Here is a 57,671-nt window from a genome sequence, read left to right as displayed (position 1 = left end):
ATTCGGCCCAAGGATGTCGAGGATTTCGTGCGGATCGGCGGAACCTTCGGTCAGGTGCTGGCCCTTGTGAACCACGTCGCCGGCGTGCACGATGATGTGCTTGCCGTGCGGGATCAGGTGCTCTTCCTGCTCGCCGGTTTCCTCATTGGTCACGATCAGCTTCTTCTTCGAGCGGACTGCGCCGCCGAACGAAACCACACCGTCGATCTTCGCCATTTCAGTGGCGTCCTTCGGGCGACGGGCTTCGAAGAGCTCAGCAACACGCGGCAGACCACCGGTAATGTCCTGCGTCTTGGACGCCGAACGCGGAGTCTTGGCCAGCAGGGCGCCCGGGGCGATGGTGTCGCCATCGGAGACGGAAACCTGCGCGCCCACCGGAATTGCATAGGTCGCAAGAACCTTGCCGGCGTCGTCACGGATTTCAACCTGCGGGTTCAAGTCTTCCTTGTGCTCGATGACCACGGTGGCAATACGACCGGTGGAAGCGTCAAGCTCGCGCTTGATCGTAACCCCGGGGATCATGTCCTTAAAGCCGATGTTACCTGCCTTTTCCGAGAGAATTGGAATGTTATGCGGGTCCCACATAGCCAGAACGCTGCCCTTTTCGATGTCGCCACCGTCCTGAACGGTCAGCACCGAACCAGTCACGATGTTATAATCTTCCATCACGCGGTCGTCTTCATCCAGGATCTGAACCATACCGGTTTTGTTGAGCACGATGTTCGCGCCATCAACGGTCTGCACCAGGCGGAGGCCCGAGTAACGGACACGACCAGAGTTGCGGACCTTGATTTCCGGATTCTTCATCGAACCAGTGGCAATACCACCAATGTGGAAGGTACGCATGGTCAGCTGCGTGCCAGGCTCACCAATGGACTGCGCAGCGATGATGCCGACAGCGGAACCGGGCTTGACCATGTCGCCCGTTGCCGGGTCGAGGCCATAAGAAAGCGCCGGGATGCCGTTCTTACGCATGTGCGTCAGCGGCGACATGACCTTGATGCGCTCGATGCCAACATCGACGATCTTCTTAGCCATCTGCTCGGTGATGATCTCACCATTCTTGGTGATGATTTCGTCAGGCTCCAGCGGATTGCGGACGTCTTCGCTCGGGCAACGACCGGTGATACGGTCTTCCAGAGGAACGATCTCGTCGTCACCTTCGTAAATGGCGTGCTTCCAGATGCCGTCACGGTTGCCGTCGTCAGCTTCAGTGATGACGCAGTCCATGGCGACGTCGCAAAGCTTACGGGTCAGGTAACCAGCGTCCGCAGTCTTAAGCGCGGTGTCGGCCAGACCCTTACGAGCGCCGTGCGTCGAAAGGAAGTATTCCAGAACGGACAGACCTTCGCGGAAGGAAGACAGAATCGGGCGTTCAATAATGTCACCGGACGGCTTGGCCATCAGACCACGGGTTCCGCACAGCTGGCGAACCTGCTGCTTGTTACCACGGGCGCCGGAGTCCATCATCAGGTAAACCGGATTAATTTCCGGGCGGCCCTGGTTGTCGTTCAGTTCGCGGAATACGGAGTTCGCAATCTGATCGGTCGCGCCAGTCCAGATGTCGATGATCTTGTTGTAGCGCTCACCTGTGGTGATGATACCCTTCGAGTATTGGCCTTCAACTTCGTCGATCTTCTTACGGGCTTCGGCGATGATGTCCTTCTTGTCTTCGGGGATGATCATGTCACCGATACCGACGGAGATGCCGGCGCGGGTCGCCATCTTAAAGCCGATGGTCTTGAGCGCGTCGAGCACGGGCACGACGTCGCGCTTACCCGCGGTCTTGTAAGAGTTCATGATCAGGTCACCGAGCTTCTTCTTGGTGACGGCGAAGTTCACGAAACCAATCTTCTCCGGCCAGATTTCCGCAAAGAGAATGCGGCCAACGGTGGTGCGGATGATCTTCTTTTCGTGGTTACCGTAAATGGTGCCGGGCTTGCCGTAATCCGGGTTCACGAAATCAACCCAAGTGTGCAGATTGAAGTCTGCGCGAGTGGACTCGGCCAGGATCACTTCGTCGCGGGTAGCGATCAGCGGCACGCGCTCGCCCTTGGCGGGCTTCACCTTCGGGTCAGCCGTGGTGTAGTAAGAACCGAGAACAACGTCCTGCGACGGAGTCAGAATCGGCTTACCGGAAGACGGCGAGAAGATGTTGTGCGTGGCCAGCATGAGCAGCTTGGCTTCCATGACAGCTTCCACGGACAGCGGAACGTGCACGGCCATTTGGTCACCGTCGAAGTCCGCGTTGTAAGCGGTGCAGACGAGCGGGTGCAAACGAATCGCGTTACCTTCGATCAGCTTCGGCTCGAAAGCCTGGATCGAGAGGCGGTGCAGCGTCGGCGCGCGGTTGAGCATGACCGGGTGTCCCTTGGTCACTTCTTCCAGAATGTCCCAAACTTCCGGCGACTTCTTTTCGATCATCTTGCGAGCGCCACGAACGGTGTGGACAAAGCCCAGCTCCTTCAGACGACGGATGATGAACGGCTCGAAGAGCACGAGGGCCATCTTCTTGGGAAGACCGCACTCGTTGAGCTTCAGTTCTGGACCGATGACGATAACGGAACGACCGGAGTAGTCCACGCGCTTACCGAGCAAGTTCTGGCGGAAGCGGCCCTGCTTGCCCTTGAGCATGTCACTGAGGGACTTGAGGGGGCGGTTGCCAGCGCCGGTGACTGCGCGGCCGTGACGACCATTGTCGAAGAGCGCGTCCACAGCTTCCTGAAGCATGCGCTTTTCGTTGTGGATAATGACGTCCGGAGTCTTCAGTTGCAACAGGTTCTTGAGACGGTTGTTGCGGTTGATGACGCGGCGGTAAAGGTCGTTCAAGTCGGAGGTCGCAAAGCGGCCGCCTTCAAGCGGAACGAGCGGGCGAAGGTCCGGCGGGATGACGGGCAGGACGTCGAGCACCATCCACTCGGGACGGGTGCCGCTGTCGATGAAGCCCTGGATCACCTTGAGGCGCTTCGCCAGCTTCTTCTTGATCTGCTTCGAGCGGGTGCTGTGCATTTGCTCGTGCAGAGTGCCGATTTCAATCTCGAGCTCGAGTTGGGCCAGGCTGTCGCGGAGCGCTTCCGCGCCCATCTTGGCCACGAATGCGTCTTCACCGTATTCGTCCTGAGCCTGGATGTATTCTTGCTCAGTCAGGAGCTGCTTGGGCTCCATCGGCGTCTTGCCCGGATCGACCACCATGTAGTTCTCATAGTAGATGACCCGTTCGAGGCTGCGCGCGGTCATGTCGAGGAGCAGACCGAGGCGGCTGGGCATCGACTTGAGGAACCAGATGTGGCTGACCGGAACGGCGAGCTCGATGTGGCCCATGCGCTCACGACGAACGCGGGCAACGGTCACTTCGACGCCGCAACGGTCACAGATGACGCCCTTGAACTTGATGCGCTTGTACTTGCCGCAGGCGCATTCGTAGTCGCGAACTGGACCGAAAATGCGTTGGCAGAACAAACCGCCCGGCTCGGGCTTGAATGTGCGGTAATTGATGGTTTCGGGGTTCTTTACTTCCCCGCGCGACCAGGAGCGGATCGTGTCCGCGCTGGCGACGGTAATGCCGACCGAGTCAAAAGACTGGTCTTGGTCGAATCCAAGTGCTTCGCGTGCTTCTTGCGTGCTCATTTATTTCCTCCGGAAGAATTATGAATTATGAATTCTGAATTATGAAAGCTGGTGAATTACGAAACTGCGTTCTGCTGGTTTTCATCATTCATCCTTCATAATTCAGCATTCCCCTAACCTGCTTGCGTTTTAAATTCCAGCGAGTCGTCGCTGCCCAGACGGACGTCGAGGCAGAGTGACTGCATTTCCTTAACGAGCACGTTGAACGACTGAGGCGTTCCGGCGTGCAGCGTGTTGTCGCCCTTGACGAGCTGCTCGTAGATCTTGGTGCGGCCTGCCACGTCGTCGGACTTCACCGTCAGGAGTTCCTGCAGGGTGTAAGCCGCGCCGTATGCTTCGAGCGCCCAAACTTCCATTTCCCCGAAACGCTGACCACCGTATTGGGCCTTACCACCGAGCGGCTGCTGGGTAATGAGACTGTAGGGGCCAACTGCGCGGGCGTGAATCTTGTCCGCGACGAGGTGGTTAAGCTTAAGCATGTGCGTGTAGCCGACCACGACCTCCTGGTCGAAGGCGTCGCCGGTGCGGCCGTCATAGAGCTTGCTCTTACCGGACTCGGGGAGACCGGCCTTGAGCAGGAACTCACGAACCGTTTTCGGTTCGTCGGTGTCTGGATTAAAGCCGGGGCGAACTGCTTCACCAATGCCGTCGAAGACCGGAGTCGCAACCTTGAGGCCAAGGACCTTACAGGCCCAGCCCAAGTGACACTCCAAGATCTGACCAACGTTCATTCGGCTGGGAACGCCCAGCGGATTGAGGATGATTTGGATCGGCTCGCCATTGGGCAGGAACGGCATGTCTTCCTCGGGAACAACCTTGGCGATAACGCCCTTGTTACCGTGACGACCAGCCATCTTGTCACCCACCTGAATCTTGCGCTTGGCGGCGATGTAGACCTTGACGTTCTTGATCGCGCCGGACTCGTCGAGGGCGCCGGATTCGATGCCTTCGATCTTGCGGCCCTTCTCGTCCTCCATCTCGTCGAACTTGCGCTGGTAGTTCTCGACGATTTCCATGATCTTGATGCGAACCGGGCTCGGATCGATCGAGATGCTCTTGGAAACCTGGGCGAGCTTGCGCAGGAGGGTCTTCGTGATTTTGCGATTGGCCGGGATGATGACTTCGCCGGTATCGCCGTTGGTCACGTCGAGCGGAATTTTTTCACCCAGCAGGATGTTCGACAGCGCTTCGGTGAGGTCTTCACGAAGCTTGTCGGTCTGCGCGCGGTATTCTTCGGTGATCTTCTTGGTCTGGCGGCGGCGGTCAGACGGCGAAAGCTTTTCGCGTTCGCGGTCGGCGCGGCTGGAGACCTTGACGTCCATCACGATGCCATTACAGCCGGAGGGAACGATCAGCGAAGTGTCCTTAACGTCCGCAGCCTTTTCACCGAAGATCGCACGGAGGAGTTTTTCTTCCGGAGCAAGTTCAGTTTCGGACTTCGGCGTGATCTTACCGACAAGGATGTCACCAGGCTTCACCTCGGCGCCGACGCGGATAACGCCGTCGCGGTTGAGGTTCTTCAGGGCTTCATCGCCTACGTTCGGGATGTCACGGGTAATTTCTTCCGGGCCGAGCTTCGTGTCGCGGGCGGTCACTTCGAACTCTTCAATGTGGATCGAGGTAAAGACGTCGTCCTTGATGAGCTTTTCGGAGATGATGATCGCGTCTTCGAAGTTGTAACCATTCCAAGGCATGTAAGCCACGAGCACGTTGCGACCAACGGCGATTTCGCCGTCTTCAGTCGATGCGCCGTCAGCGATGACTTGGCCAGCCTTGACCGGCTGTCCCTTGGCCACGATCGGCTTTTGGGTGAAGCAGGTGGCGGCGTTGGAGCGAAGGAACTTCCGCAGCTCGTAGACGTAAACGCCCTTCTTGGCGTCGGTCTTGAGGGTGCGGCCAGTCGGCATTTCGCCGTCTTCAGTCACGATGATGCGGTTGGCGTCCACGGAGGCGACGATGCCGTCCACCGCAGCCACTGCCACGGTGCCGGAGTCAATCGCGACACGCTCTTCCACACCGGTGCCGACGAATGCAGCTTCCGTGCGGAGCAGCGGCACACCTTGGCGTTGCATGTTAGAGCCCATGAGCGCGCGGTTAGCGTCGTCATGCTCGAGGAACGGAATCATGCCCGCAGCGACCGAAACCAGCTGCTTCGGCGACACGTCCATGTAATTCACTTCCAGCGGGTCGGCTTCGTAAACTTCGTCCAGTTTGCGGACAGTCACGCGGCCCTTGAATTCGCCGGTGTTCTCATCAACGATCGAGTTGGCCTGCGCGATAACGCTGCCTTCTTCTTCGTCGGCGGTCACGTAAACGACTTCGTCGGAAACCTTGCCATCCTTCACCACGCGGTAAGGCGTCTCGATGAAGCCAAACTCGTTGATGCGGGCGTAGGTCGAAAGCGAGTTGATCAGACCGATGTTCGGACCTTCCGGCGTCTCAATCGGGCAGATACGACCGTAGTGAGAGTTGTGAACGTCACGAACTTCGAAGCCAGCGCGCTCACGGTTCAAACCACCGGGCCCAAGAGCCGAAAGACGGCGCTTGTGGGTGAGCTCGGCAAGCGGGTTGATCTGGTCCATGAACTGCGACAGCTGGCTGCGAGCAAAGAAGTCGCGGATCACGGTGGACAGAGCCTTCGGGTTGATCAGCTTTTGCGGCGTGATCGTGTCGACGCTCTGATCATAAAGGGTCATGCGCTCCTTAACGAGGCGCTCGGTGCGGGCCAGGCCAATGCGGCACTGGTTAGCCAAAAGCTCGCCGACGGTGCGGACGCGACGTGAACCGAGGTGGTCGATGTCGTCGATGGTGCCCTCACCCTGCTTCAGCTTGCAGAGGTAGCGGGTGGCTTCGACGATGTCTTCAACCGTCACGGTGCGGACTTCGAGGTCCGTCTTCAGGTGAAGCTTCTGATTGATCTTGTAGCGACCAACGCGGCCGAGGTCGTAGCGCTTCGGGTCCTGGAACAAACGCTTCAGGAGGGCCTTGGCGTTGGCGACTGTCGGCGGCTCACCGGGGCGGAGGCGCTTGTAAATGTCACGCAGCGCTTCTTCGTCGTTGCGGGTCGGGTCCTTCTTGAGGGAGCGGATGATCGCACCGTCGTCGACGGTGGTGTCGATCACCTTTACCGACTCGAGGCCAGCGGTTTCGAAGGAGCGGATAATCGTCTTGGTCAGCGGCTCAAAAGAGCGGGCCAGAACCACACCGCGCTCAGCGTCGACGATGTCTTCCACGAGGACGAGGTTGGACACGTTGTCCATGTCCATCGCGGTGGAAATCTTCAGGTCGCTGATCTCGTAGAAGAGCTTCAGGATGTCGAAGTCGGTGCTGTAACCGAGGGCGCGGAGCAAGGTCGTGATGAGGAACTTGCGGCGACGGCGACGGCGGTCGAGGTAGACGTAAAGCAGGTCGTTCTGGTCGAACTGCGTTTCGATCCAGGTGCCGCGGTCCGGGATGATGCGGAAAGCGTGCAGCGTCTTGCCACTGGTGTGTGTGCTGTCCTCAAAGCAGATGCCCGGCGAGCGGTGCAACTGAGAAACGACAACGCGCTCAGCGCCATTGATGATGAAAGAGCCGCGCTCAGTGCACATGGGCAGCTCGCCCATGTAGATTTCCTCGTCCTTGACCATGCCTTCGTTTTCACGGAGGCGGAGCTTCACGTAGAGGGACACCGAGTAGGTTACGCCCTCGCGGATGCACTCCATCTCGGACATTTTCGAGAGGGTTGCATTGTAAGAGACGTACTCGAGGGTCGACTCCTCGTCGTAACTTTCAATGGGGAAGACTTCGCGGAATACGGCTTCGAGGCCGATTGCCTTGCGCTGCGACGGAGGCGTGTCGAGCTGAAGAAACTCCGCATAGGAGTTAATCTGGTTCTCAATGAGATTGGGCGGAGCAATGACCTCCTTCAGCTTCCCGAAATTGATGCGATCTGCCATGGTGCTTCTGATGGGACTGGTGTTGTTCGGTTAACCTGATTGGTTGCGGTTGAAACGGCCGCCGACAAAGCGCTGGAGCGAATTTCCAACGCCCTGTCGGCGAGCGTTGTCACCTAGAGCTAGAAAACGCCGACAGCGGACCCGCCTTTTGGCGAGCCCGCTTGCCTGCGGTAATAAAGGATGCTTGAAACAAATTTCTGCTTCCTGAAATGCGTAATTGAGTTACTTGACTTCGACTTCGGCGCCAGCGTCCTTGAGCTTCTTTTCGAGCTCAGCAGCTTCGTCCTTCGAAACGCCTTCCTTGATGGCCTTCGGTGCGCCTTCAACCATTTCCTTGGCTTCCTTGAGGCCAAGACCGGTGATTTCGCGAACAGCCTTAATGGCGGCGATCTTGTTGGCGCCAGCGGCCTTCAGGATAACGTCGAACTCGTCCTTCTCTTCAGCAGCCTCGGCCGGCGCAGCAGCGCCGCCAGCGGCAGCAACAGCAACGGGAGCAGCAGCGCTAACGCCCCACTTCTCTTCGAGGTCCTTAACGAGACCGGCAACTTCGAGAACGGACTGATTGCTCAGCCATTCGATAACTTGATCTTTAGTGATGTCTGACATGATATTTCCTTGAATGACAGGTCGCCGAAAGGCGATTTAAGGGACGTATCCCCCTGAACGGTTCTTTGGATGTTAGTTTTGTTTCTACCCTTGGGTAAAAGTGATGTGGATTACTCGGCGCCGCCGTCTTTGTCGACCTTGGCTTGGAGCACGTTGAGCAGGCCTTGTGGGCCAGCGATAAGGACGCGGACGGTCTGCGAGGCCGGCGTGTTGAGCAGGCTGAGGAGCGTCGCGCGAAGCTCGTCGAGGCTCGGGAGCTTCGAGAGGGCTTCGACTTCGTCCTTGGTCAGCGCTTTGTCGCCGAGCAGGCCCTTCTTGACTTCGACCTTTTCCTTGTCCTTGAAGAACTTGATCAGAACCTTGGCCACTTCGGAGGGATTCGGGCCGCCCACGACGATCGCGGTCGGGCCTTCCAGAACGTCTTCGACGCTCGGCATCTCACGCTCCTTGATGGCATTGTTCAGGATGCTGTTCTTGACGACATGGAACTCTGCATTCTGGGCGGCGAGTTGGCCACGCAGTTCAGCGGTTTCCGCCACGGTCAGGCGGTTGAAGTCGGTCAGGAAAACGTACTCGCTCTTGGAGAGATAGTCGGAAACTTCCTTAACTAGGTATTGCTTTTCTGGTCTCATGGTTCGGCGCCTCCTTAGTTATTTTGGGCAGCCTTGACGTCGATCTTGACGCCCGGGCTCATGGTTGAGCTGATGGTGAGGCTCTTCAAGAACACACCGCCCTTGAAGGTTTCAGGCTTCGACTTGGCGAGGCTGTCGATCACGGTCTTCGCGTTGTCCAGGATTTGCTCCTTGGAGAAAGAACGCTTGCCAACGACGACGGCGACATTCGCAGTCTTGTCCATCTTGTATTCGACACGGCCAGCCTTCACTTCCTGAACGATCTTGGCAACATCGTCACCAACCGTTCCGGTCTTCGGGTTTGGCATCATGCCGCGCGGGCCAAGAACGCGCGCAACCTTGCGCACTTCCTTCATGGCGCCAGGTGTGGCGACTGCGACGTCGAAGTCGAGCCAACCGCCCTGGACCTTTTCGATCAGGTCGTCGAGGCCAGCGAATTCAGCGCCGGCAGCCTTGGCTTCATCGGGGTTTTCGGTGAAGACGGCGACCACTACTTTTTTACCACTACCGTGCGGCAGAGCGACCGTGCCGCGAACCATTTGCGTGGTCTGGCGGGGGTCAACGCCGAGGTGGGCGTAAACTTCGATGGTTTCGTCGAACTTGGCGGTCGGAAACTTGTTGAGGGCGTCAACAGCTTCGTCGAGAGTGTAGGCCTTGGTGAGATCAACGCCTTCACGCGCTGCGGCCATGCGTTTGGATAATTTTGACATGGGTGTTATCTCCTTAATTAGCCTTCAACCACTTCGATGCCCATGGAACGAGCGGTGCCTTCGATCATGCGGGCAGCGTGTTCCGGATTGGACGCGTTGAGGTCGTTTTTCTTGGTTTCGACAATTTCAAGAATTTGCTTCTTGGTTACCTTGCCGACCTTGTTTTTGTTCGGCACGCCGGAACCACTGGCGATGCCAGCAGCCTTCTTCAGGAGAACCGCAGCAGGCGGGCTCTTGAGGATGAAGGTGAAGGAACGGTCTGCATAAACCGTGATAACCACCGGCAGGATGAGGCCGGCCTGGTCCTTCGTCTTCGCATTGTATTCCTTACAGAAGCCCATGATGTTCACGCCATGCGCACCCAGAGCCGGACCGACTGGCGGTGCGGGATTGGCGGCGCCGGCGGGCAGCTGCAGTCTGATTTGACCTACTACTTTTTTCTTAGCCATTGTATATTATGCGGTATTAGCGAATGCCTGTTGCGGTAACCAGAGTGGTCGCCGCTTAGGACTCTTCCGCTCGTTCGACTTGCCAGTATTCCAGCTCGACCGGCGTAAAGCGGCCAAAGATGGATACGGAAACTTTGAGTTTGCCACGCTCCGGATCGACCTCGTCGATGCGGCCCGTGAGATTGAGAAAGGGTCCGTCGGTGATTTTGACTTCTTCGCCGACTTCGTATTCGACCTTGGGCTTTTCATGGCCTTCAGCCAATTTGATCTGATCAAGGATGCGGTTGATTTCTTCCTGCTTGAGGGGGGTGGGATTGTCACCGCCAATGAAACCAATGATGCCCTGCACGCCGCGGACGAAATACCACGGCTTCTGCAGAACCTTGCCCATTTCGTCATACACCCGCATGTGGATGAAGACGTAGCCTGGGTAAAGCTTGCGCTGCTTCGTGTATTTTTTGCCCGACTTGACCTCGGTAACGGTCTCGGTCGGCATCAGCACCTCTTTCACAAATTCGCCCATCTCTTCAATTTCGATGAACTTGTCTAGGTAACGCTTAACCTTCGCTTCCTGATTGGAAAGCGTTTGGACGGCATACCACTGGAGTTCGCTCAACTGAATAGGGCTAGGCATGAATCAAGGACCGGTTGGAAAATAAAAATAAAGGGGGGGGGCTTAACCCACCAACTTGGTGAACAGCGCAACGAAATTATAAAGCGCAAAGTCCGCCAAGGCAATGAATGCGCCAATAATAACAATACCCACGCACACTACAGCCGTCAGCTCGCGCAGTTCCTTGGCGTTCGGCCATTGGGACTTTTTGAGCTCGAGCAGCGTTTCGCTGTAAAACAGACGGACTTTGGCAAATGGGTTGGCCATTTTGAATGGTGTGGATGTGTGTCGGTGGGGGGGAGTGTAGAGTTTAGATTGATTGCGAGACGCGAAAGCTTCCGCACCTCAGAACATCTGCACTTCCACACTTGCTGGAAAGTGGCAGGGCGAGAGGGAGTCGAACCCCCAACTTGCGGTTTTGGAGACCGCTGCTCTACCAATTGAACTATCGCCCTACTAAAATAATGGAATCTGATTTTAAAACAACCAAGCCGGAAGCCCGATTCTGGGCTTCCGGCGAAGGTTGGGAAATGTCAATACCTACTGGGTAATCTTGGTGATACGACCAGCGCCAATGGTGCGGCCACCTTCGCGGATCGCGAAGCGCTTGCCTTCTTCCATAGCGACGGACTTACCGAGCTCAAGATTGATGGTAAGGTTGTCACCAGGCATAACCATCTCAACGCCTTCTGGCAGATTGACCACACCAGTCACGTCGGCGGTGCCGAAGAAGAACTGCGGGCGGTAACCCTTGAAGAACGGAGTGTGGCGGCCGCCTTCGTCCTTGGTCAGGACGTAGATTTCGGCTTCTGCCTTGCTGTGCGGCTTGATCGAACCGGGCTTAGCAATAACTTGGCCACGCTCAATCTTGTCCTTGTCGATACCACGGAGGAGGAGACCTACGTTGTCACCAGCTTGACCTTGGTCGAGAAGCTTGCGGAACATTTCAACACCGGTAACAGTGGTCTTTTGAGTGTCGGTCAGACCAACGATCTCAACTTCTTCACCGACCTTGATGATGCCGCGCTCGATACGACCGGTAGCAACGGTGCCACGACCGGTGATGGAGAACACGTCCTCAACCGACATGAGGAAAGGCTTGTCGATGTCGCGCTCTGGCTCGTCGATGTCAGCGTCGATGGCGTCCATCAGGTTGCCAATTGCTTCAACGCCTTCGGGCTTGCCGTCAAGAGCTGCGGTAGCGGAACCACGAACGATGGTGATGTTGTCACCGTCATACTGGTACTTGGAAAGGAGGTCGCGGACTTCCATTTCGACGAGCTCAAGGAGTTCTTCGTCGTCGAGGAGGTCAACCTTGTTCAACCACACAACAATGTTCGGAACGTTCACCTGACGAGCAAGCAGGATGTGCTCGCGAGTCTGCGGCATGGGGCCGTCAGCGGCGGAAACCACGAGGATCGCACCGTCCATTTGAGCGGCGCCCGTGATCATGTTCTTAACGAAGTCAGCGTGCCCAGGGCAGTCAACGTGTGCGTAGTGACGATTCGCGGTTTCGTACTCAACGTGCGCTACAGCGATGGTAACTGTCTTGGTTTCGTCGCGGACCGTTCCGCCCTTAGCAATGTCTGCATAGGACTTGAACTCTGCCAGACCCTTGTCGGATTGCACCTTGAGGATAGCAGTGGTCGTCGTGGTCTTGCCATGGTCAATGTGACCGATGGTGCCCACGTTCACGTGAGGTTTCGTGCGTTCGAAGGTTTCTTTAGCCATGTTTGATGTTCGTGTGTGTGTGTGGAAGGAAGCTAGACTGGAATGGAGCTCCGGAGCGGACTTGAACCGCCGACCTCGTCCTTACCAAGGACGCGCTCTACCTACTGAGCTACCAGAGCATTAAAAACCGTTCCCTCCCGTTACCGGGAAAAAACGGAAAGCTGGCGAGATTGCTAAGCGGATTCCTCTCCGTCAATTAAAATTTTAAAAATATTTTTCCACCAGCGAGGAACTGGCGGGAAAAACGGGTTTAAGGGCCAATAACAACACGATAATAGCCCGGCGCCAAGCCCCATTTAGGAATATTTGCCACCAAATACCCTGACGCCGCCGCGTCGACAGACTCTAATCCACTGCCGCGAGTCAACAAGGGCTGACCAACGACTCCAACTTCGCCCACCGTCAAGCGCCACTCCTGAACGCCGCTCAGGTTATTGCCGGCCTCATCAAAAAATCCGGATTTAAGCTCCTTCTGCAGAACCATTTGCGGTTTCCCCTCCCGGTAAACCTCAACCGAACCGCCTCGGTTGGTCAGCGTCGTCTGCCCATCCGAAAGCTGGCCAAAGGCGCCAAAACTGCCAGCCGCATCGCGCTCCAGCATGTCCTGCGGATCATTGAGCGGAGTTTCCTCGCGATCCGTCACTTCCGGAAAACGCTCCTCACTGATTAGCAGACGGGCGGGCAAGTCTGTAAACGGCTGAGTGCGCTCCACCAACTGCTCCCAATCCAAATAAACCGAGGCATTGCGCGCCGTCGGCAGAAAAAGTGGTTCAAAGTCCAGCAACTCCGACTGCTCCTGCATGAGCTTGTCGAGGTGTTCATTGGCCCCGGTGTAATAAATCTCCGGCGGCGGCGTTGGGGCGACTTCGTCCGAGGGCAGTTCGAGATTGAAGGCGAAAAAACCCGCAAAATGCGCGACGATGCCCAACACAAGGGCCCAGATGGCAATCGGGTTGCGCCAAATATTTTCCTCGCGACGCCCTGCCCCACCGGCGCCCACTGCCGCAGAGTCGCTCATTGCAGAATCGATCCAATGTCGCCGGTCCTCGTCGATTGCAGGCCGGTATTTGGCTTGGCGGGCCGCTCGGCGATCTGGACACGAGTGTAGCCAGCTTCACGCGCCCGATCTGAAATTCGCAAAAACGCCTGCAAACTGATCCTGGCGTCGGCCTTGATCAGCAAGATGGCGTTGTTCGTGCGGCGCACCTCGACCATGTCCTGCTCCAAGGCCTGAGACCAGGCTTCCGCAGTCATGAATTGACCGTCGTAAATGACGCGGTCGTCCTGCAACAGGGTCAACACATCCACCGTCGGCACGCCAATCAGCTCAGTGTAGCTGGATTCCGGCAACTGCAGTTCATCCAGCCCCACTGTGCTCCCCGGGGCGAACACAAAGCGCGACCCCAACAGCGACAACATCGCGACAATCAGCAACACGTCGAACAGCGCCGCCACATCCGCGCCGGTGGGCGGTGTCCGCAGGTGACTTTGCAAATTGAGTGGCTGAACGAGCGACATAAGTTACTCAGTGGAGAGGTGTGGAAGTGAAGAGTTTAGGTCGTTTTTTCGGCGGGCGAGGCTTCGGGCTCATCATCGGCGGACGGGATAAACGGGTCCTCAATGCCGGTTTCGCTGGTGGCTTCCTGCCCTGCCATTTCGTCCGGTAGATCCAACAAAAGGAACTGCATGATCTCATTGGCCACCCACTCCATATCGTGCACCAGCGCGCGGACGCGGCCATGGAGGAAATGGTGTGCGAGGTAGGCCATGACGGCGATCGCGAGTCCTGTCGCCGTGGTGATCAGCGCTTCGGCAATTTCACCGGAGAAAATAGACGCATTTGCATAAGGCCCCTCCGCCTGCATGACGGAAAAAGCCTGCATCAGCGCGACCACGGTGCCCAACAAGCCCAGAATTGGCGACGCCTTGGCGATGGCCGCGATAGTGCCGATCCGCCGCTCCAACGCCGGGATCTCAATGATCGCCGCCTCCTGGACCGATGAGCGGATTTTCGGCTCGGGCTGGTCAAAGTTCATCAACGCCGCTTTCACAATGGCGGCAGTCGGCCCGGGCGTTTCCTCGCAAACGGTCAGGGCTTCCAGCACGCGCTGCTTGCGCACAAGGTTTTTAATGCCGTCCAGAAAGGCGCTGGCCGGGATCTGTCCCCGGTGCAAATAGAGCGCACGCTCCACAAAGAACACAAACCCCAGCAGGCTAAGCGCGAGCAACGGCCACATAATCGGGCCGCCCTTTTCGATGAGCGATAAGTCGAAATACTCCATTTAAATCAATGCGAACTAGTTTAGCCGGTGAGCAATGGGTGCAATCCTCAATTTTGCGCCGGGGTGGTGGCGGCGAGTTGGCGCAGTTTTTCCCGGCGGGCGCTGGCCAGGTTTTGGCCGGGCAGGCCGTATTTGCTAATCTGGGAATACACTTCGCGCGCGTCCTCCACCTTGCCCTCGCGCTCCAGGATGTCGCCCAGTTCCAACAGGCAACGTGACATCCAATACTTGCCGTTCACACCCAACTCAGCGGCAGCCGACGGGTCGCGCAGGTAGCGGGAAATCACCAGCCAAAGCGTTTCGGCGGCGCGCTGCGGGTTGTTCAATTGCAATTGAATGCGGCTCAGCGTGTAGCCGGCTTCGACGCGGACATCGATCGGCACGCTGGGCTGGTCCAGACGCTCCAGGCCGTTTTGCGCTTCATCAAGGAGCGCCGGGTCGTTGCCCGAGCGCGCCAGCAGCGTGTTGGCGCGGTAAAGCTGGGCCAAGTAAACCTCTGGATGGTTAGCGTAGTCGCGGATCACCGTTTCATAAACCAACCGGGCATCGCCGAAGTCGCCTAATTGGCGCGCGATGTTCCCCTGGAGCAACCGCGCGCGGAACACCAGCGGGTGATCCGGGTAGCGCGTGATCAGGTCGTTGAGAATGGTAATCGCTTCCCGCCGCGTGGACTCTAACCCCTGTCGGTCGGCCAGAATAGCCGCTTCATAAAGCGCAGCGGGCGCGTGGGGGCTGTCGCGGTAACGGTCGGCCAGCTCACGCAGGCGACGCTGCGCCTCGGCGTCACTGAACTTGCCCGCAAAGTAACGCGCCTCTTCTAATATAGAAAGAATCGCCGGATCGCTTCCGGGGTAATCTTCGCGCAGCTTGGCCAACTTGGCCAACCCCTCCTCGGACTTGCCCGAGCGGATCATCGCCTGCCCTTCCAGCAGCCGGAGGTGGCTCACGATTTCCGGGCCGATAACGGGCCATCCCTCTTCCGACGCCACAACCTGCTCGACCTCCGACGCCAGAATGCGGGCTTCCAGCGCTGCATCTTCCGAAGCGCCAGTGTCGTAGGCGAGCCGCGCACTGAGCCACTGAATGCGCCAGCGCAGGTCCTGATCTGTCGGCAAAGGCTGGCTGATCATCAACTGGTTCAACCGGTCGCGCGCCGCTTGTGCCTGACCGTCTGCGCGCAAGCCGTTGAGGTAAATCCATTCGGCGCGCCAACGGATATCCAGGGGATATTTGCTATCTGCATCGAGCAGCGCCCGGGCATTACTCCAGCGTTCGGCCAGGGTATTGGCCAGAATCGCCTGATAGAAAAGCATGTTTTCAAAGACGGACACCTTGCTCTCGTTCAACACGCCGGAATACATGTCTGCGGCGGCGGCATAGTCCCCCTTCAGGAATAGCAGGTCGCCAATTTGCTCGCCAATGCGCACCCGGGCGGGACCAGCGGGCATTTTATCACGAATCTGCCCCAAGGCCTCAGCAGCGCTCCGGTAGCGCCCATCTTGCCAGGCGATATTGGCGCGCAGCCACAGGGCGCTGCCCACCAGGGGGGAGGCCGGGTAGCCCTCGATCAACGCGCGGACATCCGCCTCCGCCGCCGCAGGATCGCCACTCTCCAAAGATAAGCGCCCACGGAGCATCAGCAACTCGTCGGTTAATGGATGGCCGGATTTCGCTATCAGTTCATCCAGCGTCTTACGAAAAGCCATGCGGTTGTCACCCGGTTGGGTGGCCGATGCCGCGAGGAGATACAACGCCAACCGCTGAGTGTCGACCTCGCCTTTGCCTTCCAAAATTTCGCGAAACGCCAGTTGACCCCGAGCGGAATCCCGACCGGAGATCAGGCCAATCAGCAACAGCATTTGACCAGCTTCCGCCTTCTCGCGGTCGGTAAGCATGCTCATCTGGTCGCGCAGGACTGCGATGGCCTCGTCTTTGCGGTTCAAGCGGTCGAGCACCACGGCCATTTGCCGGGCAAAATCAAACCCCGCACGCGTGCCGCGAGTATCCTCGACACGACGTTGCAAGGTCTTGAGCGTCTCGAGATCGTCTTCACCGGCCATGACCACGCCCTTGAGCCGCACCGCCTCGATCTGCGCCTGCTGAGCTGGCGACACCGCCAGTTCCAAGGCTTCTTCGAGGGCGACGGCGCTCGCCGTCTGATCTCCCCGCGCACGAGCTTCCATGCCTTGCAGCAAGAAATACCAGGGCTGATCCGCCAAACTCAGGTCTGCAGGACGAATCCTGGACAGTAAATTAGCCGTGGCGGTTAAATTTCCCTCGTGATAGGCCAAAATCGCGCGCCGCAGGGTGACCGCTTGCGCAATCGCGCCCGGCTCAGGGGGGAGGGCCTCCCTGGCCTCACTGAAACGTCGTTGAGCAATCAAAGCCGAAGCCAATTTAACGCCAAGCAACGCCTTAGCCTCACTGTTCAAATCAGGATTCTTTTCCAACACGCCGCGATAGAATCCTTCCGCCAAACCCGGCAGGCCGAGTTGTAAAGCGTCGTCGCCCGCCAAAATTTTTAGACGCCATTCCGGCCAGTCGGAGATCATTTTGACCGGCATCGCACTAAGGGATGTCGGCGCGGCTTCTTCGGAAATCGAGTTCCCCTCGCTCTCCGCCTCGACGGAATCCTGAGCGCACAAGCAAGCCGTCGCCAAACAAAGCAAGGCGACAGCCACCCCACCTCGTCGGTGAGCAAATCTGCGAATCGGTCCAGCCATTCAAAAAACTGGGTCATAATGAAGACCTATCTGCACAGAAGGCAAATGCATTCCGTGACACGAACTTACCAGTTAACCCAGGAAAATGCCTGAATATTCAAAAATTCCGCATTTTTCGTGAAAGGATTTGGTCGAAACCGCTACTATTATCGTATATTTACAATATACAATCATGACCTTCTCGAAATCCAACATTTTCACTTCCGAGCAAATCGAGCTCGCAGACTTCGCCAAATGTCTAGCCCACCCAGCTCGCATCGCGATCGTGACGCATCTGCAACAGCATGGCCCCAGTTCATGCGGGGAGCTGGTCAATACCCTCCCCCTAGCCCAGCCCACGGTATCCCAACACCTGAAAGCCCTTCGTGAAGGCGGACTCCTTCATGCGGAGCATCGCGGCAACCAAGTTCGGTATTCGCTTAACTTAAATACCATCAAGCACTTCTGTCATTCCTTCCAATGCACGCTCGGCACCATCGCCGAAGAATCCACCGCCCAATAGCCCTCCATCGCACCAGCATCATGAACCCCAAAACCAGTCAGTCCCCCTCCCCCCAACGCATCGTCATCGTCGGTGGCGTTGCCGGTGGCGCCTCGGCCGCCGCCCGCGCCCGTCGCCTCAGCGAAGACGCCGAAATCACCGTCATTGAGCGCGGGCCCGACGTGTCCTTCGCCAATTGCGGTCTGCCCTACCACATCGGCGGTGAAATCCAGGACCGCTCCAAGCTGGCCGTCCAAACCCCGCAATCGCTCACCGCGATGCTCAAGCTGAACGTGCGCAACCTCACCGAGGCCGTGTCCATCGACCGTGGCGCCAAGACCTTGAAAATCAAGGACTTGAAATCTGGCGCCGAGGAAGACCTGCCCTACGACAAGCTCGTTCTTTCGCCCGGCGCCTCCCCGCTGCGCCCGCCGCTGCCCGGCATCAACCTGCCGCAAGTCCTCACCCTGCGAAACCTGCAGGACATGGACCGCATCAAGGCCGCAGCCAGCTCCGCCCAGCGCGTGCTGATCATCGGCGCCGGCTTCATCGGCCTCGAAATGGCCGAGCAGCTCATTCATATTAAGAAGAGCGTCACGCTCGTCGAATTGCAGGAGCAAGTGCTGCCGCAAATGGACCCCGAAATGGTCCAAGCCGTCCAAGCCGAGCTGCGCGACAATGGCGTGAACCTCGTGCTCGGCGACGCCGTGGAGTCCTTCGAAGCCGCCAGCAACGCCGTTTCGGCCAAGCTCAAGTCCGGCAGCTCCGTTGAGACCGACCTGATTATTTTGTCCATCGGCGTCCGTCCGGAAAGCGGTTTGGCCAAGGATGCGGGCCTCGAGCTCGGCGCCCGCGGCCACATCAAGGCCAATGCCCACCTGCAAACGAACGACCCGGACATCTACGCAATTGGCGACGTCTGCGAAACCGTGGACCCCATTCTCGGTGGCCCGGCCGCGATTCCGCTCGGTGGCCCGGCCAACCGCCAGGGCCGCGCGGCAGCCGACCACATGTTCTCCGGCGTCAGCGCCCGCCCCTACCCGGGCTCGATCGGCACGGCCATTGTCCGCGTGTTCGACGTCACGGCGGGGGTCACCGGCCACACCGAAAAGCGCCTCCAGCAACTGGGCGTTGATTTCGGCAAGACCATCGTCACCGACTACAACCACGCGGGCTATTTCCCCGGCGCGACCCACGTAACCGTCAAGCTGCTGTGGGACAAGGCCACGGGCAAAATCCTCGGCGGCCAGGCCTTCGGCGCGGACGGCGTGGACAAGCGCCTCGATGTGCTCGCCACCGCGATCAAGGGTAAGCTCGGCGTCGAAGACCTCGAGCACCTGGAGCTCGCCTACGCGCCACCCTTTGGCTCGGCCAAGGATGTCCTCAACACCGCCGCCTTCTCGGCCAACAACTTCCGCGACGGCTTCGTGAAACCCGTTTTCACCCTCGCCGAAGCCCCCGAAGGCGCACAGCTCATCGACGTGCGCCCGGTGGAAATGGTCGAGCTGCAGCCGATCCCCGGTTCGCTGAACATCCCGTTCAACGACCTGCGCACCCGCCTCAGCGAGCTCGATAAGAGCAAGCCCGTGCTGACCATGTGCGCGCTCGGCAAGATGAGCTATTTCGCGGCCCGCATCCTGGCCCAGAACGGCTTCGATACCTATGCCCACGTCGGCGGACGCCGGGTCGAGCCCAGCCTGCAAGCCAACGACGAGACGCCCGCGCCCCCCCCTTCACTGCAACCATCCGCCCATACCATGGCCCACCCACTCGCCGAAAACCTCGAAACGATCAAACTCGACGCCTGCGGCCTCGCCTGCCCGGGACCGATCCTCAAGGTCAAAGACGCCGTCGCCGCGCTCCAGCCCGGCCAGGTGCTCGAAGTCACGGCGTCCGACGCCGGCTTCAAGAAAGACCTGCCGGCCTTTTGCCGCGCCAACGGCTACGAGTGCCTCGATGTGGTCAAGGAAAAGGGTCTGGTCGTGGGCCGCGTCGCCCTGAGCAATGCCCCGGCCCCCGCCAGCAGCGGCGCGCCGGTCAGCAACACCCGCAAGGGCGCGACGCTGGTCTGCTTCTCCGGTGATCTGGACAAGGCCATGGCCACGTTTATCATCGCGAACGGCGCGGTTGCCATGGGCGGCGAAGCCACGATCTTCTTCACCTTTTGGGGGCTGAACGTCCTCCGCAAGGACCACGGGCCCGCGATTCCGGAGAAAACCTTCATGGACAAGCTGTTCGGCTGGATGCTCCCCAAGGGCCCGAGCAAGCTCCCGCTCTCGCAAATGCACATGGCCGGCATGGGCACCGCGATGATGAAGCAGCGCATGGCCGACAAAAATCTGCCCAATCTACCCGGGCTGATGCAGGAAGCCGTTAAAAACGGCGTCCGCCTGGTCGCCTGCACGATGTCGATGGACGCCATGGGCATCCGCGAAGAAGAGCTGATCGACGGCGTCGAGCTCGGCGGCGTAGCCGAATTCCTCGGCGCCTCCAGCGACACCGGCACGAACTTGTTCATTTAGGCAGCGTGCCGCTGCACCCATAGGCAACCTGCGGTTGCATCCATAGATTTGCGCAGTGCGCAAATGCCAACAAAACGCCTCAGCCAGTCGATTGGGGCGTTTTTTTGTGACCCAAAGGTGGCGCGGATCGTCTCGATCCGTTGAGCGACTCGCTGGCCAACAGACTGAAACTGCGGATCGAGACGATCCGCGCCACCTTTGGGCCACCCCTCTCCTCGCGACCACACGTATCTCCCATGCCCTTAACGCCCCGATAAGCCCATTTTCACAATGTGACGGAGCTTGCGGAGATGGCGGAGCAAAATCTTTGGGTGCAGCGGCACGCTGCCGGGATGTTGGCTTGAAGTTGTGAAAATGGGGGCCATGGTGTTAGGCCGGAGTCGACGTTATGAGCCAGACTGATATGCCTTTTCCCGAGAGCCCGGTATCGCCCGATGAGTATTCATTGGACGAGCTTTTGCAGTTCGCCGAAGCCAACACGCTCAACGCACTGGAAAAGGAGAAGCTCGCCCGAACGTCGCCTTATACGGTTGGCCGCTTGCTGACCCGCCTGCCCGTCGACGACCGACGCGTCGTCCTGCGCCTGCTCAACATTGAGGGCGTGGCGGACGTGCTTTCCGAAATGGACAGCGAGCACGCGGCGGAGGTCATCGAGGCGATGCGCCAGTCCCGCGCGGTGAAGGTCCTCGAGGCCCTCGACCCGGATGACTCGGCGGACATCGTGGCCGACATGGAAGTGGTCAACCAGGACCGCCTCCTCAAGGACGTCGACCCCGAGACCGCAGAAACCGTCCGCACGCTGATCAGCTACCCGGAGGACTCCGCGGGCGGCATCATGACGACCGACGTCGCCACGGTGACCAAGGAGTGGACCGTGCGACAGGCCGTTGACCACCTCCACACGCTCGACGACGAGTTGGAGCACATTTACTACGTTTACGTGGTCGATGCGGAAAACCACCTGGAGGGCATTGTGTCGATGCGCGACCTCGTGATGGCCAAGACCAACGAGATCATCGGAGACATCATGAAGACCGAGGTCCGCGGAGTGCTCAACGTGCTGACCGACCAGGAAGAAGTCACCCTGATCATGGCGCAGCACAACTTCCACGCGCTGCCCGTCGTGGACGACGACAACCACCTGCTCGGGATCGTCACAGACGACGACATCATCGACATTATCCAACAGGAGGCCACGGAAGACTTTCAAAAGGCCCTCGGCGCGGGTGGCGACGAAGCCCTCAGCGACGCCATCACCGAAAGCGTCAAACGCCGCAGCCCGTGGCTGTTTGTTAACTTGCTCAGTGCGTTTTTTGCCGGCGGCGTGATCTCGATGTTTCAAGATCAGATCAGCCACATGACGATCCTCGCCGTGTGCATGCCGATCGTCGCTAGCCTCGGCGGCAACGCCGGCGGGCAGACACTGGCCATCGTTATCCGCACCTTGGCGCTCGGCGATTTCGAAGACCAGGACGCGCGCAAAGTGCTCCTCCGCGAAGCCGCCAAAGCGGGCCTGAGCGGCATCTTGGTGGGCATTACTGCGGCGCTCGCCGTAGGCATCCTGGCCGGGCATTGGGATGTAGCGGGCGTGATCCTGGCAGCGATGATTATCTCGATGACTTATGCCGGTCTCGCCGGCGCGTTGATCCCCATCACGCTGCGAAAATTCAAACTCGACCCCGCGCAGAGCAGCCAAATGTTCCTCACCGCATCCACGGACATCGTGGGCTTCGCGGTTTTCCTCGGCCTCGGCAGTTGGCTGCTGCTTTAACTCTGCATCGCAAAGTAACCACTCACCTAGTATGAAATTTAACAGCGTTACCCCCGGCATTTTCTACCCAGACCTCACCACCGCGAAGGCCTTCTTCGTCGACTTCATCGGCTTTAGCATTCTCCACGAGGAGCCCGGCCTATGCGTGGTCGTGCGCGATGGCGTCAAGTTTCACCTGGCCATTGACGAGGCGGAATATGCCAAGAATCCAGCACCGCTCTTTCGCATCGAAACGGATGATATCCAGGCCCTCTGGCAAGAGCTCCTCGCGAAAGATCCGGACAAGAAAATCCTCCATCCGCGCTTTCCCAACGGCCCGGAACTGCGTCCCTGGAACGCATGGGAATTCGCCGCTGGATTTGGGGAAGACCGCGTCTGCCTAGTCTTCCAACAATGGGTCACGGAGTAACGATGAGCGCGCCACTCACCGTCGGCATGGTCCTCTTCGAAGGCTTCGAGATACTCGATGTCTTTGGTCCGCTGGAATTCTTTGGCCGCTACCCGGAGCAGTTTAAAATCGTCATGCTCGGCGAACGCGTTGGCCCGATCCAAAGCGCGCAAGGCCCAACCGCAGTTGCCGACGCCGACCTCGCGACGCGCGTCGACATCCTCATTGTCCCCGGCGGCCAAGGAACCCGCCGCGAAGTGAACAACGCGGCGTTCCTTGCCAGCCTGCGCACCCTCGCCGACAACGCACAATACGTGTGCTCGGTTTGCACGGGTGCGGGGTTGCTCGCGAAAGCGGGGCTCCTCGACGGCAAGCGCGCAACGACCAACAAGCTCGCTTACGCCTGGGCCACCTCGCAAGGCCCCGAGACCGAGTGGATCGCTGAAGCGCGTTGGGTCGCCGACGGCAACACCTACACCAGCGCCGGAGTCACCGCAGGCATGGACATGGCCCTCGCGCTGATTGCCGAAGTCATGGACCTCGACGCCGCGCACGAAGCCGCCCGCTACGCCGAATACACTTGGAACGAAGACCCCGGCAACGATCCCTTCGCCAAGCTCGCGGGACTCGTGTAACGAATTTTAAACCGCAGAGAACGCGGAGAACGCAGAGCCACTGAGTGCGAATTAAACAAAGCCTCTGCGTTCTCTGCGGTTAAGAAACCAAACACGCCTCGTTCGCGTGTTCCATGAGCTGCGGAAAGAACTCCAGGAAATCTTCTTCGATGCCGACATAAGCATCCGCCAAGAGCGGGATGTATTGCGTCATGGTTTCACGGCGACGAATGCGCTCGGACAGACGCTCGTCAATGCGCGCCATCGCGCGGTGGATGGACCTCGGGTCGCCGTAACGTCCAAGCCGGTCGCTCTCCACCACCGACTCCACAAACGCGCGCGCATCATCCGGCAAGCCCTCGGTGTATTGCTCGGTTTCGACGTAGAAGTTGTCCAGAAAATCGCGCATGCTTTGCGTTGCAAAGTTCATCCAGTGCTTCGTGAGAAAGTGGTCATACACCACATCGATCACCACCCCACGCAAGTAACCACGCTCAGACAGACGGCGACAACTGCGCTTCCACAGTTCATGAGAATCCGTGTAGTGGTCGATGCGGTAATGGAGCTTAATCCCCGCGCCGAGATCGTCGCTCATCTCCGGCCACTTGCGGCCCTTGAGTAGATCGGCCAGCAAGTTACCGAGCTGCATTTCGCAATTCGGCGGCGAGAGGGTTACGTGCGCGAGCCAGTTCATCGAACAAATCTATCTAAGCAAGTTATCGGCCGTTTTATGGTGATATTTAATTACATGCGCCTTTCTCAAGATTTGAGCCCCCGGTGGATCTTCGTCAAGGCCGCGCTGTTTGCGGTGATTTTGCTGATGTCGTCGCTGATCGTGGTGCTCGATGCACGAATCTGGGTGCGGGCAGTGGTGATCATGGCTGTTATTTGGAGCGCCGCGCGGATTTATTATTTCATGTTTTATGTGATCGAGCACTACGTTGATTCCAGCTACCGCTTTGCCGGCATTGTCGACTGCCTGAAATACCTCTGGCGCCGAAAACAGGAACAAAAGAATTAACCGCAGAGAACGCGGAGGACGCAGAGAGATGAATCTGAATTTTTTTTGTATAAGAATCTTATGGAGAATTAGCTTAGCGTTTGCTGGCTCTGCGCTCTCTGCGTTCTCTGCGGTTAAATCACACGTTGGCAGGATGCTGGGGATTTGCGCTTGTTAAATGGGGCCGCAGCGGCTTCAATGCGCGCGATACTGGCAACTATGGCAAAGAAAAAGAAACCGGTCTGGGAACTGCGCGGCTCCTCAATTCACAATCAGGGGATGTTTGCGCGGGTCGACATCAAAGAAGGCGAGAAGATCATCGAATACATCGGTGAGCTCGTCCCGAAGGCCGAGTCCGAGAAGCGCTGCCTCGAGTGGGACGCCAAGGCCCGCAAGTCCGGCGAAGGGCTCGTTTACATTTTTGACCTCAACGAGGAATACGACCTCGACGGCAACACCGACAACAACCCCGCCAAATACATCAACCACAGCTGCGAGGAAAACTGCGAGGCCATCAACGAAGAGGACCGCATTTTCATCTACGCCAAGCAGGACATTAAGAAGGACGACGAGCTGTCCTTCGACTACGGTTACAGCATCGAGTGCTTCCTCGACCACCCCTGCCGCTGCGGCAGCGAAAAGTGCGTGGGCTACATCGTGGCCAAGTGCGATCGCCCGAAGCTGAAGAAGATTCTGAAAAAGAAAAAGGCCAAGGCCGCCGAAAAGGCGAAGAAGAAAAAGCAGGCTGCCAAGAAGTCGAAGTCCGCCGCAAAGGAGGTCAAAAAGCCTTCCAAGAAAAAGGACGCCAAAACGAAGAAAACCGCCAAGAAAGCCAAAGCCGACAAGCAGGCCAAAGTCGCTAAAAAGAAAAAGAAGAAGTCGTGAAGCTTCTGGTGCTGACATCGAGCACCGGCGGCGGTCACGACATGCGCGCGCGTTCGCTCAAGGCCTGGGCCGAGCATCCTTCCGCCGCCAGCCTCGGCATCCAAGTCGAAATCTTTCAGACGCTCGAGAGCCTCGACGGCCTCTACAAGTTTGGCGTCGAAACCTACAACTGGATTCAGCTGCATGCGCCCTGGCTTCACCACGGGTATTTCAATTTCCTCGAGCTCGCCGCGATGCACCGCAAGGCCTCAGCGATCAAGGGCCGCGAACGCTTTGCCGAAGAGCTCCTACGCGTCCGCCCGGACGTAATCGTCAGCACGCACGCGCACCTGAACCACGGCTTCTTCGCGCTGGCCAAGGAAGTGCTCGGAGCGGACAAGGTTAAGTGCCTCACCTACTGCGGCGAGCTGTTCGGCGGCTACGGCTTCAGCAAGCACTGGGTCAACCCCGCGAGCGATGGCTTTATCGGCGCCGTGCAGGAGACCTGCGACTGGGCTGCCCACCTTGGCATGGCCGCGGATAAAAACCACGTCGGCGGCTTCATGCTCAACCCCGGGTTCTGGGCCGACCCGCTCTCGCCCGAGGCCAAGCGCCAGTGGATCACCGACACGCTCGGGCTCGATCCCGACCAATTCATTCTCGTGCTCGCAACGGGCGCCAACAGCGCTAACAACCACCTCGACCTGCTCGACGGACTGGCCCGCGCCAAAGTCTGCCCGCAAGTCGTCGCGCTCTGCGGCCGCAACGAAGTCGCGCTCGATGCGCTCAACGTGTGGGGCATCGCGAACCCGGAAATCAGGATCAAGCCGCTGCCTTACTTCACCGAAATGTTCAAGCTGCTGCAATGCGCCTCAGCAGTCGTCGCGCGCCCCGGCACCGGCACCACGAGCGAAAGTATTCTCGCCGGCTGCCCGATCATTTTCAACGGCCTCGGCGGCATCATGCCGCAGGAGTGGATCACGGTGAAGTTCATGCGCGCCCACGGCATCGATCTCGTCATGAACCGCGCCGGGCAGCTCCCCAAGCTGGTCAAACCGCTCCTCGACAACCCCGAGCGACTCGCCGACACCAAGGCCAAAATGGTCCTCGTCCGCCCGCAACAGCACCCGCTCGACATTTTGAAAAGACTGGCGTCGCTGGCCTAGATAACGTAGCGAACTATACTCCTCAACTGATGCAAGTCTACCACGCCAATGTTCCAGACCGAGCACTTGCAAAAGAGCTCTCCGACATCACGTCAGCATACCAAGATAGCTTAATTGAGGTATTGGATAAGTCTAAAGAAGCATTAAGCGAAGATGAACACCGTGAACTGGCGCTTGTAGTTGGGCATGTATTAGCCACACTTGGATCCAGCATCTTTTTCCCCATTTATCGACAGCACCCCGAGCTTGCGCCAAATGCGCTAAAAGATATTTTTGATAAACAAGATAAGAGTGATGATCAAAATTGCTAGGTCAGCATTTCCTCTCTCTTCTTAGTAACCGCCATGAACTCCGTCGTTGCCCTGAAGCATCTCCAAGCCCGCCTGTTTTTGCACGCGGTGTTTCCGACGTTGGACGATGTGATCAAGGCGTCGCCGAAGGCGCAGGCGCTGCTCAAAGACAACGGCTTCTCGCTTTGCTTTCGCACGCGCTCGGGGTTGCGCGCAAGTTACTTCTTTAAGTCGAAAGGTTGCGAATACATTGCGGGCGATTCGCCAACGGGCATCGAGCTGATGTTCCTCAGCGACGGCCAGGCCGCGGCAACGTTTTTTGAAAAGCCCGCCCTGCCCCCGCTTCCGCTCAAGGGCTTCAGCGGCCTCGGCAAGATGAAGACCTTCATCGCGCTGACCAAAGAAATGGAGTCGTGGCTCAAGCCCAGCGACGAACAGCTGGCCGATGAAAACTTCCGCCAACTCTTTGCGCCAATGTCGATCGGCCTGGCGCTGCGCGCGACCTGCCAACTTTGCGTTGCAGAGCGAAAGAGCCGCGAATGGCTGGCCAGTGGACCGCAGGGTCTTGCCGCCTTCCAACTAGGCGAAAACGGCACGCCGCGCTGGATCAATTTTGTGAGCGGCGCCTTAAAAAGCGGCGTTGGCGAACCGCCGACCGAGCCCGCTGTCCGCGTGATTTTCAAGGACTCCACCATCGCCGCCAACGCCGTGCTCGACCGCCTCGATTCGATGGCCGCCGTCGGCCGCGGCGACATTAAAATCGTGGGCCTCGCGCCCCTGGCCGACCACCTCAACGCCCTGATGGAGCGCGTGCAGGGCTTCATCGATCCGCCCAAATGAATTACGGGTGGAGCCCGGAGTCCCTACCGGGCTTGCGTCGCCCAAGCGCCAACCAATTGAAACAGCCCGGTAGGGACACCGGGCTCCACCAAAAATCTTTCATCTCAGGCCAAGAATTTTAAGCTCACAAGACTTCCCAACGATGAGTTCGCATTACGAAAAATCCCTGTCTTTGTTTGAGCGCGCATCGAAGGTCGCGCCCGGCGGCATCTATGGTCACATGAGCCCCGCGGCCTGCCTGCCCGGCGCCAGTCCCTACTATGCGGCGAAGGCCGACGGCTGCCGCTACTGGGATGTCGACGGCCATGAATACATCGACTTCATGTGCGGCTACGGACCGATCATCCTCGGCTACAATCACCCGGAAGTCGACGAAGCCGCCGCGAAGCAACGCGAGCTCGGCAACTGTTTTAACCACCCCACCGAGCGCTTCGTGGAGCTCGTTGAGAAGCTGGTGTCGCTGGTCGACTTTGCCGACTGGGGCGTGCTGGCCAAGAACGGCGGCGACGTCACCACGTGGGCAATCCAAGTCGCGCGCGAACACACCAAGCGCAAAAAGATCATCCGCTTCAAGAGCTCCTACCACGGCGTCGATCCGTGGTGTACACCGGGCCATGGCGGCCTGATTGATGAAGACCGCGAGCACATCCATAGTTTTGCTTTCAACGACCTGACCGCGTTCGAGGGGCTCGTCGATAAATACAAAGGCCAGATCGCCGCGCTGATTGTCAGTCCGTGGCATCACCCGGTGTTTGCCGACAGCGTATTCGGCGCCGAGGGCTTTTTTGCCGGCCTCGAAAAGATCTGCCGCGCTAACGGCATCGTACTGATCAGCGACGATATTCGCGGGGGCTTCCGCCTGAACATCGGCGGCAGTCATGCGGAGTTTGGCTACACGCCAGACATCGTTTGCTTCTGCAAAGCACTGGGCAATGGCTACCCGATTTCCGCCGCCCTCGGCGCCGAGCACCTGCGCGTCGCCGCCAGCAAAGTCTTCCTGACCGGCAGCTATTGGAACAGCGCGGTCCCCATGGCCGCCGCCCTCAAAACGCTGGAGATCATCGAGCGCGATAGCGTCATTGCGCAGATCAAACAAACCGGCCTACGCCTAGCCGACGGCCTCGTGAAAATCGGCGAAAAGCACGGCCACGAAATCCTGCCCAGCGGCCCGCCAGCGGTCCCCTTTTATCGCCTCACCGAAGAAACCAACTTCGTGCGCCAGCAGCAATGGTGCGCCGAGGCCATGAAGCGCGGCGCCTTTCTGCACCCGCACCACAACTGGTTCCTCTGCGCCGCCCACACCAACGCCGACATCGACGCCACGCTGCAAATCGCGGATGACGCGCTCGCAGCATGTGTGGAAACGTGGTAGCAGCGTCCCGCGGCATCGGAGAGTTGCGCCACTGGCGCAAACACGGATGAAGTTGCCTAGCCAATTTAAGAATGTCAGGTAATCTCCAAATGCCACACAATGAATCCAAGACAGCAAAAGGCCGTCAACAGCCGCGCGACCGATTAGCAATGAGCTACTGCTGCGTTTTCAATGCTCTACGCTGAGAATGAATTCGTCGATATGCGACGAGCCCCATCAAGCCCAGACCACAGACGAAGGCATAGATTGTCGAGGGTTCGGGGATGGGGGGGAGCTCCGAAACGATGCTTATCGCGTAGTCCGGATCGAACGGGAACGTCGCATTCGGATTCGGCATCAACGGCGTCATGGATTTACCGAATAGCCCACTGCCATCGCCAATAGCCGTGGCTAAGTTTCCCGTGATTGACATGTAATCCATCACTACGCCGCCAGTTAAATACCCCTCAGTTGACGGGCCAGAAGCGGGAAAGTATAATTCAATGATCAGTTGCTGGCCGTTATCCTTAACTTGAACGACACTACTGTCTCCGAAAAAGTGTTGGTCATTGCCCATCCCGTTCACGTAGCCAAAGTCATCCGGCAAATATTCCTCATAAAATGTCCCGGTCGTCGAGCTATCGGTGCTAAAGCGAATCCAATACGGGTCATCCGCGTCACCAGTTAGGTCGGTGAAGGGCCCAGAGCCAACCAACGTCATTTGCTGATTAGCCACGTCCAGATGCAGCACCAGTGCAGAGTGGGCAATGGACGCGCCGACGAACAGCGTCATGAGCGTGAACAAAAGACTTGGAGGGAAGGTGCGATACATAGCGAATAGTAGTTGAGTGGTTTTGGCTTAGCTCACAATGGAGCATGGTGAATGCCTAGTAGCGCCTCCCATTATACTCCCTCAACATGAATGAACCCTTAACGGCTTAGCTGATTTATTCAGTTCGGTCGAAAAGTGTGGCAACAGACAGGTTAAAATTTCCCACTGACTGACCAAGAACGACGATTTTGAGTGCAAACCCCACTTGCGTTACTCAATGTTTTTCGGATGTGGCGAATTTACATTCCCCTAATTTACCTGTCTTGTGCGATAGCTGGAGCAGAATACATTCACACACAGCTCGATATCCGCGTGATGCGGAATTCCTATGGCGTGGGACAATCGGCGCCATACACCGTCGACGTCGATAAGGATGGCGGCGCCGACATTAACTTTTATGTCGAAACCACATATAGCAACGGAAGGTATCAGTACTGGCTCTCTCTGACGACCCGGACGGGCGTGTATGTGGGTGTTTGGGATATTGGCCTGCCATACGATGAGCCTTTTTACACATTCAACACCATCCTGAAAGGCAGCCCGGTAAATAACGAATACCGGACTTGGCGTTCTGGCGACCTGCCCCATATCGGGTATGATATATTGGGCGGCCCACCCAGCCTGGACAGCTATCTGGCCGTTAAGATTGTCCGAAACGGTAGAACACGCTACGGTTGGGTTCGGCTGATTTTTCCTGTCGATTACGCTTACATCGAAGAAACTGGCGTCCTGAAAATCAAGGAATGCGCCTATGAGCGATCGCCATTCACAAACCTTTTGGCGGGTGACGGCGGCATCGATCAGCCACTATCGCCTTCGACCAATGTGGAGTCTACAGGCTCACAGCGGGTGAAAATCACCGCCGAAAACGTAGAAGGCATGATTTGCGAACTACAGACATCAAGCGACCTCAAGACATGGGAGCGCGTATTCGTCAAAAGAAGCAATCAAGAAACGCTCGCCGTCACTGAGGCTTACACCGATGGGCAACAATACTTCCGCTGGAAAGTCTCCGAAAACTATGATTATGATCATGCCCGGGAGTATTAGCCCCTGCCGCGTGTCCATCAGGCGCCCCGCTGTCAGAAGCCGCCAAGGCAGTAAGCCAATATCGGAAAGCCAGATCACTCTTAACTGAATTGTCACAAACACGGGTTTGTCACGGACGGCAATTCCCTAAACGATGCACACATGCTACGCCACGCGGCCACATTGTTTTTGCTCTCAACCTGGCTGACCGCACAGGCGCAAGTCAGTCAGATGTTTTTTAACACTGACTCTTACGCCAATGATAAACTGACGGCCGCGCAAATTCTCTATTCCATGAATGAGGCGGCCGAAATGATCGGCAAGGACCCCGAAAAGGCGATCGCGACATTTCAAAATGAAGGAAAGTCCAAGTGGAACCGGCACACATTTGGCCTCTATGTGATTGATGCAGAATCGGGCCACGTTCTGGCTTGGCCGAACGCCGACAATGCCGATGGCTACCTGCTCAACGTAAGCGAGATCAATGCAAAGCCATTTGCCCACTCTTCGATGATTAAAACTCTGGACGCCAGCACCAAAACCTATGTCCGCAATATTCACATCGAGCACGATCCCTACGACCTGGGCTACGGCGACTTTTATGTGCTGACGCTGCCCGAACACAAAGAGCCGGAATACGTGCTCTGCGCCGCGCAAAGCAACTGGCAAATGGAGCGCCTCATGGTCCGCAACGTCGTGCAAGACGCCGTATCCTTGATTCAACTGCAGGGGGAAAAAGCGTTCCCGTCCCTCAATAAAGGCGAATGGTTGTTCGACTTCGATAAGTCGCACCTGTTCGTGCTCAGCGATAACGGCACACTGCTGTATGATCCGCTTTACCAGGATGCCGTAGACCACGAGTTCACACCCGCCCAGGAAGCGTTCGTCTATGGGCTCATCTCAGGCGCCTTGAATCACCCCAAGGGCTATTGGACCTTCGCGGTTTGGCCATCGAACAAGCCCAGCGACATACGCCCGAAGTGGTGGTTCGCCCAAGTCGCCAGCTACCGCGGCAAGCGCTACATCGTAGGCACTGGAGTCCACGCGCTCAACGACAAGGAAGCCCAACAGTCAGTCGAGACTGACAAATAAGCTTCACTGGACGCTCCAATCGACCCAAAGAAATTTTGAATTGCCAAGCCTTGCTTGCGACTTGTCAGGCGGCAACTGCACACCTTAGTGTCGTGAATTTCAACCATGCCACGACGCCGAGCCAAACAAGTCAAAGCACGCGCCAACGCCCACGTTTCCGAACGACAGGTATTGGATCGTATCGATGAGGATGAGCTGATTGAGCGATTGGAGGCGCTCGATGAAGACCCGTTTATCCTGGCCCTGGACCAAGTGCAGGACCCACATAACCTCGGGGCATGCCTGCGCTCAGCCGAAGCCGCTGGCGCCCACGCTGTCATCGCCCCCCAACATCGCACCGTCGGATTGACGGACACCGTGCGTCGCGTATCCGTGGGCGCAGCAGACGAAATCCCTTACGTACAAGTCGTCAATCTCGGACGCACGATTGAGCGCTTCAAGGAGCTCGGCATCTGGATCGTCGGCACCGGCGACGAGGAAAGCCAACTGATTTACGAAGTCGATCTCAGCGGCCCACTTTGCCTGGTCATGGGCTCGGAAGGCGCGGGCATCCGCAGCAAAACTGCCCGCCTGTGTGACCACTTGGTCAAAATTCCGATGCTGGGCTCGGTCGATTGCCTGAATGTCTCCGTTGCCACCGGCGTTTGCTTATTCGAAGCCGTGCGCCAACGCCTCTAGCAAAAGCTTGGTCTACATGTGCTTGCCGGGCATTTGATCGGCAGTCCAGATGGGACCGCATTCGGACCGATATTCCTCCCACATTGTCGAGACGTAGGCGTTGAGCCCATTTGTGCCGTGGGTCGGGCGCTCTGGATGGTTAACGTAGCGGTCGCAGTAGTCAAAGAATGGCTCGTGGTTCCACGCCTCACGTCCGCCCATGATGAGCGCCGCCAGCGCATAACCAGGCGCAACGCCGCCGTTGATGTCGCGGTATTTGGCGGCCATGTGTTTATTGTCCGACTCTGGTTTGTAGGCGTGACGGATGCCCCACTCTGGCAAACCGAGGTCCGCTTGAGCGTACGGCGTAGCCTGGCCCGCCTTGACATTGCGGTGATCCGGGGCCCAAGCGCCGCTGTTGCTGCGGTCGATGTCCTCCTGAGAGACATAGAAGTAATTTTGATCTTCCTGAAATTCGACGCCCTGACCGAAGGTGCGATCCCACTGACCAACATTTTCCATATGCTCGTTGTCCAACATAATGCCAGCAAACAGGATGGGCCACTTGCGGCCCAAACCATGCCCGCCATTGGCGCGCCAACCACCGCCGCTGTCCGCAATGCCAGTTGCGTCGATGCCGTATTGGATTAAATACATGGCGAGTTCGCGCTTCTGCGCCTCCGGGATCGAGGTATTTACGGCCAGGGAAGCATCGGCAATGATGTTGCCCATATCGCGTCCATAATTCGGCATGTGCTCTGAAGGGTGGACCATACCGCCCAGGTATTCGAAGACGTGGTCAACCCAAGGCCGCTGAACGCTGTCGATCAGCTTGGAGATGCTCGGCGTGTTGGCAGGAGCCGGGAGGTTCTTCAAACGGTCCCAATGGACATCCGCCAGGGTGAACTGTATCGACTTGTCGCCGCCAGCATATGGTGGGCGAAACGCATTGGCGGGCGGCGCCTGCTCAAGCACAGTCAGAATACCGGCGCTACGGGTGGTCGGGCGTGGCGCTTTGGTGCCGCCATTAAAGCGGGGCGTTCCCGGCTCAGCATCAGTGGGGCTATTGTAAAGCCAACTGGTCATGGAGATCAGCGTGGTGTTGGCGGGCAGCGACAGTGGATTGTTCACCGCGACTGGTTTACCATTGGGTAGACCAGCGTTCAGCGACTCATCGTAGCTGCCAAGTCCATCGTCATAGCCCTGCTTTTGACGATCGCCCTGTGTGAGCGGGTTGACCATTGAGCCGTTTTGACCTTTCCGAGGCGTGAAGTCGGGCGAATTCTTGGAATTGGTAATGCTGATAACCTCGACCGGACCGACGACCCAAGGATCTCCGGTAATAAAGGTTCCTGTTTCGGCGGGTTGGTGGAATTTCCAGGTAATGCCATTGGACGTAATGGCGTCAGTGACGGAGGCGTTCAGGCCAAGGGAAAACAGCGTAGACAAGCTGACGAGTATGGGGGCAATCTTCATGACGCGTTATGTATCACATGCTTGATATGCCTCCTGCAACCTTTTTTAGCGGTGTAGCTCCTTGTCCCCGACCAGCCAAATTGAAGCAGAATGAAGTACTTGCTTGCATCTGTGATTGCCAACGCGGTTCTAAGTTTATACTCGTTCAAGCATGGATACCACAGCGTTGCATGAGTTCTTAAAAGATGGCCAGGCCGACGAATGGTGGTTGGCCGTAGATGGCAAGCTAATGGATAATCCGGTTCCCTGCCGCGAGGTAGAGCGCATCTGCAAGGAACTCTCACGCTCCGCCATGCACGTCATGCATGTTTCCCAGGCGGACTTTGAAGAAGCGACATGGCTGGAGATTCAGCCCAAGCGTAAAAAGGAACAGGATCAAGCAATGAACGAACCAGCGAACGACACCGACGAACGACTCGCGCACATGGAGGCAAAAGTCGAACTCCTCCAGCATACGCTCGACGCCATGATCGACATGCTCCGCGAGTTGGACAGCTTTGAGGAACTGCGCCAGATGCTCGACGAGCGAGCAAACTTCATTCACCAGTCGGAAGAAGCGCTGATCACCCAAACGCTCGCCTTTGAAGAGCGAAACGCCGAGCTTGAACAAAAGCGCGAAGACCTTGGGCTCGACTAGAACCTTCCCCACTGCCCCCATACGATACTAGCTGCACGACCAATGATAACCGCGGAAAACACGAACGGGACGTTGATCCTGACCATTGAGGCAAGAACCCTGGAAGCTGCGAACGCGGTGGCCATCAAGCAAGCCATGCAAGAAGCCATAGGAACGCCAGGGGGCGCCGTCGTAGTGGACTTGCGCCAAGTCGAGCTCATCGATAGTGCTGGCGTAGGCGTGCTGCTCGGCATTAATAAATACAATCAGGAAAAAGTCGCCCTGCGCAATGCCGGTCGGGAAGTCATGAGCGTATTGAAGCTCCTGCGTCTCCAGCGTTTGCTCCTGATCGAGGGTGCTTAGAGCCTTCAAAGTCCCAAGCACACCTTCCCTTCCAAGGACTTTTAGAGCTAAAAATGCTCATCCTGAGCATTTTTTTCAGATACACTTGGATCGGTCCTTCAGAAATAATGGATAAGGCTCATTGTCCATACGGTTCATTAACCATTTATTAAACAATCGTTTACGGTAGGTGATAGGGCCTTATCGAACTATTCGAGCAGGTCTGTCGTGTAATGGTTTTATGGGTGGTATAACTTATGCTTTGACATGAAGCTCTGTATTTAATGAATTTTTTACTTATCTGATGCAGCACTTATGCCGTTAGATTTGGGCGAAACACCTCATTATCCAATTAAGTAATGAATAAGAAAGTAACCATAGGCGGTATTCGATTTCAGATGACGTCCCAGCAATTGCGCGACTCATGGTGGCTGAATTGCGATGGGGTGACCTTCAAGCAGCCGATGATTCTCAACTCGGTTGAACGCACCATCCAGCGCAAGCCAAGTGCGGATTATCAAGTGCTGCATGCGGACGAAACATCAAGCGATGATCCTCAATGGATGGCGTTGGTTTGTACGTCGGAAGTGCGCCGCCCAACAATGCGCCCGCCGCAGAACTCGCGTTCGCCTTTCAAGCTGGCCAAGCCTGTCGCTGTCCAAGAGGAGTCTTCGGCGTCCGAGGAGAGCTTAGTTGCGCCAAGCCCACTTACGCCAAAGCTCTTGGCTCGCCTGGATGAACTGGAAATTTCGCAGCGTGAAACGTTGGAGGCGGTTCGTCAGATTAGTTCACTCGTACAGGAAATCGGCCTGCATGTGGCTGCAAAGGAGAGCATTCGGGAGCGCGAGCGGTTCGTCAATGAAGCCGAAGACCGACTGGTGGAGGAAGCGCACCGTCTCGAAGTCGAGCGTGCCGAGTTGGAGCAACTCCGCGCCGAGCTCAATCGGGGTAACCTGAAGGTCGTAGGCGAATAAGCGGGCGTTCGTTGGCCGCTTTGTAGATTTTCCGGGGTGGGAAACTTCTGCTCCCACTTGAGCATGTCGTGATGTTGATTAACTTTGCGCCATGCAGGAAGTTACACCTAAGGGACGCATCATTCTCACCTATGGGCGCAGCATCATTGCGCTGGCGATTGCGCACTCACTCGGCAAGCGCGGGGTGGAAGTCATTGGTTGTGATGACGTCGAGCTGACCGTTTTACAGTTTTCGAAATATGTCCAGGACACTTTTGTCCATCGCTCGTCTGAGTCTGATGTCGATGGTTATCTGGAAGATTTGATCGCCAACATCGAACGACACCGTCCGCCGAGCGGTGTGCCGTATGTGCTGATTCCTTCTTTTCGTGACGCAACGATTATTGCGCGTCATCGCGAGCGCCTGGAGCAGCACATTACGGTGGCGGCGCCAGACATCGAATCCATTGACGCGGTTTTATCCAAGGCGGCGTTTGCCAAAACTGCTGAGGCAAATGGATTACCGATTCCGCAAACGTTAGTGGCCCAAACAGTCGAGGAACTGGAACGGCGCGATGACTTCCCCGAGCCTGCCGTAGTGAAGCCGCCGGACAGTCACGGTGGTCGTGGGATACGCATCTGCGATACACGAGCCGAAGCCTTGGCCTACTGTCGAGAGGTTGTTGAGTCTGGCGGTGAAATGCCAATTGTGCAAGCGACAGCTCCTGGCGAGGATTACTGCTTTGCGGCCCTGTGTAATCAGGGGGAACTCGTGGCGCATATGGCCTATCAAAACCTGCAGCAGTTCCCGATCGAAAAGGGGCAGGGAGTCGTCCGAAAAACGATCGATGACGCCGTTTTTCAGCCCAGTGCGGCGAAGCTTTTAGCCGCTGTAAACTGGCATGGGGTCGCCCAGGTCGATTATCGTTGGGATGGTGAAGGCGAGCCGGTGTTGATCGAGGTCAATCCGCGTTTTTGGGCAGGTCTGGTGCACTCGGTAGAGTCGGGGGTGGATTTTCCCTGGCTGCTATATCAAACCGTTTTAGGGCAACCGGTGGAGCCGATGGAAGCGAAAGAGGATGTAACGACAAATACTCCGGGTCTGCGCTGGCTTTCGGCGTTGCAGGATTGCATCGAGTCCAATGAAAGCTTCGAGCAACTCAGTCGGCATTGGGATGAGTTTAAGCAGGAGCTCGAAGGCAAACGTTGGGAGTCTGCCTGGCGTTCGTTTGCCGAGCTAATGACGACCGAAATCAACACCGAGCCCATGAAAGAAAAGTGGCGCAGGTTGAAACAACAAAGCGAAGACGCCCAAAGCGATTTGCTGTTGGAAGATGATCCTCAGGCAGCGCTTGGGGTGCTGTTTGTAATTAGTTCGCTGGTTCGCCATGGTGAGTTGCCACCCGAGTTCAAGAGCTAGCGCCTAGATTATGCGACCGCTGATAGGCATTACCAGCCCCACAAATGCTGATCCACTGGCGATGTTTTGCCTGGCGCTTGCAGTGCGCCTGGGAGGCGGGCGCCCGATCACTCTCAGTGCTAAAAAGCCATACCGCGAAATGCATGTGGATGGTCTGTTGGTGGGCGGCGGCGTGGATATTTTTCCCGAACTCTATCAAGCCCAAGCCATGGAAGGTCGAAAATACGACCGTTTGCGCGACGAATTGGAAGTGTACTGGCTGAAGCTTGCGCGAGAGAAGCAACTACCCGTGCTGGCGATCTGCCGAGGCGCCCAGATGATGAACGTAGTCCACGGCGGCAATCTGCACATGGAGGTGAGTACGGCCTATGAGAATGCGGAATATCCTACTGGCGTTTGGGCAGCGACTTTCTTTCGCAAGCCAATTAAATTGATTCCGGGTAGTCGGTTTCATGATTTGATGCAGGCCGACGAGCTCATGGTTAACTCCATTCACAAGCAGGCGATTTCGAATCTGGGCGAAAATCTGACGGCCGTTGCGCGTGAGCCAAACGGCGTCATTCAAGCAATCGAAGATGAATCGCGACCCTTTTACCTTGGGGTGCAGTTCCATCCAGAATTCCTGATTTACCAGAGTCGCTACCGTCGCATTTTCCAGGCGTTGGTGAATGCTGCGTCATTGCATTCGACCGGCTAGAGATAATATTAGCCAAGGCTTTCCCAGAGCCGCTTGGCGCGCTCCAGGATCGACTGGCGAGCAGCCGCGACCTCGGCTTCACGCGCGCGCAGGTTTTCATTAGCGATCTGCGCCAAGTGGTCGAGGTTGTACAGGTAGACGTTGTTCACCTCATCGACAGCCTGCTCGATATCCCGAGGCAAGGCGGTGTCGATGGCAATGAGCGGTTGGACCGGACGCTGTTTCATGATGGGCTTAAGCAGCTCACGCGTAATGAGCGGCTCCGGCGCCGATGTGGCGCCAATGACAATATCGGCCGTTTTCAACAGTTCTGGCAGTCGGTCCAATGAAGCAGCAGCGCCAGTAAATTGATCAGCCAATGCACGTGCGCGATCAAGGTTGCGCCCCGCGACAACGATGCGCCCCGCCCCCCGGCTGACCAACGCCTGGGTAGTCTTCTCGCCCACTTCGCCAGAGCCCATCAAGACGACATTAACATCCGTCAAGTCGCCACAGACCCGAATCGCCAATTCGGTGGCAATGTTGCCAATGCTCACCTGCCCTTTGGATACGCCGGTGTTCGTGCGAACCCATTTGGCCGCCTGAAAGCTTTTCTGAAAGACGCGATTGAGGACCCGTCCGGTGTAATGCAGATCCGAAGCCTGCGCATAGGCCGCCTTGAGCTGGCCAAGTATCTCGTTTTCGCCCACCATCTGCGAATCCAGACCTGAAGCAACTTCGAACGCATGGCGCACGGCATCCTCACCCGTCAGCCAAAAGCTATGGTTATCGAGCTCGGAAACCGGCACGCCATGGAGGGCGGAGAGCTCGGCGAGCAGCGCGGGCTTGAGATCTGGACCATCCGCCACACCGTAAATTTCGACGCGATTGCAGGTATTGAGAATCAGGCATTCTTCAACGGATTGTTGCCCCCGTAGCAACCTGGCCAACTGATCGGCGCGCACGGTGTCCAAGGCCAAACGCTCCCGAATTTCGATCGAAGCAGTCCGGTGCGAGCTCCCGAGCACAAAAAGCGCCTTGCCGTGGTTAGTAGGCATTGTCGAGAAACTCCACGCCATCAGCCTGTGGATGGGCCGGGCTCCGCTGAGTCAGCGGCCAGAGCGACACCAAGGCCACGATGAATAAACCGAGGCAAGCTTTGGCGAAGGCGCGCGCCACCAGTTGGTTGCGCCTGCGTTGCACCATGACGAATAAATAGGCCAGCCACACCGCCATCGCGATGGTCAGCTTGACCAGCCCCACCGCATGCGGAGCCTGCAGCCAGTTCAGAAAGCCGATCACCACTGCGACGCTTAATATCGAGACGCCCAACGAGATCAGTTTATAGTTAATGACCTCCAGTTGCCGAATGGCGGGCAGCATACCGAAGAGACCGCCAGTCTTCATCCGCTTCAGCGCCCGGTCTTGCATTAAATACATGAGCGAGGTCAGCGCCAGAACTGCGAACACGCCATAGCTGAAAATTGCTAGCGCAGCATGAAACCCAACCCATGGACTGCCGGAAAGCTCCAGCGGAGGCGCCGCATCATCCCAACTGGGAATGGACAACGCGACCAACGACAACCCAAAGCCAAAGGCCGACGAAAAGAAGTTAAGCAGACGCAATTGGAAAAGCTGACGCAGGATGAAATTCAACCCGACCGCGCTCCACGCCAATACTTGAAAAACCTCAAAGGTATTACTCAGCGGGATCGCGTGTATCTCCAGCCCACGGACATACAAACCAAAGCTTTGGAAAATAAACCCGCCGATCAGCAACGCCATGAAAATGACATGAGGGTACTCCCGACGCCGGATCATGGGCGCCAGCGCAAACAAAAACGCCAAGCCGTAGAAAATACAGCCTGTGCCAGTCAGCGCGCGATCATGCCAGAAATTCATGGAATTACGGAATACAGATTTCGAAACCAGTGAGTATTTTCAAATCAAAGAAACGTGCACGGCATTTTTCATTCGCATTCCGCAACAAACTGATCGATCCGGCCTTTGAGGAATTGAATAAATGCCGGGTGCTCGTTGAGGCAGGGGATTTGCTGAAATTTCTCTCCACCTGCCTTGAGGAAGTCCTCTTTGCCCTCAACCGAGATTTCTTCGAGTGTTTCCAGACAATCCGTGATAAAAGCCGGGCACAGGACCAGCAGATTCTTAACTCCCCTACCCGGCAACTCTTCCAAAACATGATCCGTGTAGGGCTTGAGCCATGGATCGCGGCCCAAACGCGATTGAAACGATATACTGTATTTTTCCTTGGGAATGCCCGCCTTTGCCGCCACCGCATGCGTCGTCGTGAAGCATTGATGCCGGTAGCAAGTGTGATGCGCCGGGTGGCAGGTTTCGCAACAATCGGGACGCGTTAGGCAGTGAGCATGAGAGGGATCGCTCTTACGCAGGTGTCGCTCCGGGATACCGTGATACGAAAACAGGACGTGGTCATACCCCTGATCAAGGTAAGGCTTCGCGTTGGTCACCATCGCCTCAATGTAGTCCTCGTCCCGATAGAATGGCTGAAGCAAGCTCACTTCCATGGACGGCTTTTGCACGTTGATTTCTTCCATGACCCGCACGACCACCGTCTCATAACTGCTCATCGCATAGTGGGGATAAAGCGGACAAACAAACAACCGCTCAACGCCCTGGTCAATGAGCTCGCGAACAACGCTGCTGATCGAGGGTTCGCCATAGCGCATCGCCAAAGCAATGGGGAAATCATACTCTGCGGCGACCAACTCACGTTGTTTTTCGCTGCTCACAATTAACGGCGATCCCTCGTCGAGCCAGACAGTCGAGTAAGCCTCTGCAGATTTCTTCGGACGAAATGGCAGAATAAAGCCCCGCACTACAATGTTGCGGACCAACGGCGACGCATCGATCACCCGCTCATCGAGCAGGAACTCCTTCAGGTATTCACGAACATCAGAGACGGAGGTCGAAGCTGGAGAGCCCAAATTGAGCAACAATACGCCAAGTTTTGCCATAAAGTGAATGAAGCAAGATGCAGCGAGGAATCAACCAAGAATGGCGTTTACGGTCGCCTAGCTCAGCTTACCCATAAGCAACTGGCTTTATAATCGCTACGATAGCGCATCTCCCTCAAGGGTGAGATAGGGCCAAGCAAAGTGATATGTGTTTCCAGAATCAGATATTTGAGGCAGGTGTGCGCCAGCTTTTGGCCTTTCTCAACCTGACTCCCCAACAGAACCAACGAGCATACGTTCACTCAAAGCCCATAAACCGCTAGCAACCAGCGCTTTAATGGTTTTGTTATGGATTTGTAAATTTACACTCCTTTAAACAGGGCCAGTTTTTAGACTTGATCTGGGGGAATGAATCTATTTTTATAGCCACTGTTGCCACTCACTGTCAGTCGGCGACTTTAATATAATAATAATCGAACACCTGAATATCATGAACAAGAATTCCAAAAAGGGCTTCACACTCGTTGAAATTATGATCGTGGTTGTCATCATCGGCCTCTTGGCTGCTATGGCGATCCCTGCCTTCCAAAAGGTTCGCGAACAGTCCCGCGAAAAGGCCATCACCAACAACCTTCGCCAAATCGCTTCTGCTGGTCAGCAGTACATCCTCGAAATTGGCACCGAAGAAGCAACCTACACTGATTTGCTGAACGCTGGTTACTACAACCCAATTCAGCAAGTTGCTGGTGAAAACTACACCACCATCACCGTTGTTGAAGAAGGTGGCACCATCTCCACCGAAACCACTGGCGAACAGGTCGTCGTCTTCACTTACTAATTCGGTAAGATTTTACTTTGCGACGAGCCACCCAATTGGGTGGCTCGTTTTGTTTGCTGACATAGCATACATTCTTCTCCAAGCTCTTGGCTTTCTATGATTTCTGCATTAGCGAGTTTGCTGAAGACGACAATAAACTCAAAGGGACAGCTCTGGCGGCTTGGAGCGTTTGCCGCTCTGGGATTTGCGGCGCTTTACTTTGGATTTTTCCATTTCTCCGCTGTTAATTCAGTCGTCCTGATGAAGCATTACGGCTACTATTTCATGCTGGCGTCAGTACTGGCATTTTGCGCCGCAAGCTTCATGGCAGTCCGCAGTAATCGGACAGAACTATGCTCATGGCTTAAGGCCAATTTCCGTTGGCAGTTTTTCTTCACGCTGACCACACTCACGCTCTATTTATGGTTCAGCCAGGAGCTTGGGTTCAAAGTGCTCATGGACGAGATAAACCTACTGGGCACTTCCATGAGATTGCACTACGACAACGTAGCCATGAGTCCGCTGCGTGGATACGAGATAAACGGCGTATTCTTACCTTTGGACTACGGTTTCGTCGACAAGCGCCCGCTTCTTTTTCCCTTTCTCGTATCCCTGATTCATGATGCTACGGGATATCGACCGGAAAATGGCATCTACTTCAATCTGGCGTTGATCCCCATCACGCTCAGTCTGGTCTATACGTTGGGGCTGATCTTTACCAACCGCCTGGGTGGCCTGCTGTCGATGATTCTTCTGGCCTCTTTCCCTATGTTTAACCTCTGCTGCCATGGGGGAGGTTTCGAGGGGCTAAATCTATTTCTGATACTGCTAACAATGCTGTCGTCGTATCTCTACCTGCGACGCCCAGAACCAAATACGCTGAGCTTGCTCTGCCTTTCCACAGTCCTCTTGGCAAACGTGCGCTACGAGTCAGTGCTTTTCATTCTTCCGGTCGCATTCGTGATCGCTCTAGGCTACCTCCGGGAAAAGAAGATAATTTTTTCCGCCGGCTTGTTTGCTACGCCTATCCTACTACTACCCGTCCCCCTACTACATCGCGTATTTGATATAACGCCTGAAGCGTCCTGGCAACTCGTTAGCAAAGACGCCCAAGTCGCATTTGGCTTGGAGTATCTACCTCGCAATGCCATTCAAGCGCTTGCGATGTTTCTTGACACCAGCCATCAACAACCAACCTCGCCATTTCTAGCAATATTTGGCGCAATCGGCGTCATTCTGCTATTATTTATCACCTTAAGAGATGTAAAGAATCCGGGCCCGCTGAGCGCGGCAAGAGTCACCTTGCTTTCGGGATGCATCGGAGTTGGCGCGCTTATGCTTTTGCTACTCTTTTACTTCTGGGATTTTGATGACGTCGTCACCCGCCGACTTGCTCTGCCCATTGTGATATTAATGATTTTCCCAGGCGTATCCGCCATAGGCAGTCTCTTCAAAAGCGAAGTTGCCATGCGCCTGGCCATCGCTTTAGCGCTCTTGGTTTTATTGGTCAAAGTCGTTCCCCGCAACGCGAAGGACATCTACACCAAGGAGTACATTCCTGGGCAAGTCATCCAGTGGAAGAAAGACTTTATCAAGGACCATGCGGACGAGTATAACCTAGTCATCGACAGCCCTGGTTTTTGGATCACCCATGAAGTGTCGGCAATTGCACGCGAGAGAGCTTTAAATAAGAAAGAGCTACTGAAGTTTCACCTGAAAAATCGAACTTTTGACAACATACTTGTCGTTGAAAATTACAACAAAGACATCTGGCAGGGCGTCTTGCGAGGAGGCGACGATTCCCGCATCAGCGACGAATTTAAGACCGAAGTGGTCGACGAAAAAATATTCAACGGTGTCGTGTTGGTGCGGATTGTTCGCGTGTTGGATATAGACGTTGAATTGCCGGAAACTCTCCAACAGGAAGCTCAGGAATTTGAAATGAAAGATCTGAATCGAGACGACATACTGGAATTTCAAAAAATCCAGCAAGTCCGCCTCAGCGATCTACTCCCATAATGAAGCATGGCTTCGTAATGTAACCGCCTAGCCGTGAATCCACGAAAATCAGCGAACATTGCTTGCCTGGGATTTCTGCTTGTAGTGGCGACAGTCATGGCGATCACTGTCTCAGATTATGGCATAAGCTGGGATGAAGTTTTTCGATGGAGCGGTGGCGACGCCAAGCTGAGATATTATGAATCTCTGTCTTCCGGAGACTTTCAGTCCGCGGCGAACTACCGAAATAAAGTGGACCACTATCCCGGTTTGGTCGATCTACCACTGGCGCTGCTCAGGCGACTGAACCTGGGAGAGGATTACCTTGTCGGTCATCTTTGGGTGGCGCTATTCGGTTTACTTGGCATTGGCGGCGCCATGGCGCTGGCCCACAGGTTAGGCGGCAGCAGCGCAGCGTTACTCGCCGGCCTGATACTCACGCTTTACCCCCGCTACTGGGGCCATGCTTTCTTCAACCCCAAGGACATCCCGTTTTCCGCAACTTATGTCTGGGGCCTGTGGGCGTTGACGTGGACCATACAAAGCAACCGACGTGATTGGCGGTCAGCGTTGGCGTTTGGGCTACTGGCAGGCGCTTGCATGTCGGTGAGAATTGGCGGCCTACTGCTGCTTTGCTATGCGGGATTATTCATTGCGCTGCAACTTGCCTATGACTGGCTCAAAATTGGATCGCTCTATTGTAAAAAGCGATTGTGGCTCAGCCTGCGTTGGGGCGTCGGCGCAAGTTTTGTCGCCTTCACTTTGCTCATCCTATTCTGGCCTTCCGCCCACCGGAATCCATTTGCGGTTACCGCTAACGCTGTTGGTGAAGTTTCCAGCTTTGGCTGGCAGGGGGAGGTCCTGTTCGGCGGGCAGTACTATCAGGCCAGTGAATTGCCCCGCAGCTACCTGCCGGAGATGCTGGCCCGCACCGCGCCAGACTACTGGTGGCTGCTGATTATCGGTATCGTCATTTACTTGCTTTGCCATGCAAAGCATTGGCCGTCCCTTTGGCGTGAGCATGCCGATTTGTTACTGGTTGGTTTTGCAATCGCTTTTCCTTTGGCGTATATTCTAGCGCGCAAGTCCATCGTTTATGATGGCGCTCGGCACATGCTGTTTATCGTTCCTCCGGCGGCGGCGCTACTGGCGACATTAGTAACTCGGGCATACTCTGCAGCGCAAAGTAAGCTGCACAAGTTCATCCCGGCAACATGGGCGCTGCTAACCTCGATCCTGTTGGTCTGGACGGCCTATGACATGCTTCGGCTACACCCTTACGAATATATCTATTATAATCGTATCTCCGGCGGTGTCGCTGGCGCCGCCAATCATTTCGAAACGGATTATTGGGGCACTGCATTTCGTGAGGCGTCGGAAATCTTATCATCAGAACTCCCGCCTCGCGATACCCCTTGGCGCCTCACCATGGAGCCGCCCTTGGACGAGTTGGTTTTACGCTTTGGAAAAGCAGTCATTCCACCGCCAAACTTAGTGGAGCCATTCCTCGGCGACCACATCGTATTGGTGCGCAGTCATGAAAGCCCAGACTTCTACATTGCAAGCTCACGCAATGGCTACCATGACATGCGAGACGGAAAGTTGCTTTTGTCTGTATCTCGCGAAGGAGCCGAACTTGTCCAAGTCAAAGAGTTTTCTCCCTGATGCATGACCCCAACCCAATGAGCCAAGACCAACAGCAAGATGTCTGGAAGTGGGCCACCTACACACTGTGGCTGGCGATGACGCTGATTCTGCTTCTGACGATGAATGACTATGGGATGAGCTGGGATGAAATCACTCGCTGGAACTCCGGTGATCTTAAGCTAGATTATTTCGAACGTGTGGCTGAACATGGAATGAGCGAATGGGGCAACGACCTAAGAGGTGACTTATATCCCGGCTTATTTGACCTGCCCCTTGCCATTTATGCAAAATACACTGGCGGTGATCGCCTCTTGGCAGGGCATCTCTACATAATATTTTTCAGCCTGCTAGCCGCTATCGCGGCGGCAATGGTTGCTCGCGAGCTTGGCGGCTGGAGGCTCGCGTTTTGGGCAGTGCTGCTCTTGATGATGCTACCCAGATTTTACGGGCACTGCGTATTCAACCCCAAAGACATTCCTTTTGCAGCGACCTACACATGGGGGCTCTGGGGCGTGCTATATACTGCCCGCACAATAACCGAAAAGCGCTACAGCCGATGGGTCGTCGCAGGGCTATTAGCCGGGGTTGCTATGTCAACACGCTTACCTGGCATGATCATCCTGGCGTATCTTCTCGGCATTACCGTATATCGCTTTGCATCGCAAAGTATGCCCAACGATCAACACAGCTGGCGGCTTCCTCCTCCGCGCGAATGGATTGATGGCATCGGCGGCCTACTAATTGCATCACTCTGCGCCTACGGCGTTCTACTGTGCTTTTTCCCTGCCAGCCACCACAATCCATTTGCGGATTCCGCCCGCGTCGTCGGCGCACTGCATACATTTTCAGACAGCATCCCAGTTTTATTCCGAGGCGAGGTTTACGACGCCGGTTCGACGCCCTGGTATTATGCGCCATGGATGCTGCTGATGGTTACTCCGCTTTGGCAGCTTGCGCTTTTAGTGACGGGAATCGCACTGGCGTTCGCACAACTGATATCGATGTGGCGTCGCCGCCTCTGGTGGGCGTCGGAAGTTGTTCCCTTTGGTGTCGTCCTTGTAGGTTTCGGATTTCCGTTGCTCTATCTGATAGCCTCTCAACCCGCCATCCACAATGGCGTCAGGCATGTCTTGTTTATCATACCAACTGGCGCCGTGCTGATGGCATATGGCCTTGCACGGTTGTTTAAACTTGCCTCGAGCAAAGGTAGATTAGCGCCCTTGATTGTGACTGCCGTGGTCGTCTTCTGCATACTCAGCAACATCGCATCACTGATCCGATTACACCCTTACCAATACGTATACTTTAATGCGTTAAGTGGCGGACCGTCCATGGCCCTCGGCCAATACGAAACAGAATACTGGTTTACGTCGATGCCCGAAGGCTTCAGACAGTTACAAGCATGGCGGGAAGAGCAAGGACTGTCTGGCGATGAGGTCGCGGTGATGGTCACTGGGCCATTGGAGATCGCGGAATATCAATTGCCCGCAGGTTGGAAGGTGGTGCAAACACCAGACAGTGCGCATTATTTTCTCGGCAACACGCAATTCGCGGGTCACTTGATTGTCGACGGCGAAGAAATCATCACCATTGAACGGATGGGCCTGCCAATCATGGTCATTAAGCAGTTGCAGGGCGAAGTCGCCGAACACTAAAACTTTGCGATACAAAGTATATGGCCACTCCAAGAAGCGAATCACCCCCAAAGTCCCAGGGCAGTGTGCTCATGACTACCTCGGTGTTTCCACGCTGGGCAAACGACAACACTCCCCCATTCGTATTGCGACAGGCTGAATCAATTGCAGCGGCAGGCTGGCAAGTAACTGTCCTCGCACCACACGCCGATGGCGCACTGAGGCACGAGAAGCGAGGGTCAATTAACATCGTGCGCTTTGGATACCTTTGGCCGCCCAAGCTACAGGGCTTGTTTTATGAAGGCGGCATGTTGGTCCAACTGCGCAAACACCCACAGCGCAAGTGGCAGCTTCCATTTATGTTGGTGGCGCAAATCATGGCTACGCGCAAACTTTGCAATGCAAAGCAGTTTGACTTAATCCATGCACATTCCCTACTCCCTCAAGGGTTCACAGCGCTTTACAATGGCCGATTACCGGTAGTCGCAACCAGCCATGGCAATGATGTGTTTGGACTGAAAGAAGGTGGGCTTTACGGACACCTTAAGCGCAAAGTCGCCAGCGAAGTTGCCGCCCTGACGGCCAATAGTTCCGAAACAGAAAAGGCGTTGCTGCGCCTGGGCGCCAACGCAGAGCGTGTGCATCGCGTGCCTGCCAGCCCCAATATCAGCAAGCCAGAGGCAAGCGAAGTCGCAAAAATTCGAGCGCAGTATCCACCTAATGCTAAGTTAGTTTTTTTCGCAGGCCGCCTGATTGAGGAAAAGGGAGTCGGCGATTTGATCCAGGCGTTTTCGCAGTTAGCTATGCCTGAGGCGCATCTCATCATCGCTGGCCAAGGAGCAGATCGTGACCGATTTGAGAAGCAGGCGCAGAACGGTTCGTTAGCCAAGCGCATCGAATTTATCGGTTGGCAAGACAAGGATGCCTTGGCGAATTACCTCGCTGCCGTTGATCTCTTCGTTGGCCCTTCGAAGCCGCGAGCAGACGGCTGGGTGGAGGCGCAAGGTTTGGTTTTTGCGGAAGCGATGGCCGCCGGTTTGCCTGTGATTGCAACTCGCTGCGGCGGGATTCCCGATATGATCATCGACGGACAAACGGGGCTGCTAACGTCACCAGGTGATCCCAAAGCACTGGCCGACGCGATGCAAAAGCTCTTAACCGAAAGCGAACTTCGGACACGAATCATCGAGCAGGCCAAGCGCCATTTCAGCGAGCAGTTTTCCCCTGAGGTAGTGACGCAGAAACTGCTGGCAGTCTATGCAACCATCAAGCGAAGCAACGCTTGAGGGATCTGGCCAAACTCACTTGATGACGCCTTATCGACGCGTATTGCGCTTGAGCAACGAAGGGTCCTTCTTGAGCATCGGCATGATCTCGGCTGGGGCGCGACGAGCACGATAAAGCTGCGCCATAACCTGCATGGCCGGGTCAATGTGCCGGAAGAATTTGAGGTAGCTCGGGCAAAGATAATTCAGGCCAAACTCGCCATCTTTGGTCCAAGTAAAGCGATGCTTCGGGCATTCGCCATGGCAAGCGAAGCGCACATCGCATTTCACACATTGCTGCGGCAAACCAGCTTTCTTGTCCTGCCCAAACTGCTTCATGGCGTCACTGTCGACGATGGCGCCCAAAGACTGGTTAAGCACATTGCCGACCTTGTAACGTGGGTAGACATAGTGATCGCACGCATAGACGTCGCCATTGTGCTCAATGGCCATTGCCTTGCCGCAGGTCTCGCTAAAGACGCACAGGCCACCAGGAATGTTGAGCCACTTGCCCAGCGCCATGTCGATGATTTGGACGTATGTCTTACCCACATCACGCGTCACCCAGCGATCAAATATCTTGCAAAGGAAGTCGCCGTATTTGTGTGGGTCCACCGCCCAGTGCGCCATGACCGGCGGACGCTTTTCGATCGGCGGGTTACGGAAATCCGGCGGGTGCGCGAGTTGCAGGCCGATATCGCGCGAGTCCTTGTCGGGCAAGCGTTCGACAATGGGAATGAACTGCAGGTAGCCGCTGCCAATGTTCTTCAGAAACTTATAAACTTCGAGCGGCTTGTCGACATTACCCGCGTGAACGCAGGTCAGCGTATTGAACTCGACCTTAAACTTTTTCGCCAGCTCAATGCCCCGGATCACCTTGGCGTAAGACGGCCCCTTCTTCTTGTCGACGCGGTAGTGATTGTGGAGGTCTTCAGGGCCATCGATGCTGATGCCCACGAGAAAGTTTTCATCCGCTAGAAAGCGCGCCCAGTCCTCATCCAGCAACGTCCCATTTGTTTGCAGCGCATTCTCAATGGTCCGCCCGTTTGCGTATTTCTTTTGAAACTGGACTACCTTCTGGAAAAATTTCACGCCCATGAGCGTGGGCTCCCCCCCCTGCCAGGCAAAGGTCACCGTGTGCTCTGGCTGTGACTCGATATAATTCCTTACATAGGCCTCAAGCGTCTCATCGGACATCTTGAAGCGCTCATTCGAGGCAAAGAGATTTTCTTTTTCGAGGTAGAAGCAGTATTCGCAGTCCAGGTTACAAAGCGGCCCGATGGGCTTTGTCATTACGTGAAATGGCGCAGACGCCAAATCGTGCTTGGGGCCTTGAGTGAGTTTCTCGTCTATTTGTATAACCGGACTTTGGGGCATTCGCTACTGCTTCTTTTCCTGCTCTTTTTTCTGCTGACTGTTCAGTAGACCCTGCAAAAGCCCACCAACGGCGCGCGCGGCGTCTTGCTTTTGCTGATCTTTAGTTTGATCCTTAGTTTGGGACTGATCATCAGTCACGCCAAGCGTATTCGTGGCCGATTCCGCAGCGCCGCCAACCAGCCCAGTCACCAGGTTCGGCAAGTTGCCCAACACCGTGCTCGCCAAGCTGCTGTAATAGTCCGGCTTCGTCAGCGAACCAGTGATCTCAAATTTTGGCCCCGCAACGTAGCCATCGCTATCGGTGGTGGAGCCCGCCAGCTTCAGGCTGTTGATCAGCTGCAATTGATTCCCCTTCGACCAGAGTTGAGCCTGAATCTTCATCGGCTGCTCCGTGACAGGCACATTCTCCTGATAAGTAATCTTACCAGTTCCCTTAAACTTCATGTTGTTCGCCGAGCTGAGCAGCACAAATTCGTCAAGGTTGACGTTCAGATTCTCCTTTCGATTGGCCACAAGGGAAATCTGGTCATACTTAATCTCCTTGCTGATCGCGTTGAGCATGGCGTTCACCTGCTGCACGGCAGGGTTGTTTTTCACGCCGCTGACTCCCAGTGAACTGGTGATATCGCTAACGAGGCCAAGGCCCGCGCCAATGCCCGACACCGCAGTGCCCACCGCGCTACCCTCTGTTCGCACAACGCCGGGGCCGCCTTTCAGGTCCAGGTTGAACAACACCAGGTCAGACAATTGCCCAAGCGTCGGCGCCGTTCCTTTCGCCTCTCCCTTAAAGGAATATGGCCCGGTAACCCCTGCATTGTTCGGATTGCCGTCTTTCGAAGTCAGCGAGCCAACTTCGAGCCCTTCGAGGTCGATATTGGCGTCAAGCGCATAGGGTTTCGGTTTGCCAACGGTAAAATCAATGATCGCTTTGGCGCTGACGGGCGCGCCGTTGATCGTGGCGTTGAGCGGGGTAATCCGGAGAGTTTCGTTGTTGATCAGCAGCTTGCCCTCCAAATTTTTCAGGGTGGTCTGCCCCATGGTCACCTGGCCGAAATTCAGGTCGAACGTGCCATCATTACCGTTCCAAGCCGCCACCTTATCCGGACCGCCAGCAGGAACAGCCTGAGGCTCATCCTGCGACTTCGGGGTCGCTTCATCAGAAGCAAGGGCGGGATTCTTAAACGCGCTCTGCAATTGCTTGAGTTGGTCAATGCTCAACGCATTACCCGTCAAATCGACATCAAACTGGTTAACGCCGCCACTACGATCGACCTTAGCCGTCAACGCCGCGTCACTCTTAAGCGACTTGCTGGCGATGCTCGCCGTTCCTTTTAAATCAACCTTCTCCGCGCCTTCAATTGGGCCAGCAACGGCAATGCTGACGCTGTCGATCACATCATAGCTTTGCTTCAGCGTCAGGCTGCTGAGCGCCAAATCCAGATCGACATCCAATGCCCCCCCTTGCGGAGCCACTTTGGCGTTCAGTTGATATTGCCCGCCCGCAAGCCCCGCATAATTTGCGAGAACCGGCTGCTCCAGCAGTTTCGCCAAGTTACCGCTCAATGCTGCGGTTCCACTCGTCGTTTCATCGGCGTTTTTCAGGTCGCTAACCAGAATCTTGGCTTCGCCGTTCAGCAATTGTTTGCCACCGCTGGCCAGTGAAACGTTCGCAATGTCGACGTTCAACTTCTGGCCATCCATATCGACATTAGGCGTCAGGGCGATGTCGACAGACTTCAACATCGGCTCATCATCCTTAGTCACCGAAAGCCCGCCAATGCGCCAGGGGGTCGTCGTTTTGACCGCGTAAACAGAGTCGCTGGTCGCCGTAATCGATAAACCAGCGGTGATTTCGTCACCATCAAGAGACACGCCCTTAATAAATGGGCTCAGCCAAGCGACCGGCAGGTTAGTCAAGTCGATGGTCAGTAGCTCTCCGGGCTGCCCATCTAACTGCGGCTTGCCATCGACGATCTCCACGGTGAACTTCCGCTTGAGCTCCAAGGCCAGCAAATTACGGCCACTGTCCGTGACAAAATTGGCGTCCAACGTTTCGAGCAATACTTGGCCCGACTGCATCGTGGATTTCAAGTTCGCTTTGAGCGAGCCGCCGCCAACGCTGGCCAGCTCAGGCTTCCACTGCGCGAGATTACGTAAGTCCAATTGCAATGTGCCGCCGACATCGAATTGCTCAGCTTTGCCATCGAGCGTGAATTGCTCATCCATTGTCAGCGTAAAGTCGGGCAAGTCGGCGCCCATGAGGAACGGCTCCAGCGCGGCACGATCAACATTCGCCTTCACGCCCCCCACGAGAGATTCCGTTGCGGGCTTGAAGGTCGAAGACAACTTGGCAATCTCCTTCCCCTCGCGAGCAAACGACGCGGCGTAAACTTCTTGATCGCTCAACTGCTCGGCGGAAATATCCACAGACAGCTTAGCTGGCGCGCTTAATGTGCCGCCGCTGGCGGATATGTCACCAACGAAGGATACTCGATCCAACCGCTGTGCTCCCGTTTGATTCAACTTCAAGCCGCCTGTCACCGAAAGTTGACTTGCAGCAGCGCCAGGCGTCTTATCTTGCAGATCGCCTTTCAATGTAAGCGCGCCTTCCTTTCCGGGTGCGATATCCCCGCCACTCACTGCAAAGGTCAATGATCGCTGAGGCATCAGGACTTTACCGTTTACGTCAACCTTGCCAACGTAAAGCTTGAGGGGAATTTCCGCATTCTCAAATATTCCCTTAAACTTTGGCGCCCCTCCTTCAACCGGATTAGCATCATCATCGGACGAGTTGTCACTAGCCGGTTTCATTTTAGTGGTGTCAACCAACAAATCTTGGACCAGCAGCGAGTCGACCCGCACTTCCTCCCCGAAAATGTAGTCCCATAAGGAGTAGGTCAGTTGCAGGCTGCCCAATTGAATCAGGGCGCCGTTTTGCTCGATGGCGAGGTCTTGAATATCAACCTTGGACGTGCCCGCCGATAGCGTTTCGACCTGCACACTGTCCACCTTGCCCTCCATCGTGCTCAGGAAGATAGACTTCTGAAAGCCGGGGCGCGTAACGACGACGGCGGCGATGATCACCAACAACAACAGCAGCACGCCGAGGATCAGGATTACTTTGAGAAATTTCTTCATGGGTAGCCTTTAGTTAAAGAAAAACTTAGTCAGGAAGCGCGTAGTCACAAGTTTCGGAATTAAATATTCGTATAAGATTCTTACAAGCCGTGCGTAAAAAATCGCTGCAAGGCGCCCTGCAAGAGACCATTACAACGCGGCTGACGGGGGCCGCAGCCCCCCGCCTCACGTAAAAACTGAGCCAAGGCCGCAGGATAATCACCCGCCATCCAGTGATGCCAGAGCCCGAACAAGTCCCGCCCTGTCTGGACGGACACCAGAGGCAGGATTGCATCGACGACCAGAGTGTCCAAACGCGGACCAGTCAGCGCGCCCGCTAAGATAGCCTGCGCCAACTCTTCCCGCAGTTGGGTAAAGCCCGCTGCACGGCGCGCAGGGCCCGTCAGTTCATCAGGATCGGCATTCACGTCGAGTGCTGACCACCTCAGCAACTGATCAGGCCAGTCGGGCTGACCGACGAGTAGCGCCTGATATTGCTCCAACCGGCGTCGTGGATGATTCGCCGGCCGCAAGCTCGCCAGCTTCCAGCGCCCATCAGCAAAATCCATCAGTTCGTCCAAGGGCATGGCCGCCATCACCTCCGGCGGGAAACGCTCGGCCAAGGCGATCATTGGGGCGCGATTGCGACGAAAGCCCATCACTTCGAGCATCGCCTGATGCAAAGCCAAACGCCAGCCCAGTCGCTCCAGCCTCATTTGGGCGTAACGCCGCTTTTGACGCCAACGCTCAAAGGCCAAATCCCGCAGATCGGACACACGCGCTGTCGGCGACAAACTCAGGTAATAGGTCAACAGGTCAACATGATCACGCCGCTCCAGCGCCAGGAGCGCATCCTCCATCGCATAAGATTCCAGATCGCGGTCCAGCAACGGTAACAGAAAAAGCGCCTCCGGCTGAGCGCCCAGCGAGGTGAAAGCGGGCCGGGAACCGTCGTCAAACACCACCACATGCAGAACGACGCTGCCATATTCGTCATCCGCCTCATGGCCATGCCCAAACCAGTCTCCGGGGTAAAAATGTATCTCCACATCCCCATCGACTCGTTCGCCGTCAATCTCCAGCACCGCATCGCGAAAATCCGGGCCCTCCTGCAAATTCCATTGCCCGGCCTTGCGGACGACCAGCTTGCGGCCTGACTGCGTTTTCAACTCGCCACGTTGAAAGTCCTGCCGCAGCCAGATGCGCTGCACCACCAACTCCGACAAGCTGACCGGTCCAAATTCACCGGGCAGCTCGGCAACCTCCAACGGCGCACTCGGCGGTACAGTCGGCAAAGCAGTCATGGTAAGGGACAGCGTAATGTATTGTGCCCATCCGCCAAGCGCAAATGGCGCAATAAACTCCGCCTGCGACTTATTGGAATGTAATTTGCATTCAACGCGCATCTGACTTCAATTGGACCCACATGAGCATCGACCTACTGACACTTGATTTTCTCGGCAACCCGCTCTGGCGCTACGGCGCCGCACTGCTCTGTGTGATCCTTGGTTACGTGGCGGCCAAAATCGGTGAATTCTTGCTCGTGCAAACCAGCAAGCGCACCTCTGGCGAAGAGCCGAGCGCGATGAAGGTCTTCTATAGCTCTGTTGGCTCTTCTCTTGGGGCCATTGGCATGTCGATTGGCCTGCGCTTTGGCGTCGGCATGATCGAGTTCCCCGGTCGGCTCGAAGGCATAGCAGATCTGGCTGCGGCGATCCTCATCATCCTGTCCTTTGGGATGTTGGTGCTCCACCTGGTTGCCGTGCCAGAATATCTCATGCGCAACCACGCCGAAAAAGACGACACCCGCATGGACGCCATGCTCGTGCCACTCATCGGCAAGACCTTGCGCGTGGTCATCATCGGCGTCATCGTGCTGCAGATTTTCCAGATCGTTAGCGGAAAGGACATCACGACCATACTCGCCGGTCTTGGGATCGCTTCGTTGGCCTTCGGCCTCGCCGCTCAGGAGAGCATCGGCAACCTGTTTGGCTCCGTCTTTCTCTTCATGAACAAGCCATTTGAGATCGGCGACCGCTGCAACATCGACGGGCACGACGGCGTCATCAGCGAAATGGGCCTTACGTGCACGCGCATGGAGCGCCTCGACGGCCACCTGGTCACCATCCCCAATGGGCAACTCTACAAGAAGACGATCCACAACATCGGCAAGCGCCCCTTTATCCGGCGCATCATGAATGTGACCATCACCTACGACACGCCGCCGGACAAGATCGAGGAAGCGGTCAACATCCTGCGCGAGTCCATGGCGTTCAAGGAAGGCGATGAAGCCACGAAGATGAACGAACCCATCAACCAAGGTGAGCTGCTGCCGCGCGTCTACTTCAATGAGTTCAACGCTGACTCGCTGAACATCATTTGCATCTACTGGTTTCAGCCTCCCAAATACTGGGATTTCCTCGAACACAGCCAGTGGCTGAATCTGAAAATCTTCAAGGCCTTCGGTGAGGCCGGCATCGACTTCGCCTTCCCATCGCAAACCATCTACCTCGCGGGCGACGACAACCGCCCCCTCAACATCCCCGGCATGGACTCAATCCGCGCACTGGAAAGCCAAGCCGAAAAAGGCGGGAAAAACTAGGACAGCTCAACGCCGAGAATTTCCGCAGCTTTGGCTTTATCGCCGTCACAAAGGTCCATCACAAAGCCAACGTAGTTTTCCTCCGCCAGTTGCAAATGCTCAGCCAAAGTAGGCAGGTTCTCGATTTCCGACTCGCGCAATTGCGGGCGACGCACCTTGGATTCCTCATAGGCTCGCTCCACTGCGACCATCAATGAGTCCACCTGGATCGGTTTTTCGATGACTAAAAAGACCCCGGCCTCCTTCGCGTCCTCCGCCAATTCCTCACTGGCAAAACCCGACATGAGGATCACAATAACGCTGGGATCACTTTCGACCAGTCTGCGCGACAACTCCAGGCCGTCCATCGGCTCCATTGCGTAGTCGATCAGCACCACGTCAAAGCGGCTTTGCCGATAACGCATCAGGGCTTCATCCCCCGATGAGGCTCCCGCGCACAGGTAGCCTGTAGCGCCCATGAGCCCGGTCAGCATTTCATGGATTGCTGGCAGATCATCGACTATCAGTAAGCTTGGCATGGGTTGGGGAATGGGGAGGTCAAAAATATACGAGCCGGTTAGCCGCCGACCACGCTGGAGAGTTGGAAGATCGGCAAGAACATCGCCATAACGATGCCGCCAATGACCACACCCAGCACACAGATCAAGATCGGCTCCATCAGAGAAGTCAACGACTCAACGATGTTATTCACTTCCACATCGTAGAAGTCGGCAATCTTGTTCATCATCCCATCCACGTTACCAGTTTGCTCACCGGCCTTGGCCATGTGCTTGACCATCGATGGGAAGTAAGGCGTTTCGGCGATGATTTCGGAAAGCTGTCCCCCTTGGCTGATGTGACGGCTGAAATTGACGCAGGCGTCTTCAATAAACACGTTGTTCGATGCGCTCGAGCAAATCTCCAGCGTGCGCAGGATCGGCACGCCACTACGTAGGAGAATCGCGTAGGTGCGGCAGAAACGGGAAATGTTCACCTTCCGCGAGAGGTTGCCAATGATGGGCAGCTTGCTGAAGAACACATGCTTGGCCCGTCGCCCACGCGGCGTGGAAGTCACCTTCTTTAAAGTCCAGAAAAAGGCCACCGTCCCCAAAATAATCCAGTGGATGTTGTATTTGAGGAAATCCGAAATATCGATGAGCATTTGCGTCGGCTTCGGCAACTCGGCGCCAAAATCCGCGAACATTTCCGCAAACACCGGAATCACAAAAATCAGCAGCACATTCACCAGAATGACCGCCAGACCAATAACCGCGATCGGGTAGGTCATGGCGCTCTTGACCTTCTTGATTAGCGCCAGAGAGTCTTCGAAGTAGAGCGCGACTTTGCCCATGATGTCCGCCAGCGCACCCGAGGCTTCACCGGCTTCCACCATGGAAACGAACAGATTTGGAAACGCCCGGGGAAATTTTCGAACCGCATCTGAAAACGCCGTGCCTCCCGCGATGTCGTTGCGGACATCACGAATGATGATCTTGAAAACCGGGTTTTCCGTCTGATCCTGCAAAGCTTCCAACGCACTCACCAACGGCAGACCGGCCTCAAGCATCGAGGAAATCTGCTGCGTAAACACGGCAAGCTCATCGAGCTTGATCTTCTTGCGGTGCGCCTGTTTCTCGTAAGCTTTTTGCTTAGCGAGCCGCTGCGACTCGGCGAATGACATTTTCTTTTTTGCTCCGCCAGACGAAGGACTCGCCGCGCTTTGACTTAACATCGCCATAGTTATGCAGGATCAATTGGTTTGTGGCGCGTGATAGCTGTGAGAGTAAAGAGACGCGCAATTTCAGGAATTATACTTGACCTAATTAGTGAACAAGGTCAAGCCTTCCCCAATCAATGCGGGCGTAGTACAACGGCTAGTATACGAGTCTTCCAAACTTGGGATGAGGGTTCGATTCCCTCCGCCCGCACCAAGTTCCCACTGGGCCACCTGACGCCGGACGGCGGCAGAAGCGATAAATCATTTGCTAACAGGCATTTCTGTAATTCTCACGACCTAGCCTGAGTCGTCAAATTCTGACCGTAAAAGGCCCTCCGAGCCTGCTCTGAGTGGAGCCAATGATGAAGATTGGCAGGCTTGTGAAGGATTTGTAAACCTGCCATCAGCCTCATGCCGGCAGTCAACTGGTTAATGACGCAAAAGTGCGCAACTTCATGTTATCTTTAGGCAATTTCCACTTAAATCTGTGGCCTCCATGCGACTTCAAACGCTCCACCCGAATCCCCCCTCTTCTCCATCCAGTCTCCACCTCCTTTCGTAAGCTCCGCGTCCTCTGCGTTCTCTGCGGTTAAAATTCACCACCTGCCCCTCCCCACACTCCTGCGTCACGCCCTGGCTCAACCTCCTCCCCCACGTCTCAAACTTTTTTCAAAAAAAGTTTTCCCAGCCCCTCCGAAATCCCCCTTTCGAGGCCCATTTCACCACCCGCTACCACGAGTCAGTATTAGTGAGTAGCTCTCAGTGGCTTTCACTAATAGCGAAACGGTGCTTTGGGGCCTCTCCCACCCTCAATAAGTAGCCAACTGAGCCAATGGAGCCAACTGAAGCAACTGAGCCAACTGAGCCATTGTCAGCTCACCAGTTGCTTGA

General features: G+C 56.2%; 49 protein-coding genes and 3 tRNA genes (1 of these 52 running past the window's edge). 26 read left to right on the top strand and 26 right to left on the bottom strand.

Annotated features, from left to right (window positions below; translation table 11 throughout):
* The 15 genes from rpoC to RBB63_RS20200 form a co-directional block, all read right to left on the bottom strand.
* On the bottom strand, positions 1-3,627 hold the 5' portion of the coding sequence (rpoC, locus tag RBB63_RS20270) for a DNA-directed RNA polymerase subunit beta' (protein ID WP_309387004.1). It extends 537 nt beyond the left edge of the window; only the first 3,627 of its 4,164 coding nucleotides appear in the window; its start codon is at positions 3,625-3,627; its stop codon lies off the left edge, out of view.
* A gap of 113 nt (positions 3,628-3,740) precedes the next feature.
* Complete coding sequence (rpoB, locus tag RBB63_RS20265; RefSeq protein WP_309387003.1) at positions 3,741-7,565, bottom strand: DNA-directed RNA polymerase subunit beta; 3,825 nt, start codon at positions 7,563-7,565, stop codon at positions 3,741-3,743.
* Between the two features lie 222 nt (positions 7,566-7,787).
* Positions 7,788-8,171 carry a 50S ribosomal protein L7/L12 gene (gene rplL / locus RBB63_RS20260; protein ID WP_309387001.1) on the bottom strand — a complete coding sequence of 128 codons (384 nt, stop codon included), beginning with the start codon at positions 8,169-8,171 and terminating at the stop codon, positions 7,788-7,790.
* 110 nt (positions 8,172-8,281) lie between these two features.
* The gene (rplJ, locus tag RBB63_RS20255; RefSeq protein ID WP_309387000.1) at positions 8,282-8,803 is read right to left on the bottom strand and encodes a 50S ribosomal protein L10; all 522 of its coding nucleotides are present in this window, start codon (positions 8,801-8,803) and stop codon (positions 8,282-8,284) included.
* A gap of 14 nt (positions 8,804-8,817) precedes the next feature.
* On the bottom strand, positions 8,818-9,513 hold the full coding sequence (gene rplA / locus RBB63_RS20250; RefSeq protein ID WP_309386998.1) for a 50S ribosomal protein L1: 696 nt from the start codon (positions 9,511-9,513) through the stop codon (positions 8,818-8,820).
* 17 nt (positions 9,514-9,530) lie between these two features.
* Complete coding sequence (gene rplK / locus RBB63_RS20245) at positions 9,531-9,962, bottom strand: 50S ribosomal protein L11 (protein ID WP_309386996.1); 432 nt, start codon at positions 9,960-9,962, stop codon at positions 9,531-9,533.
* A 55-nt stretch (positions 9,963-10,017) separates the two neighbouring features.
* Positions 10,018-10,596 carry a transcription termination/antitermination protein NusG gene (gene nusG / locus RBB63_RS20240; RefSeq protein ID WP_309386995.1) on the bottom strand — a complete coding sequence of 193 codons (579 nt, stop codon included), beginning with the start codon at positions 10,594-10,596 and terminating at the stop codon, positions 10,018-10,020.
* A gap of 42 nt (positions 10,597-10,638) precedes the next feature.
* Positions 10,639-10,842 carry a preprotein translocase subunit SecE gene (gene secE, locus RBB63_RS20235; RefSeq protein ID WP_309386994.1) on the bottom strand — a complete coding sequence of 68 codons (204 nt, stop codon included), beginning with the start codon at positions 10,840-10,842 and terminating at the stop codon, positions 10,639-10,641.
* 112 nt (positions 10,843-10,954) lie between these two features.
* Positions 10,955-11,030, bottom strand: a tRNA-Trp gene (locus tag RBB63_RS20230).
* An 85-nt stretch (positions 11,031-11,115) separates the two neighbouring features.
* Entirely contained in the window at positions 11,116-12,306 is a 1,191-nt protein-coding gene (gene tuf / locus RBB63_RS20225) for an elongation factor Tu (RefSeq protein WP_309386993.1), read from the bottom strand.
* Positions 12,307-12,349: 43 nt separating this feature from the next.
* Positions 12,350-12,425 (bottom strand) — tRNA-Thr (locus RBB63_RS20220).
* Positions 12,426-12,556: 131 nt separating this feature from the next.
* On the bottom strand, positions 12,557-13,324 hold the full coding sequence (locus RBB63_RS20215) for a hypothetical protein (protein WP_309386992.1): 768 nt from the start codon (positions 13,322-13,324) through the stop codon (positions 12,557-12,559).
* On the bottom strand, positions 13,321-13,824 hold the full coding sequence (locus tag RBB63_RS20210; protein ID WP_309386991.1) for an ExbD/TolR family protein: 504 nt from the start codon (positions 13,822-13,824) through the stop codon (positions 13,321-13,323). The genes RBB63_RS20215 and RBB63_RS20210 overlap by 4 nt, the downstream gene beginning before the upstream one ends.
* A gap of 35 nt (positions 13,825-13,859) precedes the next feature.
* The gene (locus RBB63_RS20205; protein ID WP_309386990.1) at positions 13,860-14,588 is read right to left on the bottom strand and encodes a MotA/TolQ/ExbB proton channel family protein; all 729 of its coding nucleotides are present in this window, start codon (positions 14,586-14,588) and stop codon (positions 13,860-13,862) included.
* Positions 14,589-14,635: 47 nt separating this feature from the next.
* Entirely contained in the window at positions 14,636-17,311 is a 2,676-nt protein-coding gene (locus RBB63_RS20200; protein WP_309386988.1) for a tetratricopeptide repeat protein, read from the bottom strand.
* 172 nt (positions 17,312-17,483) lie between these two features.
* Here RBB63_RS20200 and RBB63_RS20195 point away from each other — a divergent pair, with 172 nt between their 5' ends.
* The 5 genes from RBB63_RS20195 (at position 17,484) to RBB63_RS20175 (ending at position 23,108) form a co-directional block, all read left to right on the top strand.
* Positions 17,484-17,813, top strand: coding sequence for an ArsR/SmtB family transcription factor (locus tag RBB63_RS20195; protein ID WP_309386987.1), 330 nt, complete (start codon positions 17,484-17,486; stop codon positions 17,811-17,813).
* Between the two features lie 20 nt (positions 17,814-17,833).
* Complete coding sequence (locus RBB63_RS20190; protein WP_309386985.1) at positions 17,834-20,314, top strand: FAD-dependent oxidoreductase; 2,481 nt, start codon at positions 17,834-17,836, stop codon at positions 20,312-20,314.
* A 388-nt stretch (positions 20,315-20,702) separates the two neighbouring features.
* Positions 20,703-22,085 carry a magnesium transporter gene (mgtE, locus tag RBB63_RS20185; RefSeq protein ID WP_309386984.1) on the top strand — a complete coding sequence of 461 codons (1,383 nt, stop codon included), beginning with the start codon at positions 20,703-20,705 and terminating at the stop codon, positions 22,083-22,085.
* A gap of 31 nt (positions 22,086-22,116) precedes the next feature.
* The gene (locus RBB63_RS20180; RefSeq protein ID WP_309386982.1) at positions 22,117-22,494 is read left to right on the top strand and encodes a VOC family protein; all 378 of its coding nucleotides are present in this window, start codon (positions 22,117-22,119) and stop codon (positions 22,492-22,494) included.
* A 2-nt stretch (positions 22,495-22,496) separates the two neighbouring features.
* The gene (locus tag RBB63_RS20175) at positions 22,497-23,108 is read left to right on the top strand and encodes a DJ-1/PfpI family protein (RefSeq protein WP_309386981.1); all 612 of its coding nucleotides are present in this window, start codon (positions 22,497-22,499) and stop codon (positions 23,106-23,108) included.
* A 79-nt stretch (positions 23,109-23,187) separates the two neighbouring features.
* On the opposite strand, the gene RBB63_RS20170 is transcribed toward RBB63_RS20175, so the two are convergent.
* Complete coding sequence (locus RBB63_RS20170) at positions 23,188-23,781, bottom strand: acyl carrier protein phosphodiesterase (protein ID WP_309386980.1); 594 nt, start codon at positions 23,779-23,781, stop codon at positions 23,188-23,190.
* A gap of 54 nt (positions 23,782-23,835) precedes the next feature.
* On the opposite strand from RBB63_RS20170, the gene RBB63_RS20165 reads away from it, so the two are divergent.
* The 6 genes from RBB63_RS20165 to RBB63_RS20140 all read left to right on the top strand — a co-directional run bounded on the left by RBB63_RS20165 (position 23,836) and on the right by RBB63_RS20140 (position 28,619).
* Positions 23,836-24,108 (top strand): hypothetical protein, encoded by a 273-nt coding sequence (locus RBB63_RS20165; RefSeq protein WP_309386979.1) that lies wholly within the window; start codon positions 23,836-23,838, stop codon positions 24,106-24,108.
* Positions 24,109-24,306: 198 nt separating this feature from the next.
* On the top strand, positions 24,307-24,972 hold the full coding sequence (locus RBB63_RS20160; RefSeq protein ID WP_309386977.1) for an SET domain-containing protein: 666 nt from the start codon (positions 24,307-24,309) through the stop codon (positions 24,970-24,972).
* Positions 24,969-26,117: a glycosyltransferase gene (locus tag RBB63_RS20155; protein ID WP_309386975.1), complete on the top strand. Its 1,149-nt coding sequence runs from the start codon at positions 24,969-24,971 to the stop codon at positions 26,115-26,117. The genes RBB63_RS20160 and RBB63_RS20155 overlap by 4 nt, the downstream gene beginning before the upstream one ends.
* Before the next feature lie 29 nt (positions 26,118-26,146).
* Positions 26,147-26,428: a hypothetical protein gene (locus RBB63_RS20150; protein ID WP_309386974.1), complete on the top strand. Its 282-nt coding sequence runs from the start codon at positions 26,147-26,149 to the stop codon at positions 26,426-26,428.
* Positions 26,429-26,461: 33 nt separating this feature from the next.
* Entirely contained in the window at positions 26,462-27,247 is a 786-nt protein-coding gene (locus tag RBB63_RS20145; protein ID WP_309386972.1) for a hypothetical protein, read from the top strand.
* 142 nt (positions 27,248-27,389) lie between these two features.
* On the top strand, positions 27,390-28,619 hold the full coding sequence (locus tag RBB63_RS20140; protein WP_309386971.1) for an aminotransferase class III-fold pyridoxal phosphate-dependent enzyme: 1,230 nt from the start codon (positions 27,390-27,392) through the stop codon (positions 28,617-28,619).
* A gap of 154 nt (positions 28,620-28,773) precedes the next feature.
* Here RBB63_RS20140 and RBB63_RS20135 read toward each other — a convergent pair whose 3' ends face one another.
* Complete coding sequence (locus RBB63_RS20135) at positions 28,774-29,430, bottom strand: hypothetical protein (protein ID WP_309386970.1); 657 nt, start codon at positions 29,428-29,430, stop codon at positions 28,774-28,776.
* A gap of 228 nt (positions 29,431-29,658) precedes the next feature.
* On the opposite strand from RBB63_RS20135, the gene RBB63_RS20130 reads away from it, so the two are divergent.
* The 3 genes from RBB63_RS20130 (at position 29,659) to rlmB (ending at position 32,229) form a co-directional block, all read left to right on the top strand.
* Complete coding sequence (locus RBB63_RS20130) at positions 29,659-30,480, top strand: hypothetical protein (protein ID WP_309386969.1); 822 nt, start codon at positions 29,659-29,661, stop codon at positions 30,478-30,480.
* A 141-nt stretch (positions 30,481-30,621) separates the two neighbouring features.
* A complete protein-coding gene (locus RBB63_RS20125) occupies positions 30,622-31,551 on the top strand; it encodes a hypothetical protein (RefSeq protein ID WP_309386968.1) in 930 nt (309 codons plus the stop codon).
* Positions 31,552-31,656: 105 nt separating this feature from the next.
* A complete protein-coding gene (rlmB, locus tag RBB63_RS20120; protein ID WP_309386967.1) occupies positions 31,657-32,229 on the top strand; it encodes a 23S rRNA (guanosine(2251)-2'-O)-methyltransferase RlmB in 573 nt (190 codons plus the stop codon).
* A 12-nt stretch (positions 32,230-32,241) separates the two neighbouring features.
* Here rlmB and RBB63_RS20115 read toward each other — a convergent pair whose 3' ends face one another.
* Positions 32,242-33,684 carry a hypothetical protein gene (locus tag RBB63_RS20115; RefSeq protein WP_309386966.1) on the bottom strand — a complete coding sequence of 481 codons (1,443 nt, stop codon included), beginning with the start codon at positions 33,682-33,684 and terminating at the stop codon, positions 32,242-32,244.
* Between the two features lie 151 nt (positions 33,685-33,835).
* Here RBB63_RS20115 and RBB63_RS20110 point away from each other — a divergent pair, with 151 nt between their 5' ends.
* From RBB63_RS20110 to RBB63_RS20090, 5 genes are all read left to right on the top strand, one after another.
* Positions 33,836-34,321 (top strand): hypothetical protein, encoded by a 486-nt coding sequence (locus tag RBB63_RS20110; RefSeq protein ID WP_309386964.1) that lies wholly within the window; start codon positions 33,836-33,838, stop codon positions 34,319-34,321.
* Between the two features lie 42 nt (positions 34,322-34,363).
* Positions 34,364-34,663 carry an STAS domain-containing protein gene (locus RBB63_RS20105; RefSeq protein WP_309386962.1) on the top strand — a complete coding sequence of 100 codons (300 nt, stop codon included), beginning with the start codon at positions 34,364-34,366 and terminating at the stop codon, positions 34,661-34,663.
* Positions 34,664-35,001: 338 nt separating this feature from the next.
* A complete protein-coding gene (locus tag RBB63_RS20100) occupies positions 35,002-35,616 on the top strand; it encodes a hypothetical protein (RefSeq protein ID WP_309386960.1) in 615 nt (204 codons plus the stop codon).
* Positions 35,617-35,707: 91 nt separating this feature from the next.
* On the top strand, positions 35,708-37,015 hold the full coding sequence (locus tag RBB63_RS20095; RefSeq protein ID WP_309386959.1) for a carboxylate--amine ligase: 1,308 nt from the start codon (positions 35,708-35,710) through the stop codon (positions 37,013-37,015).
* A 10-nt stretch (positions 37,016-37,025) separates the two neighbouring features.
* Positions 37,026-37,712 (top strand): gamma-glutamyl-gamma-aminobutyrate hydrolase family protein, encoded by a 687-nt coding sequence (locus tag RBB63_RS20090; protein WP_309386957.1) that lies wholly within the window; start codon positions 37,026-37,028, stop codon positions 37,710-37,712.
* Positions 37,713-37,720: 8 nt separating this feature from the next.
* On the opposite strand, the gene hemA is transcribed toward RBB63_RS20090, so the two are convergent.
* The 3 genes from hemA to hemH form a co-directional block, all read right to left on the bottom strand.
* Entirely contained in the window at positions 37,721-38,749 is a 1,029-nt protein-coding gene (gene hemA, locus RBB63_RS20085; protein WP_309386956.1) for a glutamyl-tRNA reductase, read from the bottom strand.
* Positions 38,739-39,593, bottom strand: a complete 855-nt coding sequence (locus RBB63_RS20080; RefSeq protein WP_309386955.1) for a cytochrome C assembly family protein — start codon at positions 39,591-39,593, stop codon at positions 38,739-38,741. Before RBB63_RS20080 ends, hemA begins: the two co-directional genes overlap by 11 nt.
* A 68-nt stretch (positions 39,594-39,661) precedes the next feature.
* The gene (hemH, locus tag RBB63_RS20075; protein WP_309386953.1) at positions 39,662-40,687 is read right to left on the bottom strand and encodes a ferrochelatase; all 1,026 of its coding nucleotides are present in this window, start codon (positions 40,685-40,687) and stop codon (positions 39,662-39,664) included.
* A gap of 430 nt (positions 40,688-41,117) precedes the next feature.
* Between hemH and RBB63_RS20070 the strand changes: the two genes are divergently transcribed.
* The 5 genes from RBB63_RS20070 to RBB63_RS20050 all read left to right on the top strand — a co-directional run bounded on the left by RBB63_RS20070 (position 41,118) and on the right by RBB63_RS20050 (position 48,009).
* Positions 41,118-41,465, top strand: a complete 348-nt coding sequence (locus tag RBB63_RS20070) for a type II secretion system protein (RefSeq protein WP_309386951.1) — start codon at positions 41,118-41,120, stop codon at positions 41,463-41,465.
* 96 nt (positions 41,466-41,561) lie between these two features.
* Positions 41,562-43,463 carry a glycosyltransferase family 39 protein gene (locus RBB63_RS20065; RefSeq protein WP_309386950.1) on the top strand — a complete coding sequence of 634 codons (1,902 nt, stop codon included), beginning with the start codon at positions 41,562-41,564 and terminating at the stop codon, positions 43,461-43,463.
* Between the two features lie 33 nt (positions 43,464-43,496).
* Entirely contained in the window at positions 43,497-45,107 is a 1,611-nt protein-coding gene (locus RBB63_RS20060; RefSeq protein ID WP_309386948.1) for a glycosyltransferase family 39 protein, read from the top strand.
* A 17-nt stretch (positions 45,108-45,124) separates the two neighbouring features.
* Entirely contained in the window at positions 45,125-46,744 is a 1,620-nt protein-coding gene (locus RBB63_RS20055; protein WP_309386946.1) for an ArnT family glycosyltransferase, read from the top strand.
* 20 nt (positions 46,745-46,764) lie between these two features.
* The gene (locus tag RBB63_RS20050; RefSeq protein WP_309386944.1) at positions 46,765-48,009 is read left to right on the top strand and encodes a glycosyltransferase; all 1,245 of its coding nucleotides are present in this window, start codon (positions 46,765-46,767) and stop codon (positions 48,007-48,009) included.
* Between the two features lie 30 nt (positions 48,010-48,039).
* Here RBB63_RS20050 and RBB63_RS20045 read toward each other — a convergent pair whose 3' ends face one another.
* From RBB63_RS20045 to RBB63_RS20035, 3 genes are all read right to left on the bottom strand, one after another.
* Positions 48,040-49,365, bottom strand: a complete 1,326-nt coding sequence (locus RBB63_RS20045) for an anaerobic sulfatase maturase (protein WP_425503922.1) — start codon at positions 49,363-49,365, stop codon at positions 48,040-48,042.
* Positions 49,366-49,368: 3 nt separating this feature from the next.
* Positions 49,369-52,503 (bottom strand): AsmA family protein, encoded by a 3,135-nt coding sequence (locus tag RBB63_RS20040; protein ID WP_309386942.1) that lies wholly within the window; start codon positions 52,501-52,503, stop codon positions 49,369-49,371.
* A gap of 80 nt (positions 52,504-52,583) precedes the next feature.
* A complete protein-coding gene (locus tag RBB63_RS20035; RefSeq protein ID WP_309386941.1) occupies positions 52,584-53,777 on the bottom strand; it encodes a DUF2851 family protein in 1,194 nt (397 codons plus the stop codon).
* A 131-nt stretch (positions 53,778-53,908) separates the two neighbouring features.
* Here RBB63_RS20035 and RBB63_RS20030 point away from each other — a divergent pair, with 131 nt between their 5' ends.
* Positions 53,909-55,084 carry a mechanosensitive ion channel family protein gene (locus RBB63_RS20030; protein WP_309386940.1) on the top strand — a complete coding sequence of 392 codons (1,176 nt, stop codon included), beginning with the start codon at positions 53,909-53,911 and terminating at the stop codon, positions 55,082-55,084.
* Here the strand turns inward: RBB63_RS20030 and RBB63_RS20025 are convergent.
* Together RBB63_RS20025 and RBB63_RS20020 are read right to left on the bottom strand one after the other, a co-directional pair.
* Positions 55,081-55,602, bottom strand: coding sequence for a response regulator (locus RBB63_RS20025; RefSeq protein ID WP_309386939.1), 522 nt, complete (start codon positions 55,600-55,602; stop codon positions 55,081-55,083). The two genes, RBB63_RS20030 and RBB63_RS20025, sit on opposite strands and share 4 nt — an antisense overlap.
* A 38-nt stretch (positions 55,603-55,640) precedes the next feature.
* Positions 55,641-56,744 (bottom strand): type II secretion system F family protein, encoded by a 1,104-nt coding sequence (locus tag RBB63_RS20020; protein WP_309386937.1) that lies wholly within the window; start codon positions 56,742-56,744, stop codon positions 55,641-55,643.
* Positions 56,745-56,919: 175 nt separating this feature from the next.
* On the opposite strand from RBB63_RS20020, the gene RBB63_RS20015 reads away from it, so the two are divergent.
* A tRNA-Gly gene (locus RBB63_RS20015) sits at positions 56,920-56,994 on the top strand.
* The last annotated feature ends 677 nt before the right edge of the window (positions 56,995-57,671 follow it).

The sequence above is a fragment of the Cerasicoccus frondis genome, assembly GCA_031296915.1.
Taxonomy (GTDB): domain Bacteria; phylum Verrucomicrobiota; class Verrucomicrobiia; order Opitutales; family Cerasicoccaceae; genus Cerasicoccus; species Cerasicoccus frondis.
This window is presented reverse-complemented; position numbering and strand designations above follow the sequence as displayed.

Excerpts from the sequence above, each read along its gene's own strand:
- rpoB (WP_309387003.1), bottom strand. The coding sequence starts at position 7,565 with ATGGCAGATCGCATCAATTTCGGGAAGCTGAAGGAGGTCATTGCTCCG.
- rplL (WP_309387001.1), bottom strand. The coding sequence starts at position 8,171 with ATGTCAGACATCACTAAAGATCAAGTTATCGAATGGCTGAGCAATCAG.
- rplJ (WP_309387000.1), bottom strand. The coding sequence starts at position 8,803 with ATGAGACCAGAAAAGCAATACCTAGTTAAGGAAGTTTCCGACTATCTC.
- rplA (WP_309386998.1), bottom strand. The coding sequence starts at position 9,513 with ATGTCAAAATTATCCAAACGCATGGCCGCAGCGCGTGAAGGCGTTGAT.
- rplK (WP_309386996.1), bottom strand. The coding sequence starts at position 9,962 with ATGGCTAAGAAAAAAGTAGTAGGTCAAATCAGACTGCAGCTGCCCGCC.
- nusG (WP_309386995.1), bottom strand. The coding sequence starts at position 10,596 with ATGCCTAGCCCTATTCAGTTGAGCGAACTCCAGTGGTATGCCGTCCAA.
- secE (WP_309386994.1), bottom strand. The coding sequence starts at position 10,842 with ATGGCCAACCCATTTGCCAAAGTCCGTCTGTTTTACAGCGAAACGCTG.
- tuf (WP_309386993.1), bottom strand. The coding sequence starts at position 12,306 with ATGGCTAAAGAAACCTTCGAACGCACGAAACCTCACGTGAACGTGGGC.
- RBB63_RS20215 (WP_309386992.1), bottom strand. The coding sequence starts at position 13,324 with ATGAGCGACTCTGCGGCAGTGGGCGCCGGTGGGGCAGGGCGTCGCGAG.
- RBB63_RS20210 (WP_309386991.1), bottom strand. The coding sequence starts at position 13,824 with ATGTCGCTCGTTCAGCCACTCAATTTGCAAAGTCACCTGCGGACACCG.
- RBB63_RS20205 (WP_309386990.1), bottom strand. The coding sequence starts at position 14,588 with ATGGAGTATTTCGACTTATCGCTCATCGAAAAGGGCGGCCCGATTATG.
- RBB63_RS20200 (WP_309386988.1), bottom strand. The coding sequence starts at position 17,311 with ATGGCTGGACCGATTCGCAGATTTGCTCACCGACGAGGTGGGGTGGCT.
- RBB63_RS20195 (WP_309386987.1), top strand. The coding sequence starts at position 17,484 with ATGACCTTCTCGAAATCCAACATTTTCACTTCCGAGCAAATCGAGCTC.
- RBB63_RS20190 (WP_309386985.1), top strand. The coding sequence starts at position 17,834 with ATGAACCCCAAAACCAGTCAGTCCCCCTCCCCCCAACGCATCGTCATC.
- mgtE (WP_309386984.1), top strand. The coding sequence starts at position 20,703 with ATGAGCCAGACTGATATGCCTTTTCCCGAGAGCCCGGTATCGCCCGAT.
- RBB63_RS20180 (WP_309386982.1), top strand. The coding sequence starts at position 22,117 with ATGAAATTTAACAGCGTTACCCCCGGCATTTTCTACCCAGACCTCACC.
- RBB63_RS20175 (WP_309386981.1), top strand. The coding sequence starts at position 22,497 with ATGAGCGCGCCACTCACCGTCGGCATGGTCCTCTTCGAAGGCTTCGAG.
- RBB63_RS20170 (WP_309386980.1), bottom strand. The coding sequence starts at position 23,781 with ATGAACTGGCTCGCGCACGTAACCCTCTCGCCGCCGAATTGCGAAATG.
- RBB63_RS20165 (WP_309386979.1), top strand. The coding sequence starts at position 23,836 with ATGCGCCTTTCTCAAGATTTGAGCCCCCGGTGGATCTTCGTCAAGGCC.
- RBB63_RS20160 (WP_309386977.1), top strand. The coding sequence starts at position 24,307 with ATGGCAAAGAAAAAGAAACCGGTCTGGGAACTGCGCGGCTCCTCAATT.
- RBB63_RS20150 (WP_309386974.1), top strand. The coding sequence starts at position 26,147 with ATGCAAGTCTACCACGCCAATGTTCCAGACCGAGCACTTGCAAAAGAG.
- RBB63_RS20145 (WP_309386972.1), top strand. The coding sequence starts at position 26,462 with ATGAACTCCGTCGTTGCCCTGAAGCATCTCCAAGCCCGCCTGTTTTTG.
- RBB63_RS20140 (WP_309386971.1), top strand. The coding sequence starts at position 27,390 with ATGAGTTCGCATTACGAAAAATCCCTGTCTTTGTTTGAGCGCGCATCG.
- RBB63_RS20135 (WP_309386970.1), bottom strand. The coding sequence starts at position 29,430 with ATGTATCGCACCTTCCCTCCAAGTCTTTTGTTCACGCTCATGACGCTG.
- RBB63_RS20130 (WP_309386969.1), top strand. The coding sequence starts at position 29,659 with ATGTGGCGAATTTACATTCCCCTAATTTACCTGTCTTGTGCGATAGCT.
- RBB63_RS20125 (WP_309386968.1), top strand. The coding sequence starts at position 30,622 with ATGCTACGCCACGCGGCCACATTGTTTTTGCTCTCAACCTGGCTGACC.
- rlmB (WP_309386967.1), top strand. The coding sequence starts at position 31,657 with ATGCCACGACGCCGAGCCAAACAAGTCAAAGCACGCGCCAACGCCCAC.
- RBB63_RS20115 (WP_309386966.1), bottom strand. The coding sequence starts at position 33,684 with ATGAAGATTGCCCCCATACTCGTCAGCTTGTCTACGCTGTTTTCCCTT.
- RBB63_RS20110 (WP_309386964.1), top strand. The coding sequence starts at position 33,836 with ATGGATACCACAGCGTTGCATGAGTTCTTAAAAGATGGCCAGGCCGAC.
- RBB63_RS20105 (WP_309386962.1), top strand. The coding sequence starts at position 34,364 with ATGATAACCGCGGAAAACACGAACGGGACGTTGATCCTGACCATTGAG.
- RBB63_RS20100 (WP_309386960.1), top strand. The coding sequence starts at position 35,002 with ATGAATAAGAAAGTAACCATAGGCGGTATTCGATTTCAGATGACGTCC.
- RBB63_RS20095 (WP_309386959.1), top strand. The coding sequence starts at position 35,708 with ATGCAGGAAGTTACACCTAAGGGACGCATCATTCTCACCTATGGGCGC.
- RBB63_RS20090 (WP_309386957.1), top strand. The coding sequence starts at position 37,026 with ATGCGACCGCTGATAGGCATTACCAGCCCCACAAATGCTGATCCACTG.
- hemA (WP_309386956.1), bottom strand. The coding sequence starts at position 38,749 with ATGCCTACTAACCACGGCAAGGCGCTTTTTGTGCTCGGGAGCTCGCAC.
- RBB63_RS20080 (WP_309386955.1), bottom strand. The coding sequence starts at position 39,593 with ATGAATTTCTGGCATGATCGCGCGCTGACTGGCACAGGCTGTATTTTC.
- hemH (WP_309386953.1), bottom strand. The coding sequence starts at position 40,687 with ATGGCAAAACTTGGCGTATTGTTGCTCAATTTGGGCTCTCCAGCTTCG.
- RBB63_RS20070 (WP_309386951.1), top strand. The coding sequence starts at position 41,118 with ATGAACAAGAATTCCAAAAAGGGCTTCACACTCGTTGAAATTATGATC.
- RBB63_RS20065 (WP_309386950.1), top strand. The coding sequence starts at position 41,562 with ATGATTTCTGCATTAGCGAGTTTGCTGAAGACGACAATAAACTCAAAG.
- RBB63_RS20055 (WP_309386946.1), top strand. The coding sequence starts at position 45,125 with ATGAGCCAAGACCAACAGCAAGATGTCTGGAAGTGGGCCACCTACACA.
- RBB63_RS20050 (WP_309386944.1), top strand. The coding sequence starts at position 46,765 with ATGGCCACTCCAAGAAGCGAATCACCCCCAAAGTCCCAGGGCAGTGTG.
- RBB63_RS20045 (WP_425503922.1), bottom strand. The coding sequence starts at position 49,365 with ATGCCCCAAAGTCCGGTTATACAAATAGACGAGAAACTCACTCAAGGC.
- RBB63_RS20040 (WP_309386942.1), bottom strand. The coding sequence starts at position 52,503 with ATGAAGAAATTTCTCAAAGTAATCCTGATCCTCGGCGTGCTGCTGTTG.
- RBB63_RS20030 (WP_309386940.1), top strand. The coding sequence starts at position 53,909 with ATGAGCATCGACCTACTGACACTTGATTTTCTCGGCAACCCGCTCTGG.
- RBB63_RS20025 (WP_309386939.1), bottom strand. The coding sequence starts at position 55,602 with ATGCCAAGCTTACTGATAGTCGATGATCTGCCAGCAATCCATGAAATG.
- RBB63_RS20020 (WP_309386937.1), bottom strand. The coding sequence starts at position 56,744 with ATGTCATTCGCCGAGTCGCAGCGGCTCGCTAAGCAAAAAGCTTACGAG.